The 54396-nt window shown below is 71.3% G+C and carries 63 protein-coding genes (1 of these 63 running past the window's edge); 27 read left to right on the top strand and 36 right to left on the bottom strand.

Going from position 1 to position 54396, the window contains the following annotated elements; translation table 11 throughout:
* The first annotated feature begins 279 nt into the window (after window positions 1-279).
* The gene (locus DEJ30_RS10115) at window positions 280-633 is read left to right on the top strand and encodes a hypothetical protein (protein ID WP_110861008.1); all 354 of its coding nucleotides are present in this window, start codon (window positions 280-282) and stop codon (window positions 631-633) included.
* Window positions 634-928: 295 nt separating this feature from the next.
* A complete protein-coding gene (locus DEJ30_RS10110) occupies window positions 929-2152 on the top strand; it encodes an endo-1,4-beta-xylanase (RefSeq protein ID WP_110861006.1) in 1224 nt (407 codons plus the stop codon).
* A gap of 52 nt (window positions 2153-2204) precedes the next feature.
* Here DEJ30_RS10110 and DEJ30_RS10105 read toward each other — a convergent pair whose 3' ends face one another.
* The 3 genes from DEJ30_RS10105 to DEJ30_RS10095 form a co-directional block, all read right to left on the bottom strand.
* Entirely contained in the window at window positions 2205-2543 is a 339-nt protein-coding gene (locus tag DEJ30_RS10105) for an SdpI family protein (RefSeq protein WP_110861004.1), read from the bottom strand.
* A 91-nt stretch (window positions 2544-2634) separates the two neighbouring features.
* Complete coding sequence (locus tag DEJ30_RS10100; protein WP_110861002.1) at window positions 2635-3291, bottom strand: response regulator; 657 nt, start codon at window positions 3289-3291, stop codon at window positions 2635-2637.
* Window positions 3288-5006 carry a sensor histidine kinase gene (locus DEJ30_RS10095; RefSeq protein WP_110861000.1) on the bottom strand — a complete coding sequence of 573 codons (1719 nt, stop codon included), beginning with the start codon at window positions 5004-5006 and terminating at the stop codon, window positions 3288-3290. Before DEJ30_RS10095 ends, DEJ30_RS10100 begins: the two co-directional genes overlap by 4 nt.
* A gap of 153 nt (window positions 5007-5159) precedes the next feature.
* Here DEJ30_RS10095 and DEJ30_RS10090 point away from each other — a divergent pair, with 153 nt between their 5' ends.
* Window positions 5160-6653 (top strand): CitMHS family transporter, encoded by a 1494-nt coding sequence (locus DEJ30_RS10090; RefSeq protein WP_110860998.1) that lies wholly within the window; start codon window positions 5160-5162, stop codon window positions 6651-6653.
* 54 nt (window positions 6654-6707) lie between these two features.
* Here the strand turns inward: DEJ30_RS10090 and DEJ30_RS10085 are convergent, their stop codons facing one another.
* The 8 genes from DEJ30_RS10085 to DEJ30_RS10055 all read right to left on the bottom strand — a co-directional run bounded on the left by DEJ30_RS10085 (window position 6708) and on the right by DEJ30_RS10055 (window position 12498).
* Complete coding sequence (locus DEJ30_RS10085) at window positions 6708-7781, bottom strand: low specificity L-threonine aldolase (RefSeq protein ID WP_110860996.1); 1074 nt, start codon at window positions 7779-7781, stop codon at window positions 6708-6710.
* 4 nt (window positions 7782-7785) lie between these two features.
* Complete coding sequence (locus DEJ30_RS10080) at window positions 7786-8469, bottom strand: SDR family NAD(P)-dependent oxidoreductase (RefSeq protein ID WP_110860993.1); 684 nt, start codon at window positions 8467-8469, stop codon at window positions 7786-7788.
* Window positions 8466-9932 carry a DUF6421 family protein gene (locus DEJ30_RS10075; RefSeq protein ID WP_110860991.1) on the bottom strand — a complete coding sequence of 489 codons (1467 nt, stop codon included), beginning with the start codon at window positions 9930-9932 and terminating at the stop codon, window positions 8466-8468. The genes DEJ30_RS10080 and DEJ30_RS10075 overlap by 4 nt, the downstream gene beginning before the upstream one ends.
* Window positions 9933-10158: 226 nt before the next feature.
* Complete coding sequence (locus tag DEJ30_RS10070) at window positions 10159-10458, bottom strand: hypothetical protein (RefSeq protein ID WP_146238550.1); 300 nt, start codon at window positions 10456-10458, stop codon at window positions 10159-10161.
* 16 nt (window positions 10459-10474) lie between these two features.
* A complete protein-coding gene (locus DEJ30_RS18165; protein WP_181420088.1) occupies window positions 10475-10624 on the bottom strand; it encodes a hypothetical protein in 150 nt (49 codons plus the stop codon).
* Between the two features lie 55 nt (window positions 10625-10679).
* Complete coding sequence (locus DEJ30_RS10065) at window positions 10680-11393, bottom strand: hypothetical protein (protein WP_146238549.1); 714 nt, start codon at window positions 11391-11393, stop codon at window positions 10680-10682.
* An 8-nt stretch (window positions 11394-11401) separates the two neighbouring features.
* A complete protein-coding gene (locus DEJ30_RS10060) occupies window positions 11402-12301 on the bottom strand; it encodes an ATP-binding cassette domain-containing protein (protein WP_258369892.1) in 900 nt (299 codons plus the stop codon).
* Window positions 12298-12498, bottom strand: a complete 201-nt coding sequence (locus tag DEJ30_RS10055; RefSeq protein WP_110860986.1) for a hypothetical protein — start codon at window positions 12496-12498, stop codon at window positions 12298-12300. The genes DEJ30_RS10060 and DEJ30_RS10055 overlap by 4 nt, the downstream gene beginning before the upstream one ends.
* A 119-nt stretch (window positions 12499-12617) precedes the next feature.
* Here DEJ30_RS10055 and DEJ30_RS10050 point away from each other — a divergent pair, with 119 nt between their 5' ends.
* Window positions 12618-13067 carry a hypothetical protein gene (locus tag DEJ30_RS10050; RefSeq protein WP_111192192.1) on the top strand — a complete coding sequence of 150 codons (450 nt, stop codon included), beginning with the start codon at window positions 12618-12620 and terminating at the stop codon, window positions 13065-13067.
* Between the two features lie 146 nt (window positions 13068-13213).
* On the top strand, window positions 13214-13792 hold the full coding sequence (locus DEJ30_RS10045) for a TetR family transcriptional regulator (RefSeq protein WP_110860982.1): 579 nt from the start codon (window positions 13214-13216) through the stop codon (window positions 13790-13792).
* A gap of 81 nt (window positions 13793-13873) precedes the next feature.
* On the opposite strand, the gene DEJ30_RS17840 is transcribed toward DEJ30_RS10045, so the two are convergent.
* Complete coding sequence (locus tag DEJ30_RS17840; protein ID WP_181420087.1) at window positions 13874-14518, bottom strand: GntR family transcriptional regulator; 645 nt, start codon at window positions 14516-14518, stop codon at window positions 13874-13876.
* A gap of 97 nt (window positions 14519-14615) precedes the next feature.
* Between DEJ30_RS17840 and DEJ30_RS10030 the strand changes: the two genes are divergently transcribed.
* The 4 genes from DEJ30_RS10030 to DEJ30_RS10015 all read left to right on the top strand — a co-directional run bounded on the left by DEJ30_RS10030 (window position 14616) and on the right by DEJ30_RS10015 (window position 17689).
* Complete coding sequence (locus DEJ30_RS10030) at window positions 14616-15323, top strand: DUF969 domain-containing protein (RefSeq protein ID WP_027465970.1); 708 nt, start codon at window positions 14616-14618, stop codon at window positions 15321-15323.
* Window positions 15320-16402, top strand: coding sequence for a DUF979 domain-containing protein (locus DEJ30_RS10025; RefSeq protein ID WP_110860978.1), 1083 nt, complete (start codon window positions 15320-15322; stop codon window positions 16400-16402). Before DEJ30_RS10030 ends, DEJ30_RS10025 begins: the two co-directional genes overlap by 4 nt.
* Window positions 16389-17444 (top strand): DUF2891 domain-containing protein, encoded by a 1056-nt coding sequence (locus tag DEJ30_RS10020; RefSeq protein ID WP_258369891.1) that lies wholly within the window; start codon window positions 16389-16391, stop codon window positions 17442-17444. Before DEJ30_RS10025 ends, DEJ30_RS10020 begins: the two co-directional genes overlap by 14 nt.
* Window positions 17445-17506: 62 nt before the next feature.
* Window positions 17507-17689: a hypothetical protein gene (locus tag DEJ30_RS10015; protein WP_110860976.1), complete on the top strand. Its 183-nt coding sequence runs from the start codon at window positions 17507-17509 to the stop codon at window positions 17687-17689.
* Between the two features lie 57 nt (window positions 17690-17746).
* On the opposite strand, the gene DEJ30_RS10010 is transcribed toward DEJ30_RS10015, so the two are convergent.
* The 4 genes from DEJ30_RS10010 to DEJ30_RS09995 all read right to left on the bottom strand — a co-directional run bounded on the left by DEJ30_RS10010 (window position 17747) and on the right by DEJ30_RS09995 (window position 20402).
* Complete coding sequence (locus DEJ30_RS10010; protein WP_110860974.1) at window positions 17747-18049, bottom strand: putative quinol monooxygenase; 303 nt, start codon at window positions 18047-18049, stop codon at window positions 17747-17749.
* A 63-nt stretch (window positions 18050-18112) separates the two neighbouring features.
* A complete protein-coding gene (locus DEJ30_RS10005) occupies window positions 18113-18997 on the bottom strand; it encodes a biotin-dependent carboxyltransferase family protein (protein ID WP_110860971.1) in 885 nt (294 codons plus the stop codon).
* Window positions 18994-19626, bottom strand: a complete 633-nt coding sequence (locus DEJ30_RS10000; protein ID WP_110860967.1) for an allophanate hydrolase subunit 1 — start codon at window positions 19624-19626, stop codon at window positions 18994-18996. Before DEJ30_RS10000 ends, DEJ30_RS10005 begins: the two co-directional genes overlap by 4 nt.
* Window positions 19623-20402 carry a LamB/YcsF family protein gene (locus DEJ30_RS09995; protein ID WP_110860965.1) on the bottom strand — a complete coding sequence of 260 codons (780 nt, stop codon included), beginning with the start codon at window positions 20400-20402 and terminating at the stop codon, window positions 19623-19625. Before DEJ30_RS09995 ends, DEJ30_RS10000 begins: the two co-directional genes overlap by 4 nt.
* 169 nt (window positions 20403-20571) lie before the next feature.
* Here DEJ30_RS09995 and DEJ30_RS18160 point away from each other — a divergent pair, with 169 nt between their 5' ends.
* Window positions 20572-20742, top strand: a complete 171-nt coding sequence (locus DEJ30_RS18160; RefSeq protein ID WP_164941189.1) for a hypothetical protein — start codon at window positions 20572-20574, stop codon at window positions 20740-20742.
* Window positions 20743-20959: 217 nt separating this feature from the next.
* A complete protein-coding gene (locus tag DEJ30_RS09990) occupies window positions 20960-22324 on the top strand; it encodes an MFS transporter (RefSeq protein WP_110860963.1) in 1365 nt (454 codons plus the stop codon).
* 119 nt (window positions 22325-22443) lie between these two features.
* On the opposite strand, the gene DEJ30_RS09985 is transcribed toward DEJ30_RS09990, so the two are convergent.
* Window positions 22444-22788 carry a hypothetical protein gene (locus DEJ30_RS09985; RefSeq protein WP_110860961.1) on the bottom strand — a complete coding sequence of 115 codons (345 nt, stop codon included), beginning with the start codon at window positions 22786-22788 and terminating at the stop codon, window positions 22444-22446.
* Window positions 22789-22934: 146 nt separating this feature from the next.
* Window positions 22935-23765, bottom strand: coding sequence for an alpha/beta hydrolase (locus tag DEJ30_RS09980; protein WP_110860959.1), 831 nt, complete (start codon window positions 23763-23765; stop codon window positions 22935-22937).
* A 360-nt stretch (window positions 23766-24125) separates the two neighbouring features.
* On the opposite strand from DEJ30_RS09980, the gene DEJ30_RS09975 reads away from it, so the two are divergent.
* The 3 genes from DEJ30_RS09975 (at window position 24126) to DEJ30_RS09965 (ending at window position 26075) form a co-directional block, all read left to right on the top strand.
* The gene (locus tag DEJ30_RS09975) at window positions 24126-25157 is read left to right on the top strand and encodes a YeiH family protein (protein ID WP_110860957.1); all 1032 of its coding nucleotides are present in this window, start codon (window positions 24126-24128) and stop codon (window positions 25155-25157) included.
* Between the two features lie 76 nt (window positions 25158-25233).
* Window positions 25234-25845: a hypothetical protein gene (locus DEJ30_RS09970; RefSeq protein ID WP_110860955.1), complete on the top strand. Its 612-nt coding sequence runs from the start codon at window positions 25234-25236 to the stop codon at window positions 25843-25845.
* Complete coding sequence (locus DEJ30_RS09965; RefSeq protein WP_017886849.1) at window positions 25845-26075, top strand: helix-turn-helix transcriptional regulator; 231 nt, start codon at window positions 25845-25847, stop codon at window positions 26073-26075. The genes DEJ30_RS09970 and DEJ30_RS09965 overlap by 1 nt, the downstream gene beginning before the upstream one ends.
* A gap of 88 nt (window positions 26076-26163) precedes the next feature.
* Here the strand turns inward: DEJ30_RS09965 and DEJ30_RS09960 are convergent, their stop codons facing one another.
* The 4 genes from DEJ30_RS09960 to DEJ30_RS09945 all read right to left on the bottom strand — a co-directional run bounded on the left by DEJ30_RS09960 (window position 26164) and on the right by DEJ30_RS09945 (window position 30414).
* Window positions 26164-27240, bottom strand: coding sequence for an ABC transporter permease (locus tag DEJ30_RS09960; protein WP_110860952.1), 1077 nt, complete (start codon window positions 27238-27240; stop codon window positions 26164-26166).
* On the bottom strand, window positions 27237-28118 hold the full coding sequence (locus DEJ30_RS09955) for an ABC transporter ATP-binding protein (RefSeq protein ID WP_110860950.1): 882 nt from the start codon (window positions 28116-28118) through the stop codon (window positions 27237-27239). Before DEJ30_RS09955 ends, DEJ30_RS09960 begins: the two co-directional genes overlap by 4 nt.
* 323 nt (window positions 28119-28441) lie before the next feature.
* Window positions 28442-29158, bottom strand: a complete 717-nt coding sequence (locus DEJ30_RS09950) for a response regulator transcription factor (protein ID WP_110860948.1) — start codon at window positions 29156-29158, stop codon at window positions 28442-28444.
* Window positions 29140-30414 (bottom strand): sensor histidine kinase, encoded by a 1275-nt coding sequence (locus tag DEJ30_RS09945; RefSeq protein WP_258369890.1) that lies wholly within the window; start codon window positions 30412-30414, stop codon window positions 29140-29142. The genes DEJ30_RS09950 and DEJ30_RS09945 overlap by 19 nt, the downstream gene beginning before the upstream one ends.
* A gap of 65 nt (window positions 30415-30479) precedes the next feature.
* On the opposite strand from DEJ30_RS09945, the gene DEJ30_RS09940 reads away from it, so the two are divergent.
* Window positions 30480-30863, top strand: coding sequence for a YciI family protein (locus DEJ30_RS09940; protein ID WP_110860946.1), 384 nt, complete (start codon window positions 30480-30482; stop codon window positions 30861-30863).
* Here DEJ30_RS09940 and DEJ30_RS09935 read toward each other — a convergent pair.
* The gene (locus DEJ30_RS09935; protein ID WP_220032949.1) at window positions 30769-31971 is read right to left on the bottom strand and encodes an MFS transporter; all 1203 of its coding nucleotides are present in this window, start codon (window positions 31969-31971) and stop codon (window positions 30769-30771) included. The two genes, DEJ30_RS09940 and DEJ30_RS09935, sit on opposite strands and share 95 nt — an antisense overlap.
* Before the next feature lie 62 nt (window positions 31972-32033).
* On the opposite strand from DEJ30_RS09935, the gene DEJ30_RS09930 reads away from it, so the two are divergent.
* Window positions 32034-32624 carry a TetR/AcrR family transcriptional regulator gene (locus tag DEJ30_RS09930; RefSeq protein WP_110860942.1) on the top strand — a complete coding sequence of 197 codons (591 nt, stop codon included), beginning with the start codon at window positions 32034-32036 and terminating at the stop codon, window positions 32622-32624.
* A gap of 132 nt (window positions 32625-32756) precedes the next feature.
* Here the strand turns inward: DEJ30_RS09930 and DEJ30_RS09925 are convergent, their stop codons facing one another.
* Entirely contained in the window at window positions 32757-33239 is a 483-nt protein-coding gene (locus tag DEJ30_RS09925; protein WP_110860939.1) for a RimK/LysX family protein, read from the bottom strand.
* A gap of 87 nt (window positions 33240-33326) precedes the next feature.
* On the opposite strand from DEJ30_RS09925, the gene DEJ30_RS09920 reads away from it, so the two are divergent.
* The 4 genes from DEJ30_RS09920 (at window position 33327) to DEJ30_RS09905 (ending at window position 39565) form a co-directional block, all read left to right on the top strand.
* Window positions 33327-34505, top strand: a complete 1179-nt coding sequence (locus DEJ30_RS09920; RefSeq protein WP_110861118.1) for a RimK family alpha-L-glutamate ligase — start codon at window positions 33327-33329, stop codon at window positions 34503-34505.
* 68 nt (window positions 34506-34573) lie between these two features.
* The gene (locus DEJ30_RS09915; RefSeq protein WP_110861116.1) at window positions 34574-35647 is read left to right on the top strand and encodes a 3-oxoacyl-ACP synthase III; all 1074 of its coding nucleotides are present in this window, start codon (window positions 34574-34576) and stop codon (window positions 35645-35647) included.
* An 8-nt stretch (window positions 35648-35655) separates the two neighbouring features.
* The gene (locus DEJ30_RS09910) at window positions 35656-38421 is read left to right on the top strand and encodes an alpha/beta fold hydrolase (RefSeq protein WP_110861114.1); all 2766 of its coding nucleotides are present in this window, start codon (window positions 35656-35658) and stop codon (window positions 38419-38421) included.
* A gap of 124 nt (window positions 38422-38545) precedes the next feature.
* Window positions 38546-39565: an NAD(P)-dependent oxidoreductase gene (locus tag DEJ30_RS09905; protein ID WP_110860937.1), complete on the top strand. Its 1020-nt coding sequence runs from the start codon at window positions 38546-38548 to the stop codon at window positions 39563-39565.
* Here the strand turns inward: DEJ30_RS09905 and DEJ30_RS18530 are convergent.
* From DEJ30_RS18530 to DEJ30_RS09845, 12 genes are all read right to left on the bottom strand, one after another.
* Complete coding sequence (locus DEJ30_RS18530) at window positions 39541-40194, bottom strand: gamma-glutamylcyclotransferase family protein (protein WP_258369889.1); 654 nt, start codon at window positions 40192-40194, stop codon at window positions 39541-39543. The genes DEJ30_RS09905 and DEJ30_RS18530 overlap by 25 nt on opposite strands.
* A gap of 79 nt (window positions 40195-40273) precedes the next feature.
* Window positions 40274-41095 carry a hypothetical protein gene (locus tag DEJ30_RS09895; protein ID WP_146238547.1) on the bottom strand — a complete coding sequence of 274 codons (822 nt, stop codon included), beginning with the start codon at window positions 41093-41095 and terminating at the stop codon, window positions 40274-40276.
* On the bottom strand, window positions 41085-41624 hold the full coding sequence (locus DEJ30_RS09890) for an RNA polymerase sigma factor (protein ID WP_110860933.1): 540 nt from the start codon (window positions 41622-41624) through the stop codon (window positions 41085-41087). Before DEJ30_RS09890 ends, DEJ30_RS09895 begins: the two co-directional genes overlap by 11 nt.
* Window positions 41625-41810: 186 nt before the next feature.
* On the bottom strand, window positions 41811-42227 hold the full coding sequence (locus DEJ30_RS09885; RefSeq protein WP_110860931.1) for an MFS transporter permease: 417 nt from the start codon (window positions 42225-42227) through the stop codon (window positions 41811-41813).
* Entirely contained in the window at window positions 42224-43078 is an 855-nt protein-coding gene (locus DEJ30_RS09880) for an Asp23/Gls24 family envelope stress response protein (protein WP_181420086.1), read from the bottom strand. The genes DEJ30_RS09885 and DEJ30_RS09880 overlap by 4 nt, the downstream gene beginning before the upstream one ends.
* Before the next feature lie 78 nt (window positions 43079-43156).
* Complete coding sequence (locus DEJ30_RS09875; RefSeq protein ID WP_071246087.1) at window positions 43157-43330, bottom strand: CsbD family protein; 174 nt, start codon at window positions 43328-43330, stop codon at window positions 43157-43159.
* Between the two features lie 85 nt (window positions 43331-43415).
* Window positions 43416-43979 (bottom strand): hypothetical protein, encoded by a 564-nt coding sequence (locus DEJ30_RS09870; RefSeq protein WP_110860927.1) that lies wholly within the window; start codon window positions 43977-43979, stop codon window positions 43416-43418.
* Window positions 43976-44551 (bottom strand): DUF6286 domain-containing protein, encoded by a 576-nt coding sequence (locus DEJ30_RS09865; protein ID WP_110860925.1) that lies wholly within the window; start codon window positions 44549-44551, stop codon window positions 43976-43978. The genes DEJ30_RS09870 and DEJ30_RS09865 overlap by 4 nt, the downstream gene beginning before the upstream one ends.
* 9 nt (window positions 44552-44560) lie before the next feature.
* The gene (locus tag DEJ30_RS09860) at window positions 44561-44875 is read right to left on the bottom strand and encodes a hypothetical protein (protein WP_110860923.1); all 315 of its coding nucleotides are present in this window, start codon (window positions 44873-44875) and stop codon (window positions 44561-44563) included.
* Complete coding sequence (locus DEJ30_RS09855) at window positions 44872-45063, bottom strand: DUF2273 domain-containing protein (RefSeq protein WP_017885412.1); 192 nt, start codon at window positions 45061-45063, stop codon at window positions 44872-44874. The genes DEJ30_RS09860 and DEJ30_RS09855 overlap by 4 nt, the downstream gene beginning before the upstream one ends.
* Window positions 45060-45518, bottom strand: a complete 459-nt coding sequence (locus tag DEJ30_RS09850; protein ID WP_110860921.1) for an Asp23/Gls24 family envelope stress response protein — start codon at window positions 45516-45518, stop codon at window positions 45060-45062. The genes DEJ30_RS09855 and DEJ30_RS09850 overlap by 4 nt, the downstream gene beginning before the upstream one ends.
* A gap of 160 nt (window positions 45519-45678) precedes the next feature.
* Complete coding sequence (locus DEJ30_RS09845) at window positions 45679-46890, bottom strand: helix-turn-helix domain-containing protein (RefSeq protein WP_110860919.1); 1212 nt, start codon at window positions 46888-46890, stop codon at window positions 45679-45681.
* 82 nt (window positions 46891-46972) lie between these two features.
* On the opposite strand from DEJ30_RS09845, the gene DEJ30_RS09840 reads away from it, so the two are divergent.
* The 7 genes from DEJ30_RS09840 to DEJ30_RS09810 all read left to right on the top strand — a co-directional run.
* A complete protein-coding gene (locus DEJ30_RS09840; RefSeq protein WP_110861109.1) occupies window positions 46973-47263 on the top strand; it encodes a metal-sensitive transcriptional regulator in 291 nt (96 codons plus the stop codon).
* Window positions 47264-47295: 32 nt separating this feature from the next.
* Entirely contained in the window at window positions 47296-47514 is a 219-nt protein-coding gene (locus DEJ30_RS09835; RefSeq protein ID WP_110860917.1) for a heavy-metal-associated domain-containing protein, read from the top strand.
* The gene (locus DEJ30_RS09830; RefSeq protein ID WP_110860915.1) at window positions 47511-49742 is read left to right on the top strand and encodes a cation-translocating P-type ATPase; all 2232 of its coding nucleotides are present in this window, start codon (window positions 47511-47513) and stop codon (window positions 49740-49742) included. The genes DEJ30_RS09835 and DEJ30_RS09830 overlap by 4 nt, the downstream gene beginning before the upstream one ends.
* 242 nt (window positions 49743-49984) lie before the next feature.
* Window positions 49985-51706 (top strand): glucose-6-phosphate isomerase, encoded by a 1722-nt coding sequence (gene pgi, locus DEJ30_RS09825; RefSeq protein ID WP_110861107.1) that lies wholly within the window; start codon window positions 49985-49987, stop codon window positions 51704-51706.
* 236 nt (window positions 51707-51942) lie between these two features.
* Window positions 51943-52479: a hypothetical protein gene (locus DEJ30_RS09820; RefSeq protein ID WP_110860913.1), complete on the top strand. Its 537-nt coding sequence runs from the start codon at window positions 51943-51945 to the stop codon at window positions 52477-52479.
* A 155-nt stretch (window positions 52480-52634) separates the two neighbouring features.
* Window positions 52635-54092 (top strand): sugar porter family MFS transporter, encoded by a 1458-nt coding sequence (locus DEJ30_RS09815; RefSeq protein WP_110860911.1) that lies wholly within the window; start codon window positions 52635-52637, stop codon window positions 54090-54092.
* Between the two features lie 109 nt (window positions 54093-54201).
* Window positions 54202-54396: the beginning of a ZIP family metal transporter gene (locus tag DEJ30_RS09810; protein ID WP_110860909.1), read on the top strand. The gene runs 546 nt beyond the window's last position; the window shows 195 of its 741 coding nt (coding positions 1-195); the start codon lies at window positions 54202-54204; the stop codon falls past the right edge of the window.

The following is a 54396-nucleotide window of genomic DNA, read 5'->3' as shown; positions in this document are numbered from 1 at the left end:
CCGTGTCCTGCGCGAAGGGCACGCTATCCGTGTGGTGAGTCGGAAGAAGCGGGCGGCAGGTCGATGGCAGGCTCCCTCGGCCGCAACCCGAGCTCGGCAGCAGCCGTGAGGTACGCGCAGTACACCTCGCCGTACCGAGCGGTCGCGCGAGCCGCACGAGCGACGTCCGTCGGGGCGCTCGACGTTCGTCTCGTACCCGATCGTCCGGCGCTCCGCTGCCTCGTCAGCGACCGCTACCGACCACCGCCAGATGTCAGAATTCGACGCAGCCGGCGACGCATGCTGCAGCACCTCGTCTGGTACTGGGACCACTCGACGGTCGGGGGCGGCGCTGCGGAAGAAGGTGAAGAGCATCGCGGGGACGGCGACGACGCCTCCACCGAGGACCACGCCGGTGAGTCGGGCAATGATTGGCTCGTCTCCGGGCAGCAGCGGCGGCGCGACCACGAAGCCGAACGCGCCGCCTGCCATCTACCCAATCGCGAAGGCCGCCAAGGCGGACGCTGTTGCGAGCCGGGCCTGACGGCGCACGCCAGCGGGGTCGTGGAGTCGGCGCCACCGAGACGCGGTGTCGGCAGCGGGGCCGTCGCGGTCGACGTACACGCGGCCGTCGGGGGCCCGGAAGAAGGGTGAGTCTGCACGCTCCGGATCGATCACGGGACTCCGTCAGCCCTGGTCATCGCCCCTGTGGTCAGCATCCGAAGTCCGGGCCCTGGTGAGTCTGACCCTTGGCCAAGGAGCATCCGGCCAGCGACCAGCGCAAGCGTGGCCCCGAACACGCAGACGAGCACCGGCGTCCACCTCGTGATGCGTCGAGCGCGATGCTTCTGCGAGTTCACACCCTCAAGCTACGGCGTGACGCCGCCAGCTTCCGCTGCTATGTTTGCGCGCACAACAAATCCCGGACGACGATGTCGGAGGACGCGCGATGACGCACGCAACAGAGCACCGCTTCGGTGAGACGACCCTGACGGTCGTCGATGCCACCGGCGTACCCATCCCCGATGCCGACATCACGGTCGAGCAGACCCGCCACGCCTTCGCCTTCGGCAACATCGGCTTCGACTTCATCGGACTCGCCAATGGCGAAGCAACCGGCGAAGCAGGCACCGAGCACCTCGCCGACCTCTACACCGACGTCTTCAACACCGCGACGCTCCCGTTCTACTGGGGCCGCTTCGAGCCCGAGCGCGGAGCCCCGGACACCGCCAGACTCCTGACGACGGCGCAGTGGTTCCGCGACCGGGGCGTCGCCCTCAAGGGTCACCCGCTCGTCTGGCACACCGTGCAACCCGATTGGCTGCTGGGGCTCCCGCTGGACGAGGTCGAGCAGCTCCAACGCGAGCGCATCCGCCGCGAGGTCTCCTCCTTCGCCGGCGCGATCGACACCTGGGATGCCATCAACGAGGTCGTCATCATGCCGGTGTTCGACAACGGCGACAACGCGATCACCCCGCTCGCCCGGGCGAAGGGCCGCATCCCGATGATCCGGATGGCCTTCGAGGAGGCCCGCGCCGCCAACCCGCACGCCACCCTGCTGCTCAACGACTTCGACCTGTCGAGCGCGTACGAGTGCCTGATCGAGGGCGTGCTCGAGGCCGGTGTGCAGATCGACGCCATCGGGTTGCAGACCCACATGCACCAGGGCTACTGGGGTGAGGACACGATGCTCGCGATGGTCGACCGGTTCGCCCGCTACGGCCTGCCGCTGCACCTGACCGAGACCTCGCTCGTCTCCGGTGACCTCATGCCCGCGCACATCGTCGACCTCAACGACCACCAGGTGGCCTCGTGGCCGTCGACGCCCGAGGGCGAGGCGCGCCAGGCCGACGATGTCGAACGGCACTACCGGAGTCTCGTGGGGCACCCTTCCGTCGAGGCGATCACCTACTGGGGCATCACCGACGCCGGCGCCTGGCTCGGCGCCCCGATCGGACTCGTCCGCGCCGACGGCACCCCGAAGCCGTCGTACGACGCGCTCCGCCACCTGGTCAAGGAGGAGTGGTGGCTCGGTCCGACGGTGCTGCGGACCGACGACCGCGGTCGGGTGCAGATCCGGGGTTTCCGCGGCGACTACCGCGTCGACGCGCGTGGCACGTCCACGGCGTTCGCCGTCACCGACGTGCCCACGCAGGTGCAGATCGTCGCGTGACCACCTGACGGCCTGGAGGCCCGGTGCGGCCCCGCCCCGCGCCTCCAGACCGTCACCTGGTCGCGCGTCCTGCCGCCATCACGCCCCAGAAGGCTCCACCGACGAGGATCGCGGCGCACGCGACGAACGCGGGAACGTCGTCGGCGCGTCCGAGTGCGATGGAGACCAGGCTCACGACCACCGTCGCGCCGCCGGCGATGCTCGTCGGGACGATCGCTGCTCCGTGGCCGAGGACCCAGCTCTCGTCGCTCCGCATGGTCGCCCGGGTGCGGATGCCCACGAGCCCGTTCCGGCCGATGATGCCCCGCGCCGGCAGTGCGACGAAGACGATGGTCAGGACGGCGGCGGCCATCTCGATCGCGATCACGTGGTCTCCTTCTGGGTTGGTCATCGCGCTCGCGTGTGCAGTGAGCCTGAGCTCGGAGCGCGTCAGTCCAAACCTGCCGGTATCCGGTGAAATACGCAAGCGGCAGCGGAGTCCACTACCGCCGCACGTACCGGTGCTCCGGCCGTCCCGCAGCCCCGTACCGCAACTGCATCGCCACGGTCCCGTCCGCCGTGAGCTGCGCCAGGTACCGTTGCGCCGTCGCTCGTGACACCCCGATCGCCGCAGCCACCTCGGCGGCGGATCGTTCCTCACCAGCGACGAGCTGCTCGAGCACCAGCGCCGCGGTGGCCGCCCGGGACGGCGACGCTCCACCGCTGTCGCCGGCGTGCAGGATCCGGAACGCCCGCTCGACGGCCTCCTGGTCGAGGGTCGACCGCTCGTCGAGCACGTTCCGCGACCGCGCGTACGCCTGCAGCCGCTCGGCCAGCACCCCGGCCACGAACGGTTTGATCAGGTAGGCGAGTGCCCCGCTCCGCATCGCCCGACGCACGGTGCCGGAGTCCGAGGCGGCGCTCAGCACGAAGGCGTCGGTGTCGATCGACCGCAGCAGGTCGAGGCCGCTGCCGTCGGGCAGGTACACGTCGACGAGCACCAGGTCCACGGTCCCGCTCGACAGCGCGGCGCGGGCGGCTGCGAGGGTCCCGACGGGTTCGAGTGCCCGGAACCCCGGTACCTCGTCGACCTGCCGCCGGTGCAGGTCGGCGACGTGGAAGTCGTCGTCGACCACCAGCACGGTGAAGACGGAACTCACGAGACCACTCCTTCCAGTCGGGCGCAGAAGACCGCGCCGTGGTCGTCACCGCCGGGGGAGGCGAGCCACACGTCACCGCCGTGCCGCTGGGCGATCTCCCGCGACAACGGCAGTCCGATCCCGAGCCCGTGCACCTGCGAGACGTCCTCCGACGCAGGAGCAGCCGCCGGCCCGCGGACGAACAACGAGTCCGCGGCGTCGGCCGGTACCCCCGGCCCGGAGTCCATCACCGACAGGTGCAGGGTCGTGCCGTCGTCGAGCACCTCGACCTCCACCCACGGGGATCCGCCGTCCCGCGACCGCTCGTCCCCGTCGAGGGCCGCCGACACCGCGTTGTCCACCAGGTTGCCGAGCACGGTCGTCACGTCGCCCGGTTCGGTGATCGTCCCCTGCACGAGCGTCTCCGCCCCGATCCGCAGCAGCACGCCCCGCTCCGCGGCCTCGACGCCCTTCGCCCCGAGGAACGCCTGCAGGTACGGCTCGGTCAACCGGTCGGCGTGCTGCACCGGGTAGCGCAGCGGCCCGCGCTCCTGCACGTCCGCCAGGTACGCCCGCGCTCGCGCGGTCTGGCCGATGTCGAGCAGGCCCGAGATCGCGTGCAGCCGGTTCGCGAACTCGTGGCGCTGCGCGCGGAGCGCCGTGCTCATCGCCCCGACGGCGTCGAGCCGCCGGGTCAGGGCCTCGACGTCGGTGCGGTCGCGCAGGACCGCGACCCGGCCCAGGTCGCGTCCGTCCCGGAACACGGTGCGGACGTCGACGAGCAGCACCCGGTGCCCGGCGACGATCGTGGCGCTCGCCGAAGCGGCCGGAGCCGCGGGGGACGCGGCGAGCATCGACCCGAGCGGTGCGGGCAGGTCGAGCGACGTCACGGGTCGACCGACCGGGTCGGTCAGTCCGAGCAGTCGCACGGCTTCGGGGTTGCAGACGGTGACGACCCCCGATGGGCCGATCGCGATGACGCCTTCACCGACGCCGCCGAGCACGGCCTGCTGGTTCTGCACGAGCGTCACGAGCTCCTCCGGTTGCAGCCCGAGCGTCAGCCGCACCAGCCGCCGCCGGATCAGCACCGAGGCGATCACCGCGAGCAGGACCGCCGCCAGCCCGGCACCGATCACCGGCATGCTGTCCTCGACCAGGGTGTCGTAGACGCGTGCCCGGTTGAACCCGACGCTCACCTCGCCGACGACGGGGGACTGCCGGGAGGCCCGGCTCGCCTCCGCCCCGCCGGCCGCGGGCGCGGAGACGGGCACCTTCGCCCGCGCCGACTCACCGAGCGTGCCGCGCGCCCAGGACACGGTCTCGCGACCGGCGAGTGCGGCGTCGGGGGAGGTGCTCACCATCTCGCCGATCCGGTCGACGTCGGGGTGGGCCAACCGGATGCCCCGGTCGTCGGTGACCACGACGAAGAGTGCCCCGGTCCGGCGCTGGGCCGCGACGGCCGCACGCTGGACGGGTCCGTCGGCGAGGACCGCGGGGTCGAGGTCGGTGCCGTCGACGCTCAGCCGGGCGACCGCGGCCCGGACGTCGGACTGCGCGGCGACGCTCTGTGCGATCGCGAGGGCGGTCCCCTCGGCAGCGCGCTCGAGCCGGGTGACCTCGATCCGGACGAACACGGCGCTGGTCAGGGCGACGACGGCGACGACCACGGCGAGCTGCAGCACGAGCACCTCGGTGGCGAAGCGGAGCCTGGGGCGCCGTGAACGGTCGTCGGTCACGACCCCAGCGTACGGAGGGCGAGCGGACGTGCCTGCGCACAATGCGCAGAAAGCGGTCAACGCGCGATGGTGCGCCAATGTGCAGAAGCGCGCCGCGCCTCCAGGCCGGGTCGTAGCGTGCCCGGACTGCCAGACACGGACGAAGGAGTCCTGATGCTCGTCATCCTCGGGTACGCGATGGTCCTGACCTTCATGGTCCTGATCATGACCAAGCGCATGTCGCCCATGCTCGCGCTGATCATCGTGCCGACCGTGTTCGGACTGTTCGCGGGGGCGGGTCTGGGACTCGGCGACATGGTGACCGAGGCGATCGGCACGCTGGCACCGACGGCCGCGCTCCTGATGTTCGCGATCATGTACTTCGGGCTGATGATCGACGTCGGCCTGTTCGACCCGCTCGTCAGGTTCATCCTGCGGGTGACCGGCAACGACCCGGCGAAGATCGTGCTCGGGACGGCCCTGCTGGCCGGCGCAGTGTCGCTCGACGGAGACGGCTCGACGACGTTCATCGTGGTCACGGCGGCGATGCTGCCGATCTACCTGAAGCTCGGCATGAGCCCGGTCGTGATGACGTGTGTGGCCGGGCTGACGAACGGCACGCTCAACATCGTGCCGTGGGGCGGTCCCACCGCCCGTGCCGCCGCCGCGCTGAAGATCGACCCGACGGACATCTTCGTGCCCCTCGTGCCGTCGCTCGTGGTGGGGCTGCTGCTGTGCTTCACGTTCGCGTGGACGATGGGCCTGCGGGAGCGCAAGCGCCTCGGGCTGATCGAGTTCACCGAGGCCACACGGGGCGCACGGGTGCCGGAGCGGGCGAACGCCCGAGCGGGGTCACGGGTGCTCGCGGCGGTCGGCGGGACCGGCGGCGGGATGTTCACCAGCCCCACGGTGGCCCTCGGACTGCGCGGCGGCAAGGCCGACGGTCGGCGTGCGGACGGCGATGGCGTGGACGCCGTCGGGTCGGGGGACGAGAGCACGGGCACCGGCACCATGGCCGAGACGATGCTCGACCCGAACCGTCCGACGCTCCGTCCGAAGCGCATCTGGTTCAACCTGGCGCTGACCGTCGCGGTGATGGTCGCGCTCGTGCTGGGGCTCCTGCCGCTGCACTTCGTGTTCATGATCGGCACGGCGATCGCCCTGCTCGTGAACTTCCCGCAGCTCAAGCAGCAGACCGCGCAGATCGTCGCGCACGCCCCGAGCATCGTCGGTGTCGTGTCGATGGTGTTCGCCGCCGGGGTGCTGATCGGGGTGCTCGACGGCACCGGGATGGTCGCGGCGATGGCCGACTGGCTCGTCGCGGTGATCCCGGACTCGATGGGCCCGTACCTGGCGGGCATCACCGGTGTGCTGAGCATGCCGCTGACGTTCTTCATGAGCAACGACGCGTTCTACTTCGGGATCCTGCCGGTGCTGTCCGAGAGCGCCGCGGCGTACGGGATCACGCCGGCCGAGATGGCGCGGGCCTCGGTGGTCGGGCAGCCGGTGCACATGCAGAGCCCGCTCGTCCCCGCGATCCTGCTGCTGGTGTCGCTGGCGAACGTGAACCTCGGCGACCACCACAAGAAGGTGCTGTGGCGGGCCGCCGTGGTGGCCATGGCGATGCTCGTGGTGGCGATCGTGGTGCGGGTCATCCCGTTCGGATGAGCCGGCGGACGGTGCCGGTCCGGCGCGCGCCGGGCCGGCACCGGGCCGGGCGGCTCAGGCGGCGTCGAGCTCCCGCGTCAGAGCAGCGACGAAGTCGTCGATGTCCTGCTCCGAGGTGTCGTACGCGCACATCCACCGCACTTCGTTGCGGCTGGCGTCCCAGTCGTAGAACCGGAAGTGCTTCCGCAGCCGCTCGGCCACCCCGGCGGGCAGGGTCGCGAACACGCCGTTCGCCTGGGTCTGCTGGCTGAAGCCGACACCCCGGATGCTGCCGTCGGCGATGCCGGCCTCGAGTGCACCGCGCAGTCGGGCGGCCATGGCGTTGGCGTGCCCGGCGGAGCGCAGGTACAGGTCGTCGCTGAGCAGGGCGATGAGCTGCGCGGAGACGAACCGCATCTTCGACGAGAGCTGCATGTTCATCTTGCGCAGGTAGTGCAACCCCTCCGACGCCGAGGGGTTCAGCACGACGATCGCCTCGCCGTAGAGCATGCCGTTCTTCGTGCCGCCGAAGCTCAGCACGTCGACACCGGCGTCGGTGGTGAAGTCGCGCAGGGGCACCCCGAGGGATGCTGCAGCGTTGGAGATTCGGGCGCCGTCCATGTGCAGCTTCATGCCGAGCGAGTGGACGTGGTCAGCGATCGTCCGCACCTCGTCCACCGTGTAGGCGGTGCCGAGTTCGGTGGTCTGCGTGATCGACACGACGAGCGGCTGGGCGCGGTGCTCGTCGCCCCAGCCCCAGGCCTCGCGGTCGATGAGTTCGGGGGTGAGCTTGCCGTCGGGTGCCTCGACCGGCAGCAGCTTGATGCCGGCGACGCGCTCGGGCGCTCCGGCTTCGTCGGTGTGGATGTGCGCGGTCGCGGTGCACACGACCGCTCCCCACCGCGGCAGCATCGACTGCAGGCCGACGACGTTCGCGCCGGTGCCGTTGAACACCGGGAACGCCTCGGCCTGCGACCCGAAGTGGTCCCGGATCACCTCGTTGAGACGTGCCGTGTAGACGTCCTCGCCGTAGGCGATCTGGTGGCCGTCGTTGGCCGCGGCGATGGCGGAGAGGATCTCGGGGTGGACGCCGGCGTAGTTGTCCGAGGCGAAGCCCCGCAGGTCCAGGTCGTGCAGTCGGAGGGTCACTCGTTCATCCTAGGTTCGAGGGATCGGGCGCCGTGAGCGGGATGCGGGCCCCGTTGACGTCGGCCGGTGGGGTGTCCCAGAGCCGGACGACCTCGGCGCCGAGCTGCGCTTCGAGGCCGGACAGCGCGCCGACGACGAACACGGCGGCCGCCGCGGTCTCCGGCGCCTCCTTCCGGAACCCCTGCGCGACGGCACGGACCCAGGCGTCGGACGCGGCCTTCGCCGCCGCGTAGTTCGCGGCGCCGGCGGTGGGGGAGTCGACCGCGGTGGACGACACGAACGCGAGCCGTCCGGCAGGGGACGCCACCAGGTCGTCGTGGAAGACCCGGGTCGTGTTCCGCAGGGTCCGGAAGGCACGGTCGAAGAAGTCCCAGTCCGCGTCGGACTGACCGACGATGCTGCCACCGCCGCGCCACCCGCCGACCAGGTGGACCAGTCCGTCGACGCGGCCGGCGTCCGCGTGGACGTCGTCGGCCAACGCGGTGACCGCACCGAGGTCCGACAGGTCGCACGTGCGGGTCGTGACGCCCGGGACGGACGCACGCAGGGCCTCCAGGGCGTCGGGTCTGGTGCCGACCGCGACGACGGCCGCACCGGCGGCGGTGAGTGCGCGCGCGACGGCCGCGCCGCTGGCACTGGTCGCACCGGCGATCAGTACCAGGCGACCGGCCACCGAGGCGTCGGTCACGCGGCGGCCTCGCCGACGAGCTCGGCGTCCGTGGTGCCGGTGATGCCGGCCGTGGACGCGATGACGGTCGCCATCTTCTTGTCGAGGGCCTCGTAGAACATCGACAGCGGGAACTCGTCGTCGAGCACCGCGTCGGTGTAACCGCGCGGCGGTCCGGCGAGCGTCTCGTCGGGCAGGCCACGCGCCCACTTCGACGCCGGGTGCGGCGTGAGCGTGCGGGTCAGCATCTCGTACGCGGCGAGCCAGTGCGCCGACTTCGGCCGGTCGATCGAGCGTCGGTAGAGCTCGTTGATCTCGTCACTCAGGGCGATGATCACGTCCGGTACCTCGGGCCAGTCGATCGTCAACTGCGTGTCCGTCCAGTGCAGGACGCCGTGCTGGTGCATCCAGGCGAACAGCAGCTGGCCGCCGAGTCCGTCGTAGTTGCGGACGCGGCTGCCGGTGATCGCGAAGCGGAAGATGCGGTCGAAGACGACCGCGTACTGCACCAGGCGCGCGTGGTCGCGGATGGCGCGCTGCGCATCCTGGAGGCCCGCGTCGGGTCCGGCGGACAGCTCGCGTTCCAGACGCACGGACTCGCGGAACGCGGTCAGGTCGCAGCGGAGCTCCTCGAGCGAGTAGAGGAAGAACGGCATCCGCTGCTTGATCATGAACGGGTCGAAGGGCAGGTCCCCGCGCATGTGCGAACGGTCGTGGATGATGTCCCACATCACGAAGACCCGCTCCGTCAGCTGCTGGTCGTCGAGCATCGCAGCGGCCTCGGCCGGCAGCTCGAGCTTGGTGACGTCGGCGGCGGCACGGACGACCCGGCGGTAGCGGGCGGCCTCGCGGTCCTGGAAGATCGCGCCCCACGTGAAGGCGGGGATCGTGCGCATCGCGACGGTCTCGGGGAACAGCACCGCCGAGTTCGTGTCGTACCCCGGGGTGAAGTCGACGAACCGCAGCGCGACGAACAACGCGTTGCCGTGGTCGCCGGCCTCGAGCTCGGCGATGAACTCCGGCCAGATGACCTCGACCAGGACCGCCTCGACGAACCGCGAGGTGCTGCCGTTCTGCGTGACCATCGGGAACACGACGAGGTGGCCGAGCCCGTCGACGCGGTGCTGCTGCGGCTGGAACGCGGTGAGGGAGTCGAGGAAGTCGGGGACCCCGAAGCCCTGCTCCTGCCAGCGAGCGAAGTCCTGCTGCAGCACCTGCAGGAACGCGGCGTCGTGCGGGAAGTGCGGCGCCAGCTCGGCGACGGCCGGCACGATCACCGCGACGTGACCGGCGGCAGCGGCATGGTCCGACGGTTCGGGGACGGAGCCGTCCCGCGTCTGCAGGGCCTGCAGGCCGACGACTGCACGCTTGAGCCGGAGCCAGGCGGGGTGGGCGGCGATCTCGCGCACCGACAGGTGGTCCTCGACGACCTCGGGCTCTCCGACGATGGCGTCCTGCGAGATCTTCTGGACGAACTGGGACATGTCGAACCTCCCGTCATTGGGGTCGGCCGCGGATCTGCGGACGAGTGGTGCGCGTTACCGGATCGTCTCGAGCCTAGGGAAGTTCGGGGGACGCAAAGTTGCCCATGTCCGGTGGAATCGTGCGTCGTCACGGCGCTCGCGCGTGGATCCGACTGCTGCGCACACGGAACCGTCGCCAGTCGTGCGTGGGCGGTCAGCGAGGTCGGAGTCAGCGGCGCTGGGCGGTTCACCCGGAGTCGATGTCCCCACGGGTCGCCGAGTCGATGTGCTCACGCTTGGTGACGGCATCGATCGCTTCGCTCACCGTCGAGTCCGGATGGGTCTCACGCCAGCTCCGCACCTGTGCCGGGTCTGGTGCTGACCCCGGGGGGATCGGCGTACTCCCGACGATGCTCGGAGCGAAGGCGGCGTAGGTGATCGTCGCGAGCGCTGCCAAACACGCGTAGAGCAGATCGAGCGAGAGCCAGGCGCCGACCGTCGACACGATCCCGAAGAGCACGATGCAGGCCGGCGCCCGGCGCCTCATCGGAAGCGCCCTCGCTTCACTGCCGCGATGCCGAGGAGCTCAGCCCCAGCGCAGCCGCAGCCCCGCCGAGGGCCCGGATCTTCTCCCAGCTGAAGGACGCGCCCCACATGATCCGGACTGCCTTCGTGACGCCGCCGAGCGAGTTGATCAAACGCTTGATCCTCACTTCTTTCAGTCTCTTTTCCTGGGTGTTGGCCCGGTGTGGGCCGCCGAGAGATGCATCACCGCGGTTCTGCGCGGAGCTGTCGGAACCACCCGAGCGCGAGTGGAATCGCGGTCCAAACGACGAACGACGTCATTGCGGGGCCGACGCCGACGCGGGTTTCCGAGGCGATCGTCCAGTCAAGACCAGGCGCCGCGAGCCACGACGCGAAGGCGTATGGATTCAGCCAGTTGAGGAGGGCTGGTGTGAACGCGAGGCCGATCGTGAGGAACAACGGACCGAACACAGCGATGACGAGTGCGGGCGCTGTTCGTAGCACCAGGCCCGCCACAGCCGTCGCGGTGAGCGTCGCGGCGATCGTCGTCGCGAGCATCTCCCAGAACTGCCGGAGTACCGCGATGTCGAAGACAGAAGCGGCTGAGGTGGGCCGTGTGACGGCAAAGACCACGGCAGCGAGGAGATGGATGACGACGAGCGTCGAGACGCCGAGGATCAAGACCGCGACGTAGCGGGCGCCGAGGATCCGCTGGCGTCGTGGCGTGATCGAGAACGTCGTCAACGCCGCACGCGTGGTCCATTCGGCCGTGAACGCCATGACAGCCAGGAGACCCATGAGCAGGGGAAGAGCCACGCTGAGTCCCGCCACGAAAGCGACGAACGTCTTCGTTTCCCACCCGATAAGGAAGGACAGCACCACTCCGCTGACAGCTGCGACTGCGAATGCCCATCGGGGACCGCGTGTGTCGAGAGCGCGTCGCATCTCGACGAGCACCAAACGGATCACACCATCCTCCCCTCGTACTCCGTGGCGGTGAGGGATGCCAGGTACGCGTCGAGCCGGATGTTCTCGCTCCTGAGCTCGAGGAGCGCGATTCGTGCATCCCGCGCAGCACGACCGACCTCCTCTGGTGCAAGGTCCACGAGCAAGCCTGCTCCCGTGGGGAAGGGATGGCTGCCGACGCGTCGGAGTGCCTCCTCAAAGCGCGGAAGATCTTCAGCGACGACGAAGGTGCGTCCGGCTTGTGTCCGAAGATCATCGAGTCGGGTTTCATCCACGATCCGTCCGCGGGAGATCACCACCAGGCGGTCGGCGGTCCGTTCCACTGCCGCGAGTTGATGAGTGGAGACGAGGACTGTTCCTCCCTGCTCCGCGAAGTGGAGCAGCAGGTTGTCGAGCCAACGCATTCCTTCGGGATCCAGGCCGTTGGACGGTTCGTCCAGCACGAGGGCACGTGGGTGCCCGAGTAGCGCGTGCGCCAAACCGAGTCGCTGACGCATGCCAAGGGAGAGTTTCCCGACTCGTCGGGCGGCAACCTCTGACAGGCCAACCATCTCGAGACACTGATCGACCCTTTGGAAGGGCTCGCCGATCGTGAAAGCTGTGAGCCGAAGAGTTTCGCGGACGGATCGACCTGGGTGGAAGGCTGACGCGTCCAGCAGGCAACCGAGGAAGCGGGCCGGATCGGAGAGCTGTTGGAGTTCCTGCCCGTTCACGAACGCGGCTCCGACATCGGCTCGGGTGATTCCGGTGAGGATCTTCAAGGCGGTGGACTTGCCGGCGCCGTTCGGCCCACAGAACGCTGTGATCGTCCCCTCGGGACAGGAGAAGGAGACGTCATCGAGCGCGATGCGTTTGCCGTAGGTCTTACCGACCCGACGGAGTTCGATCGGATCGGTCACGACATCAGCTGATCGAGCAGAAGTGCTGCCCCGATCGCTCCGACGCAGACCAAGAAGGCGGCGGGTGCCACCTTGCTCCTCGGTTCGACGATGCCAGCAAAGCCCGCTGCGCTGAGGCCGGCCGCTCCGGCCGCCACCGAGAGCGGCCACCCGGCGGCAACGAGGACGACACAGGTGGCCCCGAGCAGGACGGCCATCGCTGCGAGTCCAGCGCTGAGCAGTGGTCGTATACGAGATTTCCTTGCAGCCACAACCCCTCCTTACGTTGGGGCTTCGAAGGGGTGGTGCAGCCACCACCCCTTCGAAGCTGGGTCAGTTGAAGTACTTCCAGATGTCCCAGGCCGTGATGAGCGTGCTGACCGTCCCTACGGCAGCCTTGATTGCGGGCCACGCAGTGCGCTGGAAGGTTGCGAACGACTTCTTGACACCGTCCGAAAGCTTCTTCCACAGCGCGGGGACCTTCTTCAACGCATTGATCGCAGTGCGGATGAGCGATATCCAGCTCCGCTCGGTCTCGCCGACACGATCGGATGACCCCGCCGGTGCTGCGGTGTTGGAGAGGGGCCGCGCCCAAGCGGGGGCACCGGTCGCGGCCGCGCTGCGAGTGGTTGTCGGGCCGTGGGTCGGTGCGCTGCTCGACGCGGAGACCGGCGTCGATGCCGGGGCCACCGCAGCCGTCGCGGGCACGGATGTGCCGAGGACAGCTGCTGCCGTGACGCAGGCTACGACTCCTGTCGACGCTGCCCAGCTCCGCCGCTTGCGCTGATACATGATTGCTCCTTCGCGATCCGTACGTGCCGGTCCTGGTCGACCGGCAGGCTGTACGGGCAGCACGCTACCAACGTTTCACCCGCTGATGTGTAAAGTCTTGAAATATTACGAACGCGCTCATCGATCGGTACGGTGGTGGCCATGGCCCGATTCACGCCCCCAGCCGCCGACGCGATGCGCGCCCGGCTCCTGCTCGCCGCGCGGGACGAGTTCGCCGCGGTCGGACTGGCCGCCGGCAGGGTCGAACGGATCGGTGCCGCAGCGTCGAGCAACAAGGCACAGGTCTTCCACTACTTCGGCAGCAAGGAGGGGCTCTTCGACGCGCTCGTCGCCGACACCGTGACCGAGACGTTCGCCGAGGCACCGCTCGACACCGCCGACCTCGCCGCCTGGGCCGGCCGGGTGCACGACTCGTACGTCCGTCGCCCCTGGGCACAGCGGCTCGCGACGTGGCACCGGCTCGAGCGCGCCGACGTCCCGCTCGAATCCGTCGCGACGAGCTACGCCGACGCGGTGGCCGAGGTCGAGCACGCCCAGCGTGCCGGGGTCCTGCCGCGGGCGTTCCGGCCGGCGGTGCTGCTCGGACTCGTCCTGCACACCGCCGCGTTCTGGAGCGCGACCGCTCCGGAGTACGAGCCGCTGGTGCAGGCCGTGACGCCGCCACGGCGTCGCCAGGTCGTGGTCGACGCGGTCACGGCGCTGGTCCGCGGGAAGTCCTGACCGAGGGGCCCCGCGGACCAGCGTGAGCGTGCTCGGACCGAGCGTGCGGGACGGAGCCGCGCCGGGCCTCCTGGGCGTCCCTCAGTCGGCTGCGCCGGCGGCGACCCGCAGCGTCCGCTCCGCATCGTCGAGGTAGTCGGCGAGCAGCGCCGAGGCGGCGTCCTGGTCGCCACCGCGCAACGCGGACACGATCGCGTCGTTCCGGTCGACGAAGTCGGCGTGGAACGACGCCGGGTCGTCGGTGGTCAGGAAGGCGAGTCGCATCTCGGCGAGCAGCCCGTCCATCAGTGCGTGGATCCGCTCGCTCGGCACCGCGCGCACGAGCTCGGCGTGGAAACGGATGTCGGCGGTGCCGACCGCGCCCCACTCGCCCGCGGACGCTGCTGCCCGGGCGTCGGCGACCGCTGCTGCGGCCTCGGCGAGTGCCGGTGCGTCGGGGGTGCAGGCACGGACGGCCGCCTCCTCGAGCACCCGCCGAGCCGCGTAGAGATCGGCGACGTCGGCAGCGGAGAGTCGTCGGACGAACACCCCGCGGTTGAACACGTGCTCGACAAGGCGGTCGCGGGCGAGTAGTCGGAAGGCCTCGCGCAGGGTGTTCCGTGACACCCCGAGCTGGTCGCTCAACCGTTCCTCGGACAGCTGCGCCCCGGGGGAGAACCCACCCGACGCGATCATCGTGCGCAACCGCGTGGCCGTGGAGTCAGCGCCGCCGACGGTTCGGGTCATGGCACCGATCCTGGCACGGGTGGCGTTTGTGAAGGGCGTGTTACAGAGCGGAACCGGCTCTTGCGATTGTTGAACAATGCGGTCCAGACTGTCCCGCATGTTCGTCCTCATCGGCGTCGCCGTCGTCATCGTCGGCTTCGCGCTGCGCATCAACGCGCTCCTCGTCGTCACGGTCGCGGGCATCGTGACCGCGGCCATCGGCGGGATCGGTCCCGTCGGCATCCTCGACGCGTTCGGCAACGGGTTCGCCTCGAGTCGTTCCGTCACGACCTTCGCGCTCGTCCTGCCCGTCATCGGCCTGATCGAGCGCTACGGCCTGCAGGACCAGGCGAAGCGTCTGATCGCGAAGCTCGACAAGCTCACGACGGGTCGTCTGCTCGCGGGCTACCTGGTGATCCGCCAGGTCACCGCGGCGGTCGGCCTGACCAGCATCGGTGGCCCGGCGCAGACCGTGCGCCCGCTGGTGTACCCGATGGCCGAGGGTGCGGCGACCAAGAAGTACGGGCGGATCGACGACCGGATGCGCGAGAAGATCAAGGGCTACTCGGCCTCGTCCGACACCGTCGGCGTGTTCTTCGGCGAGGACGTCTTCGTCGCGGTCGGTTCGATCCTGCTCATCACGACGTTCGTCGACTCGACCTACGGGCTGTCGCTCGAACCGATCGACCTGGCCCTGTGGGCGATCCCGACGGGCATCGCGGCGCTCATCGTGCACGGCGGACGCCTGCTGCTGTTCGACCGCCGACTCGACAAGATGGCGGCGGACGCCCGTGCCGACGCCCCGACCCTGGGGGCAGCAGCGTGATCACCAGCGAATGGCTCTACTGGCTCATCGGCGCGTTCTTCATCGCCGTCGCCGTCCTGATCGTCACCGACACCGCGCACGCGAAGCGCCTGGGCAACGCGGCGTTCTGGGGCATCCTGGGCCTGTCGTTCTTCTACGGCACCTTCGTCGCCGCCGGCACCGTGCCGGCCTGGACGCTCGGGATCGCCGTCCTCGTCATGGTCGCGCTCGCCGGACTCGGCTTCACGGGCACGACGAGCCGCACCCGGGTCGCGAGCATCCCCGGCGCGGGCACGGGTGCCGAGACCGGCCCCGCCGAGCCCACCGGGGTGACGCAGAAGATCACGAACGCCGGAAGCGGCAGCGGCAGCGTGCTGGCCACCACCAGCCCGGACGAGCGCGCCGCGTTCGCGACGAAGTACGGCAACCGGCTCTTCATCCCGGCCCTCGTGGTGCCGGTGGTCGCCGTGCTGGTCGCGACGCTCGGCCCGCTCGTCTCGTTCGGTGGCGAACCGCTCCTCGCCGAGGGCAGCGCGACCCTGACCGGCCTGGGCATCGGTTCGGTGCTCGCCGTCGTCGTGGCCGTGTTCGTCCTGCGCCCGCCGAAGATCGCCACTCCGATCCGCGAGGGTGGTCGGCTCCTGCAGGCGATCGGCTGGGCGGCGCTGCTGCCGCAGATGCTCTCGACGCTCGGCATCGTCTTCACCCAGGCGGGGGTCGGTGACGCCGTCGGCACGATCATCAAGTCGGTGCTGCCCGACGGCTCGCTGCTCGCCGCCGTGGTCATCTACTGCCTGGGCATGGCCCTGTTCACGATCATCATGGGCAACGCCTTCGCCGCCTTCCCGATCATGACGGCCGCGATCGGCTGGCCCGTCCTGGTGCAGGGCTTCGACGGCAACCCCGCCGCGATCTTCGCGATCGGCATGCTCGCCGGCTTCTGCGGCACGCTCGTCACCCCGATGGCGGCGAACTTCAACCTGGTGCCGGCCGCCCTGCTCGAGATGCGGGACAAGTACGGCCCGATCAAGGCGCAGATCCCCACCGCCGCCATCCTGCTCGTCGTCAACATGGGAGTCATGTACCTTGTCGCATTCTGATGCCGCCCCGATCGACCTGACCCGGGCCGCCTGGGCCGACCGCTTCGCGGCCGTCGCCGCGGACAACACGACCCGCGAGTACCCCTACGCCGCGCACCACGCGACGTCCGGACCGGACGACCGAGCCCTGCCCGTCGAGCTCCACCCCGCCTTCGCCACGTCGTACGACTGGCACTCGTCGGTGCACATGCACTGGCTCGCGGCGCGCCTGGTCGCGCACGGCCTGCCGACCGACCTGGAGGCCCGTCTCACCTCGATCCTGCAGGCGCACCTCACGACGGATCACCTCGCGACCGAGGCGGCCTACCTGCGTGAGACGCCGCACTACGAGCGCCCCTACGGCTGGGCCTGGCTCGCACGGCTCGCCGCCGAGGTGTCAGCGTCCGAGGCACCCGCCGTCCGGGCGCTGGCACCGGGGTTCGCGCCCGTCGTCGACGTCCTCGAAGACCTGGTCGTCCGGTGGATCGACGGCGCCGCGCACCCGGTCCGGCACGGCGTGCACTCGAACTCGGCGTTCGGGTTGCTGCTCGTGCTCGAGGCCGCCCGGTCGCTCGACCGTCCGGCCCTGGCGGCTGCGGTCGAGGGGGCTGCGAAGGACTGGTTCGGCGCGGACGCCGGGTGGCCGTTCGCCTGGGAGCGGAGCGGGCACGACTTCCTGTCCGCGGGCCTCGCCGAAGCCGACCTGATGCGTGCGGTGCTGCCCGCCACGGAGTTCGCCACGTGGGCGCGCGGCTTCTTCGCCGCGGTGCAGCCGGGCGACGCGATCCTGCGGTCGACGGTGGTCCGTGACGAGAACGACCCGCAGCAGGTGCACCTGTTCGGGCTCGACCTGTCGCGGGCGGGCTCGGCCCGGCGCATCGCGGACGCACTCCGCGCCGGGGCCCCGGACGACACCGGGATCGCCGACCTGCTCGACGACGCGGCCGATCGGCTGCTGGCCTCCGGGCTCGCGGCGAGCGTGGGCGAGGAGTACTACTCCACCCACTGGCTGGCGAGCTTCGCGTGGGACGCCATGGAGGCCCGGGAGCACGCCGCCCGCTGATCGTTCGTCGGAAGGTCGGTCCTCTCCGGACACAACGAGGATCCGGAGGTACCTTCGGGGCCATGAGCGATCCGAAGGACGACGAGACCCTCGACGACTTCCGCGAGGCGCAGGAGACCGACTACGAACCGGAGCCGACCGTGCTCGACCCCGACGACCTGCCGGTGGTCGACGACGCGGACGACGAACTGCTCCCCGACGACGACCGACCGGTGCCGCTCGACACCGACGACGACGCGATCTGAGCCATCGCGCCGCCGTCGTGCAGCGGCGTCGGCGTCGGCGTCGGCGTCGGCGTCGCCTCAGTCGAGCGGGAGGGTCCGCGCGAAGGTGCGGGTGACCGGTGTCGCGGCGAGGAACGGTGCCATCGCCGGAGCGCCCTCCGGCGTCGCGCGCCAGGCCACGTAGGTGTCGTGGTCCTCGGCGGTCGTCCACGACTCGACGACGACCATGCGCGCCGGGTCCTCGTCGTCGACCAGGACCTCGAGCGACTCCAGGCCGTGGAACGACGCCGTCTGTTCGAGCGTCTCGCGGATCGCACCCTGCAGTGCGTCGGAGGGGGCATCGCTCTGGAACTGGACCTCGAGCAGGACGGTCATCGACATGGGGAGCCTTTCGTCAGCGGTGTCCAAGCCAACCCCTGACCCCCTGCGCTTGTTCCGGGTCGGTCAGTCGACGATCCGGAACCGGAGCGGATCGCCCGGACGGAGCTGTGCAGCGAGGTCGATCGACGCCGGCGTCAGGACCGCGACGACCGGGTACCCGCCGGTCACCGGGTGGTCGGCGAGGAACAGCACGGGGAAGCCCTCGGGCGGCACCTGCAGTGAACCGGTCTCGACGCCCTCGCTCGGCAGCTCGCGTGCCACGGAGCGGACGAGCGGCTTCTCGGCCGTGGTGCGGACCCCCACGCGGTCGCTGTCCGCACTGACGGAGAAGTCCTGACCGGTCAGGGTCGTACGCCACTCCGGGGTGAACCAGTCGTCGCGCGGTCCGGGCACCACGTCGAGCACGACCGGCTCGTCGGGCCACCGCGGCTCGGGCTGCGGCACCGCGTCGACGATCGGCCACGACACCCGGGCGTCACCGACGGGCAGGACGTCACCGGCCGACAGCGGCGGCGGACCGAGGCGCGCGAGGGAGTCCCACGAGCGACTGCCGAGCACCGGGTCGACCGCGAAGCCCCCGAGGACCGCGACGTAGGCGCGCAGGCCCACGGTCGCGGTGCCGATCCGGAGCGTGTCGCCCGGGGCCAGGAGCAGCACCTCGTGTGACGCCGCCCCGCGGACCGACCCGTCCGCCCGCTCGACCTCGACGGGGCAGGCCGCGCCGGTGGTGGCCGCGACCACGTACGCGTCTGCGTGGAGCGTGACGGAGCCGAGCAGGGCCTCCAGGACGGCCGCGTCGGGACGGTTGCCGACCAGTCGGTTGGCGAGCGCCGCGGAGCCGCGGTCGGCGGCCCCGGCCGCGCCGAGGCCCATGTCGCTGAAGCCCGGGCGCCCGAGGTCCTGCGTGGTCGCGCCGTAGCCGACCTGCACGACGGTCAGCGCGCTCATCCCGCACTCGCCACGACGAAGCGGACGAGCGTGCCGGCGGGCGCGAGCGCCGGGGATGTGCGTTCGAGCGACCACATCGGCACGTCGGTGCGACCGATGAGCTGCCAGCCGCCGGGCGAGGTCCTCGGGTAGACGGCGCTGAACTCGCCGGCTACCGCGACGGCCCCGCTCGGGACCGCCGTGCGGGCGGTGCTGCGGCGGGGCAGGTCGAGCGGTCGATCACTGCCGGTGAGGTAGCTGAAGCCGGGTGCGAAGCCGCAGAACGCGCTCGTCCAGAGCTGCCCGGTGTGCCATGCCACGAGCTCGTCCCGCCGCATGCCGGTCAGCTCGGTGACGGTGTCGAGGTCCTCGCCGTCGTAGGTGACGGGGATGACGAGCGGCTCGGTGTCGTGTGCTTCGAGCGCTGCGCTGACCGGGCTGACCTGCGTGAGCTCGGCGCGGAGCCGCCCGGCGTCCGTCGTGGTCGGGTCGAACCGGAGCAGCAGTGTCCGGGCGCCGGAGACGATCTCGGTCAGCCCCGGCAGGGCGGCCTGCGCGAGCCCGGCGCGGAAGGCGACGACGTCGGCGAGGGACTCGAACGTGGCCAGGAGTGCGCTGCCGCCCGCGGAGCGGACCTCGGGGCCCGTCACGGTGCGAGCGGCGGGGACGGTGCGAAGGGAGCGATCGTCACGCCGTGCTCGGTCAGCAGCGCTCGGATGGCTCGGGCCATCGCGACCGCGTCGGGGGAGTCGCCGTGCACGCAGACCGAGTCGGCGCGCACGGCGATCTCGGACCCGTCGACGGCGGTCGCGACGCCGTCGGTGACCATGCGGAGCACCCGGGCTGCGACCTCGTCCGGGTCGTGCAGCACCGACCCCGGCTGCTTCCGTGACACCAGTGAACCGTCGGGTTCGTAGGCGCGGTCGGCGAAGGACTCGCTCACCGCGCGGAGCCCGTGGCGCTCGGCCGCCAGCAGCAGCTCCGACCCGGGCAGCGCGAGCACGGCGAGGGACGGGTCGACGTCGGCCACGGCTCGGACGACGGCCTCGGCCTGCACCGGGTCGGCGCAGGCGGTGTTGTACAGGGCGCCGTGCGGCTTGACGTAGGTGACGGCCGTGCCGGCGACGTGCGCCGTGGCGGCCATCGCGCCGAGCTGGTGCACGACGTCGGCGTACAGCTCGTCGGGCGTGACGTGCACTGGTCGGCGGCCGAACCCGATCAGGTCGCGGTAGGCCACGTGTGCGCCGACCGCCACCCCGCGCTCGGCGGCGGCGCGGGCGGTGGCGAGCATGATCGTCGGGTCGCCGGCGTGGAACCCGCACGCGACGTTGGCGCTCGAGACGACGTCGAGCATCGCGGCGTCGTCGCCCATGGCCCAGGCGCCGAAGCCCTCGCCCAGGTCGCTGTTCAGGTCGATCGTGGTCACGGGTGCTCCCTGTCCTCGCGGGTTGTTGAACAATCTACCGATCGCCCCGGTCCCTGTCACCCGCTGCCTCCGACCGGACGGCGGTTTCCGAGGTGCGCCACGTACTGTCCGAGTCCTCAGTACCACCGGCGGCAGTGCTGCCGGATCGATCTCTGCACTGGAGCAGCTCATGACCGACAGTGACAACACGCACGACGCCCCGAAGAACGACTCCGAGGGCACCGAGAAGCCGGGCGGCCTCGGCGACGACAACACCATCCCGAACAACCCCGACGGCCTGGCCGCGGGCCACACGGGTGACGACTCGCACTTCAACCCGGAAGAGGACGGCGAGCACTAGCGGCTCCTTCCGGCCTGCGGGTCGATGCAGAACGACACCGTCGTTGTCCTCCGACAGCGGCGGTGTCGTTCTGCGTCAGCACCACGTCCGTCAGCACCCGACGAAACATGCGCGACAAAACCTTCCGGCACGAGGTTTCCGGTGCTACAGTCCCGATCACCTAGCAGCACTAGGGATTCAGCGGGCGCCGAAGCCCCCTGTGACTCGAGGAGGAGTCATGTCGACACCGACGTCGAAGGAAGAACCCACGCGGGGCATCGCCGGGACCGCGTCCCCAGCGGTCACCGCAGCCGCCGGAGCCACCGCCACGGACGCCGCGGCGTCCCGGGCGTTCTCGGTCGAGGGCATCACGCAGTCCGTCAGCACCGTCCGGGTGGGTCGGGGGTACCTCTGGGGCCTCAGCTTCGCCCAGTTCGGTCTGTTCGTCGCCCTGCTCACCCCCGTCTTCGTGAGCATGTCGATCAAGGCGACGGAGCTGAACCCGACGAGCCCCGAGACCGTCGTCGGCTCGGTCCTGCCGTTCGGAGCGCTCGGCGCCCTGTTCGCCAACCCCCTGTTCGGCGCGCTCTCCGACCGCACCCGGACGCGGTGGGGTCGTCGTCGCCCCTGGATGGTCGGCGGTGTCGTCGTCTTCGTCGGTTCCCTCGCCTGGCTCGCGTTCTCGCCCGACGTGCTCCAGCTCACCCTGGCCTGGGTGCTGGCGCAGGTCTCCGCCAACGCCGTCCTGTCCACGCTCACGGCGAGCTTCGCCGACAACGTGCCGGAGTTCCAGCGCGGCAAGGCGTCGAGCGTCATCGCCCTGGCGCAGAACATCGCGATCCTGGCCGGGCTCTACCTGGCCGTGTACCTGGTCGGCAACCTGCCGCTGCTCTTCATCGCACCGGGCGTCCTGGCGATCGTCGCGGTCCTCGTCTACTCGTTCGTCGCCCGTGACGACCTGCCGACGACGCCGGTCAAGCCCTTCAGCTGGATCAACCTGATCAGCTCGTTCTGGACGAACCCGATCAAGCACCGCGACTTCGGGCTCGCCTGGTGGGGCCGCTTCCTCATCACCTTCGGCACGTTCATGTTCACGACGTACCGACTCCTCTACATGCAGGACCGCATCGGACTCCCGCAGGCCGAAGCGGTCGGGGTCGTGGCGTTCGGCGTGCTCCTCTACACGATCGCCCTGCTCGTCAGTGCCGCCGTCTCCGGCTGGGTGTCCGACCGGATCCAGCGTCGCAAGGTCTTCGTCTGGGGTTCGACGGCCATGACCGCCGTCGGCCTGGTGATCCTGGCCCACGTCGACAGCGTCGGAGGGTTCTACTTCGCCGAGATCGTCCTCGGCTTCGCCTTCGGCATCTACGCCGCCATCGACACCGCGCTGATCGTCGACGTGCTGCCCGACCCGGAGCGCCCCGGCAAGGACCTCGGTGTCATCAACATCGCGAACGCCCTGCCGCAGTCGCTCGCTCCCGCCGTCGGCCTGTTCCTGCTCGGCATCGGTGGTGGCCAGAACTACACGCTCATGCTCTGGGGTGCCGGCGTCGCCGTCATCCTCGGTGCCCTCGTGATCCTGCCCGTCAAGTCGGTCCGCTGACCGACGCGACCGCCTGGAGGCGCGACCCGCGCCCGCGACGCATCCCGCGCCTCCGGACGGTCACCTCCACCGCACGTGCCCGGCTCCGCGGGCGCGGTGACGGGCAGGGGTGGCGTGGTTCAGAGCTGCGGTGTGCGCTTGCCGAACAATGCGTCGAGGAACCGCGAGAACCGCGACTCCGGTTCGTGAGTGGTCTCGATCGAGCGGGTCGGCGAGCGGAACGCCAGGTCGTGCAGCATGTTCCGCTTCGACCCGTCCCAGTTCGCGAACAGGTAGGTCCCGCCGATGAAGGACATGCTCCGGACCGGCGTGCGCTTCCACGAGTCGGCAGCCACGTAGTACCCCGCGTGGCCGGCGCGGATGTGCTGGATCACAGTGTCCACGTCGATGACACCGGTCGGTGTCACGACGGCGGTGATGCCCGTGCGGTCGCGGGCGACGTACTCGATGAGGTGTTCGGTCACGATGGAACTCTTCGTCACGGTGGTGAGGCGCCACGGCAGGGAGCGTGGCGAAGGGGATTCGGAACCGCCGTTGCTTCCGTTTCCAGAGTACGTCCGCGGCGGGCGTGCCGTTCCCGGATGTCCACCGTTCGCAGACGGACGAGCGTTCAGCGGATGGGGGTCCGGACGGCCCACTCCGCGATGCGTTCGATCGTGTCGCCGAAGTCCCTCGTGCCGGGTCTGTTGAGGAACGCGTGACGGCTGTCCGGCAGGACGTGTCGTTCGACTTCGATGCCCGCGGTCTCGAGCTCGTCCGCGAAGCGCTCGCCCGAGGCGCGCATGACGTCTCGCTCGGCGTCGATCACCAGGGTGCGGGGAAACCCGCCGAGGTCGTCGGACGCCGGGTAGACCGCAGCGGGGCGGCCGCCCGCGTACGCCCGGTTGCTCAGGTCGAGCAGCAGCGGCACGTGCGTGAGCCGCCGGTGCCCTCGGACGAGTCGCCGCACCGCCGGGTCACGGGGGAGTCGGGCGTGGAAGAACCCGTAGGTCAGCACGAGGCCGGCCAGCGGCGGGGCGCTCGCGACCGCGGACGCCGCCAGGCACGCACCGGCGCTCGCGCCGCCGAGCAGCAGGCCGGACGGTGCCTCGTCGTGCAGGTGGCGGAGCACGGCGACGGTCTCGTCCCGCGCGTGCGGTGCCCGTCGTCGCCCTCGCGGTCCGCCCCGGCCGAGCCAGGGCAGTCCGGGCAGCGGTCCGAGGCGGTAGTCGACGGTCACGACCGGCAGGCCGTGCTCGGTGAGTGCCCGTGCGACGGCGTCGGACTCGGGCAGCTCGAGGTCGCCCCGGAAGAACCCGCCACCGTGCATCCAGACCAGGGTCGGGGACCCCGTGCCGCCGCTCTGCTCCGCCGGTCGGTACCGCCGGATGGGGACCGGTCCGTGAGGTCCGTCGATCCTGTCGTCCGCGACCTCGATCGCGTCCTGGTGCATCCCCCGCATGGGAGCAGTGTCGCAGCACGCGGGCGGGAATCAGGCTCACGGCGCTTGAATAGGCATACTTTTGTAGCGGCCAAAGGGGCACAGCCCGGAAACCATGCGTCAAGGCGGACGAGGCCAATGCGGACGCCTCGGACGGCACCACCGCGACCTTCACCTGGAACGGCGAGACCGGCCGCGTCGAGATGACGGGGGACACCCCGCCCGAGGGCAGATCGCGGCTGCACGACCACGTCGTCACTGTCGGTCGTGGGTGATCCATACGCCGAAGTCGACGCGCTGGCCGCGGGAGTCGCAGTGCTCCACCGTGCCGTCCTGCCCGTCGCGGCCACCGATCGTCCGCGGGCGCGTCATGCTGTTCCCATGCAGTCCGTCCGTGCCGCCGCCCCCGGTGTCGCCCTCGCCGTGGCGATCGGCATCGTCGCCACTCTCGTCGGCCGTGTCGTCCCCGTGGTCGGTGGTCCCGTCCCCGCCGTCATGATCGGTGCCGTCGTGGGGTGGCTCGTCCGGCGTCGCACCGGTGGCTCACTCGCCGCACTTGCTCCCGGGGTGAAGTTCTCGTCCAGCCGGGTGCTGCAGTTCGCGGTGGTCCTGCTCGGCGCGCAGCTGTCCATCGGTGAGGTCCTTCGCATCGGCGGTGAGACCCTGCCGGTGATGCTCGCGACGCTCGTCGTCTGCCTGGTGGCTGCGTGGGGGATCGGCCGACTGCTCCGGGTCTCGGGCGCGCTCCGCACCCTGATCGGCGTCGGGACCGGCATCTGCGGTGCCTCGGCGATCGCCGCCGTGACACCGGTCATCGGCGCGGTCAGTGCGGACGTCGCCTACGCGATGTCCACGATCTTCCTCTGCAACATCGCGGCCGTCTTCGCCTTCCCGCTGCTCGGGCACGCCCTGGGCCTCAGTCAGCACGCCTTCGGCGTCTTCGCGGGCACCGCCGTGAACGACACGTCGTCCGTCGTCGCCACGGCGACGGTCTACGGCCGCCAGGCGACCGACACCGCGGTCGTCGTGAAGCTGGTGCGCACCCTGATGATCGTCCCGATCGTCATCGGGCTGGCCGGACTGGAGGCCCGCCGCGCCTCCCGCGAGCAGCTCGCCCCCGCCTCGGGGCCGGGCCGCGGGTTCCGTGTGTTCCGGTTGGTGCCGTGGTTCCTGATCGGGTTCCTCGTGGTGGTGCTGCTCCGGACGGTCGGGGCCCTGCCCGCGTCCGTGGCACCGGGGTTCGCGACGGCCGCCTCGTTCCTCATCACGGTGGCGCTCGCCGCGATCGGCTGCTCGACGGACTTCGCCGCGCTCCGCCGTGCCGGGTTCCGGCCGATGCTGCTCGGCATCGCGCTCTGGGTCCTGGTGGCGGGGACGAGCCTGGGCATGCAGGCGGCCTTCGGTCTGCTGTAGGGCTTGCCGAGGTCCTCCATATCGTTTATCGTTGCATCGAAATTCGATGGTATCGATGATCGACAGGGAGACAGTCATGACCACACCCGTCTACGAACCGCCCCGCGGGCGGAACTCCTACCTGGCCTACGTCGTCTCGTGCGCGATCGGCATCGCGATCGTCCTGTGGCGGTACGTCGACCTGCTCGTCCACTCGATCACCTCGGGCACGGTGGCGGTGCCGATCCGGATCCGTGAGACCAGTGCCGTCCCGCAGCCTCCGGGTGGTGCGACGGTGACGTCCGACCAGCTCGTGCTCCGGGCGCCGATCGCCGACGTGCCAGGTGGTGCGATCGGGTACATCCGCGTCGGCGACGCCCTGGAGGCCCTGCTCGTCAGCGCCCTCATCGCCCTGGTCGCGGCGGTGGCCTGGAAGATCTCGCGCGGCGGGCTCTTCGACCGCTCGACCACCCGGATCCTCGACTGGCTCGCCGGCGCGGTGCTGGCAGCCGGGTTCCTGCCGTCGTTCGTCCGCCGCATGGGGTGGAACTGGGTCGTGTCCGGCCTCGGCTGGGACGGGTACCTGCCCACACCGGTGGTGGACCACCAGTTCCTGCCCGTGTACCTCGGCCTGCTCGTCGTCGTCTGCTTCCGGTTCGCGCTCACCGCCTCGCAGCGGATGGTGCGGGACCAGGCCGGGCTGGTCTGATGCCCCCGGAACAGGAGGACGGCCACGCGGTCGTCTGTCACCTCGACGACCTGCTGGCCGCGCGGGGGATGACACTGACCGAGCTCGCCGACCGCGTCGGTGTGACCGTTGTCAACCTCTCGGTGCTCAAGAACAACCGGGCTCGCGCGATCCGGTTCTCCACCCTCACCCGACTGTGCGAGGTGCTCGGCTGCCAACCGGGCGACGTCTTCTCGGTGCGCACGGACTGACGACGGGAGGCCCGTCCTGCGTGAGCGGATCTGCTCACGTGGGACGGGCCTCCTGGCCGGGTCTGCCGTGCCTGCCGCGCCGGCGGCGTCAGCCGCGCAGTGCCTCGGACAGCTTCACGCGACTTCCGGTGCGGAGCAGGGCGTTCTCGTAGACGCGGGCGCCGATGACGACGACCGCGACGACCGAAGCGGCGACGATGAGGAGCGAGAGGATCGGCTCCCACCACTCGGCCGTCCCCAGGAAGATCCGCATGGGCATGCCGATCGGGGCGCTGAACGGCACGTACGACATGATGCCGAGGATCGTCGGGTTGTCGTACGCGACGATGATCAGGAAGTACGGGATCATCACCAGCATCATCACCGGGGTGGTGACGCTGCCGACGTCCTCTTGCCGGGAGACGAGCACGGCCGCCGCGGCGAACAGCGACGCCAGGAGCACGAACCCGATCGCGAAGAAGCCGATGAACCACAGGATGCTCGGGCCGAGCATCGCGAACATGTTGTCCTGCCCGGTCACCGCCAACGTGACGATGGCGGCGACGGCCACCGCGACGATCTGGGCGAAGGCCATGATGCTGTTGCCGAGCACCTTTCCGGCGAGCAGCGCCCGGGCCGGGATCGCGGACATCAGGATCTCGACCACCCGCGTCGACTTCTCCTCGACGACGCTCTGCGCGATGGACTGGCCGAACGTCACCGCCGACGCGAAGTACACGACGCCGAACGCGATGGCGATGAGGTAGACCAGCCCACCCGGGAGTGCGTCCGGGTCGAGCAGCTCGATGCGCGGGGTGACGCTCAACGCCGAGACGACCTCGGACGGGGCCTCGTCGAGTCCGACGACCTTGTAGCCGAGCGGGTCGTCCGACGGCACGATCGCGGCGTCGACGTCGCCCTTCGTCACGAGCCGTTCGGCGTCGTCGACCGATGCCGACTTCGTGACGTCGAGCCCACTCGTGGTCGGCAGCGAGACGCCGTCGACGACGGCGACCGGGGTGGTGTCGTCGGCGGTGGCCTTGCTCACGATCCCGCCGACGACGATCGACGCGACGACCATGCCGATCAGGATGAGCGCCGAGACCACGAAGGCCTTGCTGCGGATGCGTGCCTGGATCTCACGTGCGGAGACGAGCCGCACGGCCTGCACGAAGGAGTTGTTCATCGGACGACCTCCCGGAAGACCTCGCTGAGCCGCGGCACCCGCGGTGAGAACGACCCGACGGTGCCGTGCTGGACGGCCCGCTGCAGGACACGCTGGGCGGTGGCGGCGTCGGCCTCGAAGACCGCGTACCCGCCGTCGAACTCGCGCACGGCCACACCCGGCTCGTCGCGGAGCCAGGCGACGTCCCCGTCGACCAGCAGCTCCCAGGCGGCCGGACCGGCCTGCCTGCGGAGTTCCTCCTGCGGGCCGGCGGCGCGGATCGTGCCACCGGCGATGACGACGACGTCGTCGCAGAGCCGCTCGACCACGTCGAGCTGGTGGCTCGAGAACAGCACCGGGACGCCCCGGGCAGCGGTCTCGCGCAGCACGCCGAGCACGGTGTCGACGGCCATCGGGTCGAGGCCCGAGAAGGGCTCGTCGAGCACGAGCACCTCGGGGTCGTGGGCGAGCGCCGCCGCGATCTGGACGCGCTGCTGGTTGCCGAGCGACAGCTTCTCGACGGGGTCGCCGGCGTGTGCGGTGAGTTCGAGGCGTTCGAGCAGCTCGCCGGTGCGGCTCGTCGCGGCGCGCTTGTCGACGCCGTGCAGCCGGGCCAGGTAGGTGATCTGCTCGGCCACCGGCATCTTCGGGTACAGGCCGCGTTCCTCGGGCATGTAGCCGAAGCGGCGGCGGTCGGCGGGCCGGACCGTGGTGCCGTCGATCGAGACCGTGCCGGCGTCGGCCTGCAGGACACCGAGCATGATGCGCATGGTGGTGGTCTTGCCGGCGCCGTTGCCGCCGACGAACCCGGTGAGGCGTCCGCTGCCGACCGTGAACCCCACGTCGTCGAGCACCCGGCGGTCACCGAAGTGCTTGGTCACCCCTTCGATGGTGAGCATGTCGTTCCCCTTCGTCGCGACGCTGGTCGTCGCTGCGTCCGACGCTATTGGCCGGGAGGCACGCCCCGCCTCCGCCGTCAGGCGGGACTCGGGTGGGTGCCCGGCTCCACCGCGTGGGGGAGGAGGGCGGGCGGGTCGCGCCGTGCCGTGCCTCCAGGACGGATGCGTGTGCATGTTCCGACGTTCCACGCGTCGATCGACTCACGTTCTGTCGGAACTTGCACCCACATGCGATGCGTGTGCATCTTCCGACGTTGCACGCGTCGATCGAGTCGTGGAAAGTCGGACTTCGCGGCGGCAGCCGGTCGACGAGTTGCGCTCGGTCAGCCGGCGACGCCGTGCTCGAACGCCCAGACGACGGCCTGGATCCGGTCGCGCAGTGCGAGTTTCTGGAGCACGTTCGACACGTGGGTCTTCACGGTGGCGTCCCCGACGTAGAGCTCGGCGGCGATCTCCGCGTTGCTCAGACCTCGGGCGAGCAGCCGCAGCACCTCGGTCTCCCGCTCGGTGAGCCCGGCGGCGGCGAGTGCGTCCTCGCCCGTCGTGGCGGGTGTCGTGGTCGTGGTGGTCGCCGGGGGCTGCGCCGCAGCCGACGCCGTCGCCCGGCTGATCACCCGGCGCGTGACGTCCGGCGCGAGCAGGGCGTCCCCGGCGGCGACGGTCCGGACCGCGTCGATCAGCCGCTCGGGGGAGGCGTTCTTCAACAGGAACCCGCTCGCCCCCGCCTCGAGCGCCTGGAACAGCGCGTCGTCGCTGTCGAACGTGGTGAGGATGAGCACCGCCGGCGGATCCGGCAGCGCCGCGATCCGCCGTGCCGCCTCGAGCCCGTCGACGCCGGGCATCTGCACGTCGAGGCAGACCACGTCCGGGCGGAGCTCCTGCACGGCCTCGACCGCACGCGCGCCGTCCGAGGCTTCGCCGACCACGCGGAACCCCGGCTCGGACTCCAGGATCACGCGGAACCCGGCGCGGACGAGCTCCTGATCGTCGGCCAGCACGATCGTCAGGTCGGTCGTTCCGTTCACGTCGTCGGCAGCCATGCGCGCACCAGGTAGCCTCCTCGGGCTCGTGGCCCGATCTCGATCCGTCCGTCCACGGCGGCGACGCGTTCCCGCATCCCGACGTGTCCGAGGCCGCTGCCGGAGGTGCTCCGGGCGGCACGGGCACCGAGCCCGTCGTCCGTGACCTCCACCTCGACGCCGTCGTCCAGGTACCGCAGCCGGACGTCGGCGCGGGCGGTCGGGCCGGCGTGCTTGAGGATGTTCGTCACCGCTTCCTGCACGATCCGGTACGCCACCGCGGCCACCGTCGGCGGCACCGGGCGCTCGTCGCCCACGACGACGTACTCGGCGGGGTGGCCGGCCACCCGGGCGGACTCGGCCAGTTCGGCGATCCGCGTGATGCCCTCGGTGCTCGGGCCGTCGCCACCGGCCGCCCCCAGGCCGCCCGCGTCGTCGTCGGAGCGCAGGGTCCCGAGCATCCGCCGGAGTTCCTCCACCGCGGTGCGGGCGCTCTCCTCGACCACCCCGAGCGACGCCGTCGCCTGCGCCGGGTCGCGGTCGATCACGCGCCGTGCCGCACCCGCCTGCACGCCCATCAGCGAGACGTGGTGGGCGACCACGTCGTGCAGCTCGCGGGCGATCCGTACCCGCTCGATCGTGACGGCCTGGGCCGCTGAGCGCTCCCGCTCGGCGGCGAGTTCGGCGGTGCGTTCGGCGAGCTCGTGTCGTGCGACCGCGGAGGCCCAGGCCCGGTTGCCGGCGTACCAGGCGGCGCCGAAGTAGATCACGTTGATGACGATGTTCAGCAGCGAGATGGCGACGTAGGGCGCCACCGGCGAGTCCGTGTCGTTCGGGAGCGCGTTCGGTGACGCCCACCCGAACGAGATCGCGACGAACAGCCACGCGAACATGCCGCCGATGACGACCCAGCGCACCGCTTCGGCCCGCACCCGATCCGAGCACCACGCGCCCACCGTGTAGAGCGCGATGAAGAGCGTGAAGTTGACGAGGAAGACCTCGGGCACCTGGAGCAACTGCGTCGCGGCGAACGCCACCGCCGACACCAGGGCCACCGACATCGGGAACCGCCGGCGGAACGCGATCGGGGCCGCGTTCGCGACGATCATCAGCGCGGAGACCCACCAGGAGGCCTGGTCGTCGCCGTAGGTGCCAGCCGACCCGTACAGGAACGTCGTGACGGCGAGCCCACCGGCCAGCACCACCGCGAGCACCGTGTCCTGCCGGTACTCGTGCTGCCCCACCGGCAGTCGCGACCACTCCGCCGTCGTCCCCATGCAGGAAACGCTACTGGGTGCCCCCGGTCAGGAGTAGCCTCCCGCCAACGAGCAGGGGAGACGCGATGCAGTTCCTCGTCAACGTCATCGACGACGGCCAGGCCGCCGCCGTCGGCGACACGTACTCCGCTACCGACGCCGAAGCCGCCGCGGTCGACGCCTTCAACGAGCGGATGGCCGACGCGATCGTGTTCGCCGCCGGGGTCTCCGCACCGGCCGACGCCACCGTGGTCGACGCCCGCGGGGGCGCGGCCGACACGAGGACCGGGCCAGCGACGACCGGGCCAGCGACGACCGGGTCCGCCACGGCGGGGTTCGCCAGCAACTCCGACGAGTACGTCGCCGGGTTCTGGGTCATGGACCTCCCGGACGCCGAGACGGCTGCCCGGGTGGCGCACCAGGCGTCGCAGGCGTGCAGCCGGAAGATCGAGCTCCGCCCGCTGCTCTGACGGCACGGACCCCACCCGGCCGACGGACCACCGCGGGGACGGCGCTCGCCGCGGTCACGACCGCCCCGACCACGAACGTCGCGACGAACCCGATCGCACCGACGAGCGCTCCGGCAGCCGCCGCACCGACGGCCTGCCCGAGCACGAGTGCGACGAACAGCATCGAGGTGCCCGCCGACGACCGCTCGTTGTCGATCTCGGTCGTCCACGCGATCAGGGCGCCGGTCGCCGCCGTGTAGCCCCAGCCGAACACGGCACACGCCAGCAGTGTCGCGACCGTCGACTGCGGCGCTGCCCCCAGGACCACGACGGCGACGGCGACCGAACCCGCCGTGAGCGCCCAGAGCGTCCGGGCGCGCAGCGCGTTCGTCCAACGCGCGGTGACCACGACGGCGGCTCCACCGATCCCGAGCGCGATCCAGGCCGACACCGAGACGACGACCGACGCGCCGGCCTCCACCAGCGCCGAACGTCCGTAGGTCCAGACGACGGCGGACCCGGCCCCGAACAGCAGCGCCAGCACGAGGACCCCTCGGTGCGCGACGAACCACGGAGCGCCGGGCAGCGGTGACCGGGACGCAGCAGCCCCGCCGCGTGACACCACGAGCAACAGGGCTCCGACGGCCAGGGCGAACACCCCGGACACCGCCCAGGCCGTCCGCCAGTCGGGCAGCAGCACGAGTGCGAGCACGCCGGCGCCCACGAGTCCGGGGCCGGTGCCGGCGTTCACGATCGCCTGCGCGCGGCCCTGCAGCCCCTGGGGCACCTGCGCCGCGACGATCCGCACGAGGGCAGGGGACGCGAGTCCGGCACCCGCCGACGCGAGCACGGCGCTGATGCCGAACGCCAGCGACCCACCGGCCGTCGCCATGGCGATCGCACCGGCCCCCGCCACCAGGGTCGCGACCGCGACGAGCACCCGGGGCATCCGTGCGGCGAGCAGGAACCCGGCCACCGCACCGACGCAGTACAGCGCCGAGGCGCCCGACGAGACCCACCCGGCGGCGTCGGACCGGAGCCCCAGGTCGCGCTGCACGTCGGGCAGGAACAGCCCGTACGCCAGGCGCACCAGGCCGTAGGTGGCGGCGATCAGGCCGAGTCCGCTCACGAGGAGCAGTCGATGTCGTAACGAAAACGAGCGTTTCACTTTTCAGAGCCTAGGGTGCTCTCATGGTGATGCGCCCAGGGACCGAGCAACGGCTGCTCGACGCCGCCGAGGAGCTCTTCTTCTCGCAGGGCATCGCCGCCACCCCGATCGACGCCGTCCTCGAACGGGCCGGGGTCTCGACGGCCACGCTGTATCGCGGCTACGCGAGCAAGGAAGCGCTCGTGGCGGCTGCCCTCACCCGTCGCCACGAGGACTGGATCGCCACCTGGGACCGCGCGGTCGCCGCCGAGCGTGACGACCTGGGCCGACTGCTGGCGGTGTTCGACGCCCTCGACGACTACCGCTCGACGCCCACGGGCTCCCGCTGGTGCGCCTTCCTCGGCACCGCCGCCGAGTACGCCGACGCCCCCGCCGAGGTCCGACAGGTCCTGGACCTCGAGACCAACACCCTGCGCCGGCGGCTCGTGGCGCAGGCGGTGCCGGTGGTCGGTCCCCGTGCCGACGCGCTCGCCGATCAGCTGCTCCTCATCGTCTCCGGTTACCTTGCGATGCGGTTGCGCGACCCCGCGCTCGACACGACGACGGCACGGTCCGTCGCCGCGTCCCTCATCCGGGAACACACCACCCCGGACGGAACGATGCCCCGGGCCTGACGCGACCCGCGCCCGGGACGCCACCCGCGCCCGGGACGCGCGTCGAGGCGGACAGGAGGCCCGTGGCGGCCCCGCGCCGCGCCTCCAGGCCGTTGACCGTCACCCCACGGCCCGTGCCGCTCGGCCGAGCGCTCAGGCGCGACCGCGGTTGCGGCGCCGGATCTCCTTCGGAGCCCGCCCGGCCATGAAGGACCGTGCAGGATCGACGAGGAAGCCCTGCCGGAGCGCCTCGCGACCGACGAGCATCCGGAACCCCATCTGGTCCCGGTTGCTCAAGGTGACCTCGGACTCGACGACCTGCCCGGCCAACGCGACCCGCGTGCGGACGACGATGCGCTCCTGGGTGTGCCCGGTCGAGCTGCGGACGATGCGGCGGTCGTGCACGTCGCACTCGATGGTGGAGGCGTCCGCATCGGTGTCCTGCCAGGGGTGCAGCGAGAACCGGACCCGCTCGCCGGGCAGTTCCTCGAGGTCGAAGGCGTGCAACGCGGAGCTCCGGGCGCCGGTGTCGAGCTTCACCTTGATCCACGGCACGCCGAGGTCCGGCAGCCCCGCCCACTCCCGCCACCCGGCGACGACGAGCCCGCTGTCGGAGGACTTCGGAGCTCGGGCCATGTGCCCATCCTGTCGCATGCTCCGCGGCCACGTCCGCATGCTTTGATGGAGCGTCGCCGTCGATCCGACCCAGCGGAGAACCCCTCGATGAAACTCGCCATCCTGTCGCGCGCGCCCCAGGCGTACTCGACCCAGCGCCTCCGCGCAGCGGCACTCGACCGCGGTCACGAGGTCAAGGTGCTCAACACCCTGCGCTTCGCGATCGACCTGTCCGGCGACGACCCGGACCTGCTCTACCGCGGCAAGCTGCTGAGCGACTACGACGCCGTGCTGCCGCGCATCGGCAACTCGATCACCTACTACGGCACCGCGGTGGTGCGGCAGTTCGAGCAGATGGACGTCTACACGCCGAACACGGCGAACGGCATCACGAACTCGCGCGACAAGCTGCGGGCGAACCAGATCCTGTCGCGGCACGACATCGGCATGCCGGCGACGACCTTCGTGGCCGGCCGCAACGACGTGCGCGGGGCGATCGAACGGGTCGGCGGCGCGCCCGTCGTCATCAAGCTCCTCGAGGGCACGCAGGGCATCGGCGTGATCCTGGCACCCGAGGCGAAGGTCGCCGAGTCGATCGTCGAGACCCTGCACTCCACCAAGCAGAACGTCCTGATCCAGCGGTTCATCGCCGAGAGCCGCGGTCGGGACATCCGGGCCCTCGTCGTCGGCGACCGGGTCGTGGCCGCCATGCGCCGCACCGCCTCGGGCGACGAGTTCCGATCGAACGTGCACCGCGGCGGCACCGTCGAGAAGGTCACGCTCTCGCCCGAGTACGAGGCCGTGGCGGTGCGCTCGGCGCAGATCATGGGCCTCAAGGTCGCCGGCGTCGACATGCTCGAGGGCAACGACGGGCCGCTCGTGATGGAGGTCAACTCGTCGCCAGGGCTCGAGGGCGTCGAGCGCGCCACCGGCCTCGACATCGCCGGTGCGATCGTCGACTTCATCGCGAACCAGGTCGCGTTCCCCGAGATCGACGTCCGCCAGCGGCTGTCCGTCTCGACCGGCTACGGCGTCGCCGAGCTCCTCGTGCACACCAACGCCGACCTGGTCGGCAAGACGATCAAGGAGTCCGGGCTCTGGGACCGTGACATCACGGTCCTCACGCTGCACCGCGGCTCGAACGTCATCCCGAACCCTCGCAGTGGCGTCGCCCTCGAGCCTGGGGACCGCCTGCTCTGCTTCGGCAAGCTCGAGGAGATGCGGTCGATGATCCCGGAGCGCCGCAAGCGGCGCGCGAAGGTGCGGAAGCTGCCGAAGGACGTCTGAAACGGGCCGTCCAGCGCATCCGGATCGCGCACACAGGCCAGATGCGGAAGTATGTGTCGGTGACGATCATGACGGAACGGCCGGTCGACCAGGCATCGAGCAGTGAACCGGAGCAGCCCGGCAACGCCACGGCGAAGCACCGGAACGTCTCGCTGCTCTCAGTGGCGACCACCACTGCGGAGCGTGTGACGACCTCGGCCGACATCGAGGCCAAGCTCCGAGGGGTCCTCCGTCGGCTCCGTCTGCCGATGGGACTGCTCGAGCGCGTCGCCGGGGTCATCGAGCGTCGCAACTGGGGCGAGGGGCAGACCTTCCAGGACGCCGCGATCGACGCCGGCCGTCGTGCCATGGCCGAAGCCGGTGTCCGTCCGGACGAGATCGGGCTGCTCATCAACACCTCGGTGACGCGCCCGCACCTCGAGCCGTCGGTGGCCGTCCGCCTGCACCACGGCCTCGGGCTGCCGTCGTCCGCCATCAACTTCGACATCGCGAACGCCTGCCTGGGCTTCGTGAACGCCATGAGCGTCGCCGCGGGCATGATCGACTCCGGGCAGATCAAGTACGCCCTCGTCGTCGACGGCGAGGACGCCGACCAGGTGCAGCTCAACACCATCGACCGCCTGAACCAGGGCGGCCGGAACCGCAAGGACTTCATGAGCGAGTTCGCCAGCCTGACCCTCGGGTCCGGTGCCGCGGCGGCCGTGCTCGGCCCGGCGGACCTGCACCCCGAAGGCCACCGGATCGTCGGCGGCGTCACCCGCGCGGCGACCCAGTGGTATGACCTGTGCGTCGGCAGCGTCGACGGCATGTTCACGGACGCGAAGATGCTGCTCAAGGGCGGCATGGAGCTCGTCGTCGCCGCCTGGACCGAGGCCCGAGCCCACTTCGACTGGGCAGACATGGACCGCTACGTGCTGCACCAGGTCTCCGACGTGCACACCAACGCCTTCGTCGAGGCGATCGGCATCCCGCGCGCCAAGGTCCCCACCACGTACCAGCGGTTCGGCAACGTCGGCCCCGCGTCGATCCCGATCACCCTCGCCGACGAGGTCGCCTCCGGTGGGATCCGTCGCGGTGACCGCGTGTTCCTGGGCGGCGTCGGCTCCGGCATCAACACGGCGATGATGGAACTCCACTGGTGAGGTCCCGGCTGCCCCGCGTCGCCGCGAGCACGGCTCCGGCGACGCAGCCGCCCTCCCTGCCCGGCCTCGACCCGGCCTGGTCGCGTCTGGTCACGGTTCCCGCGTGGTCCGCAGAGCGGACTGGGCCCACGCCGCCGGTTCCGGAGCGACGCGCCAGCGGCGGGCCGGCCGTGCCGGTGGGGAGAGGCACAGATCGCGCCGTGCGCACCTGGCACCTCCTGGACACGGCCGGTTCCCTGGCCGCGCTCGGCGTGGAACCGGTCGGCACGATCCTCTGCGTGCACGGCAACCCGACCTGGTCGTACCTGTGGCGGTCGGTGCTCCGCACCTCGCTCGAGGTCGCCCGGGCCGGCGGACCGGCCTGGCGCGTGGTCGCCGTCGACCAGCTCGACATGGGCTTCTCGGAGCGCACCGGCGTCGAGCGGGGACTGGCGCAGCGCGTCGCGGACCTCGGAGCCCTGACCGACGAACTCGGGCTGACCGGACCGGTCGTCACCCTCGGCCACGACTGGGGTGGTGTGGTGTCGCTCGGTTGGGCGGTCGACCACCCGGACGTCCTGGCCGCCGCGATGACGTGCAACACCGCCGTGCACCAGCCCGACGACGCCCCGATCCCGGCACCGCTGCGGCTCGCCCTCGGCCCGGGGATGCTCGGCCGCGCGACGGTCGTGACCCCGGCGTTCCTGGAGACCACCCTGGCCATCGCGCACCCGAAGCTCGAGCGGGCCACAGCCGACGGCTACCGGGCGCCCTACCGCGGTGCCGCCCGACGCGGTGGCATCGGCGGCTTCGTCGCGGACATCCCCGTCGACGCCCGGCACCGGAGTGCCGCCGAACTCGACCGCATCGCCGCCGGGGTCGCCGCGCTCGACGTGCCGGTGCTCCTGCTCTGGGGTCCGCGCGACCCGGTGTTCCTCGAGCGCTACCTGGACGACCTGACCGAACGCGTGCCGCACGCCGACGTCCACCGGTTCGAGGGCGCCGGGCACCTGCTGCCTGATGACGCCGACGTCGCGGGTGCGGTGTTCGACTGGCTCGGTGACCGCCTGCCGGACGGTGGCCGTCCTGCTCAGGCCCCCACGGGCCTCCAGTCCGAGGTCGTGGACCCGGGCCAGCCCGCACAGGCGACCCCGCCGCTCTGGGCGCGGCTCGACGAGCTGCGTGACAGCGACGAACCCGCGCTGGTGGAGATGGCCGCCGCCGGTGGCCCCCGCACGATCACGTGGCGGCTGCTCGCCCGACGGGTCGACGAGATCGCCGCCGGACTCGACGACCTGGGCGTCCGGAGCGGCGACCGTGTCTCGCTCCTCGTGACCCCCGGCGCCGACCTGACCGCCGTCCTGTACGCCTGCGTGCGGATCGGGGCGGTCGTCGTCGTCGCGGACGCCGGACTCGGACTCGGCGGCCTGACCCGGGCCGTCCGCGGAGCCCGACCGGACTGGATCATCGGCGCGCTGCCCGGGCTCGGTGCCGCGCGCGCCCTCGGCTGGCCGGGGCGACGCATCGCGACGGTCTCGTTGCCCGCGCCGGCACGGAAGGCGCTGCGTGTGGAGCACACGCTCGTCGACGTCGCCCGCCGCGGTGCCCGCCGTCTCGCCCACGGCACCGCGCTGCCGGCGGCACCGTCGTCGGACGCACCCGCGGCCGTGCTCTTCACCTCGGGATCGACCGGGCCGGCGAAGGGCGTCGTGTACACGCACGGGCAGCTCAGCGCCGTCCGGGACGCCCTGGCCACCCAGTACGACGTCGGTGTCGGCACCGGCCTCGTCGCCGGGTTCGCACCGTTCGCGCTGCTCGGCCCGGCCCTCGGGGCACGGTCGGTCGCGCCCGACATGGACGTCACTGCCCCGCGCACCCTGACGGCGAAGGCGGTCGCGGCCTCGGTCGCCGCGGCTGACGCCACCGTGGTGTTCCTGTCGCCGGCGGCACTGGCGAACGTCGTCGCGACCGCGTCGGAGCTCACCGACGCCGACCGCCAGGCACTGAAGGGCGTGCGGCTGTTCCTGTCGGCCGGGGCTCCGGTCTCGGCTGCGCTGCTCACCGCGGCGACCGAGCTGATGCCGAACGCCAGCGCGCACACCCCCTACGGCATGACCGAGGGGCTGCTCATGACGGACGTCGACCTGGACGGGGTCCGTGCCGCCGGCCGGTCCGATGACGAGGGGATCTGCGTTGGGGTGCCGGCAGCGAACGTCCGCGTCCGCATCGCGCCGCTCGACGGTTCCGGGCGCTCGACCGGAGCCCTGACGGACGAGCCCGGGGTCACCGGCGAGATCGTCGTCGCGGCGCCCCACGTGCGCGACCACTACGACCGGCTCTGGCGCACCGACCGGGTCTCGCGCCTCGGCGTCGACGACCCGCGCGGGCACCGCACCGGGGACGTCGGGCACCTGGACGCCGCGGGACGGATCTGGGTCGAGGGCCGGCTGCAGCACGTGCTCACCACCCCGAGCGGGGTCGTCACGCCGGTGGGGCCGGAGCAGCGGATCGAGGGCGTCGACGGTGTCGGACGTGCCGGGGTCGCGGGCATCGGGCCGATCGGCACCCAGCAGGTGGTGGCCGTCGTCGAGACCGACCCGGCCGTGCGCCGGCCCGGGTTGGCGTCGCCGTCGCTCGCGGCAGCGGTCCGTGCCGCCGCCGGAGTGCCGCTCGCCGCGGTGCTCGTCGTGCCCGTGCTGCCGACCGACATCCGGCACAACTCCAAGGTCGACCGCACCCGGCTCTCACGCTGGGCCGGCTCGGTGCTGTCCGGTGGACGGATGGTGCGCCCGTGAAGGGCGCGTCCGGCATGACCTCACGCGCTCACCGACACTTCGCGGGCCGTCAGACGCGTGACCTGTCGCTCAGCACGAATCTCCGACCCGCCGCGGTTCGAGACGGCGGACGGATGGTGCGCCCGTGAAGGTCCTGGTCACCGGGGCCAGCGGGTTCCTCGGGCAGGCCACCGCCGCTGCGGTGCGGGACGCCGGGCACGAGGTCCGGACCTTCCAACGCCGTCCCTCCGGAGTGTCGGGCGTGCAGGACGTCGCCGGGACGATGACGGACGACGCTGCGATCGCCCGCGCGGTCGACGGGGTCGAGGCGGTCGTGCACCTGGCCGCGAAGGTGTCGCTCGCCGGGGACCCGGCCGACTTCGCCCGGGTCAACGTCGAGGGAACCCGGTCACTGCTGGGGGCCGCCCGTGCCGCCGGCGTCGGGCGCTTCGTCTTCGTGTCGTCGCCGTCGGTCGCGCACACCGGTTCGTCGCTCGTCGGGGCCGATGCCGGTCCGGCCGAGCCGTCCCGTGCGCGTGGTGACTACGCCCGCACCAAGGCCGCGGCGGAGCTGTTGGCACTCGATGCCGACGCCCCGGACTTCGCCGTCGTGGCGGTCCGGCCGCACCTGGTGTGGGGTCCGGGCGACACACAGCTCGTCGGACGGATCGTCGAGCGTGCCCGAGCCGGACGGCTCCCGCTGCTCGACTCCGGCGCTGCGCTCATCGACACGCTCTACGTCGACAACGCCGCGACGGCCATGGTCGCGGCACTCGAACACGTCACGGACGACGGCGTGCACGGCAACGCCTACGTGGTCACGAACGGTGAGCCCCGACCCGTCGCCGACCTGCTCGCCGGCATCTGCACGGCGTCGGGCGTCCGGCCCCCGCAGTGGCACGTGCCGGCCGTTGTCGCCCGGGCAGCGGGGTCCGTGGTCGAGGCCGTCTGGCGCGTCCGACCAGGCGAGGACGAACCGCCGATGACCCGGTTCCTGGCCGAACAGCTCTCGACGGCGCACTGGTTCGACCAGCGGCGGACCCGGCGGGATCTGCGGTGGACCGCGTCGGTGTCGATCGACGAGGGGCTCGAGCGACTGGCGGCGGCGGCGACAGCGGCAGGGGCAGCGGCGGCGGCGGCTCAGGCGTCGTCGGCGGCGACGTAGACCCAGGCCGTCCAACCCGAGGCGAGTGTGACCCGCACGCGCTGGTAGTCGGCGACCTCGTACGCGTCGACCGCGCGGAGCTGCCACTCGTACCCGAGGGACAGGGCCACTCCCTCGACGACGTCGTCAGCAGTACCGCGGCGCAGGATCGGGTGCTGGTCCGAGCCGCTCGTCCGGATGACGTCCGGGTCGGTGATCGTCACCCGGTCGACCCGCCAGCCGGGCAGGGAGTCCGGGGTGGTCGGGACGTGCTCGCCGAACAGTGACTCCTGCACGAGGGGCTGCTGGAGCGTGCCGTAGGAGAACACCCGCTGGGTCTGGCCGGGCAGGTGCTCGGGTCGCCGGACCGGCTTCGGACCGATCGTCGGCGTCGAGGTCCAGACGAGTGCCCCCGCGAGCCCGGTGAGTCCGAGGTGGAGCAGTCCGACGACGGCGAGGACGCTGCCCCACAGGATGCTGCTGGTGTCACCGGGGCACGCGTACTGCAACCCGTCGTCCTCGACGTCGACGCAGGTGGCGGCGCCGTTGCCGATCCCGACGGCGATGGCGATGATGCCGACGACGAGGCAGACGAGCGCGAACGCGCCGAGACCGATGACCCAGCGCTGGCCGGGGGAGAGACGCTTCACGTCGCGAGGGTAGCGGACCGGAGGCGCGGATCACGCGAGCCGATCGGCTCACGTGATCCGCGCCTCCGGTCCGGCGACGTCACCCGCAGAACTCGTACGGGACTTCCGCCTGCGAGCTCACCCAGACGCCGCCGACGGTCGAAGCCTGCCCACCGAGCTCGAACGTGATGTGACGACCGTCGCGCTCGATCGTCCACAACCCCGACCCTTCTTCCTCCGAGTAGTAGACGGAATCGACCGACGTCAAGTCCGGGTACGCCGCGCGGAGCTCGTCCAACGTGCTGCCGACACCGAGTCCCTCCGCGGTCGTCGGTGCGTCGACGTCCTCCCCCGAGAAGCCCGAGATGTAGACGCCCCACACGAGCCCGTCCACCGCGACGACGGTCAACGCAGCAGACCCGTCCCGGCGGAAGTTCGACACGTTCGGGTTCGGGCAAACGCCTTCCACTGTGCCCGGGTAGGCGTCCGCCACCTCGTCGAGTTCACCCGAGACCGGACTGCCGAAGGCGATGGGCCCCACCTCGCTGCCGGAGATCGTCCAGGTGTCCGGATCCGACAGCGAGTACGGCGGCCGGGTCGACGTCGGCGTCGGCGTCGGCGTCGGGTTCGTCGTGGGCGTCGGGCCGCCCACGACCGGGGCCCCGGACGAGGTCTCGGTCGGCGACGGCTCGGGTGTCGTCGTCGCGGTGGGGGCGGGCGCGGTGGTGATCGACGTCGGGATGAGGCCGAGCGCGACCCCGCCGCCGGCAGCACCGAGCAGCAGCACCCCGACGACACCGATCGCGATGCCTGCCCGGCGGCCTCGTCGCTTCGGGCGAGGGGTGGCCCGCTCGAGGACGTTCTGCTTCATCGAGACGAGCATGCGCTGCAGGTCGTCTCCCTGGGGAGGTTCAGTGTTCATCGTGCGTCACCGCCTTCCTGAGTCGTCGGCGGGACCGGGAGACCCGCTGGGTGACCGCCCCGACGCTGAGTCCGAGCAGTTGTGCGGCTTCGGCGTAGGAGTACCCCTGCAGCAGGCAGAGTTCGCAGATCCGGCGATCAGTCTCCGGCAGTGCGGCGATCTCGGCGCGGACCCAGCGGAGCTGCTCGGATGCCTCGGTGGTGTCAGCGGGGGCGGCGAGGTCGAAGGGGAGCTCGTCGCCGGCGTGCTTCTGGTTGCGCCGTCCCAGGTTCTTGGCGTGGTTGCGGCACACCACCAGCAGCCACGGCAGGAGTGTGCCGGTCGGGAGCTGCAGACCGTCGGCTCGCTGCCAGAGCGTCAGGAATGTGTCCTGGACCAGCTCTTCGACGTCCTGCTTGCTCCCCGCGATCGCCCATGCGTACCGGGTCAGCGTCGGCGCGAACCGGTCGAACGCCGTCGCGAGTGCTGCTCTGTCCCCCGAGGCGAGGCGCCGTGCGAGGCCGGCGTCGTCTTCTGCGGTGTTGTCCACGGTGCTCCCTTCACTACGACAATGTCGTGAAGAGGCCGAACCTGACACGGATCACGACACGAGTCGTCCGTGTCGTGATCCGATGGTGATGTGGGAGCGCCATCCGCGCGCTCGGCGGACTCGGCGATCTCCTCGCGGAGCTCCGTGCGGGCCCTGCGGGCGGGCGGCGGTGCAGGTGCCGGCGTGTCAAGCGGTGAAGCGTTGCCAGAGGTCGGCGACGATCGGCCAGACGTCACCGGCGCGGTCTGCTGACCCGATGGCGACGAGGACGATCGGGACGATCGTGACGGCGACGGCCACGAGGACGGCGAGCACGACGGCCGAGGCTGCGGTCGCGGTGTGTCGTCGCGTGAAGGCGAGGACGAGCAGCGCGAGGACGACCAACGACCCCGCGACCGTGGCGAGTGCCACCCGCACGAACGGGAACGGCACGAGTCCCGAGGTGGTCGCGGTGACGCCGCCGAGGAAGCCGACGAGGGGCAGGAACGCCCCGAGTGCGGTGCCGAGGACCAGCACCACGCCGATGCCCGAGGCGATCCAGACGCCGCGCGGGCGGGGGCGACGGAGCTTCGCCCGGCGGTTCCCGGACCAGGCGGTGGTCACGGCTGCTCTCGGCGGTGCCGTGCTGCGTCGGTCTCGGCCGCGTCGGCGGAGTCGGCAGCAGCGGATGCGGCGTCCTCAGCAGCGGCGGCCGCATCGGCTGCGGCGTCCGCGGCCTGCTCCGACGCCCGGGCGAGCGACTCGGCGGCGGCGTCACGCACGTCCTCGGTGGTGTCGGCGGCGGTCTCGACGACGCCCTTCGTGGTCTCGGCGGTGGCGTCGGCTGCGCGCTTCGACGCGTCAGCCGTGGCATCCGCTGCGCGCTCCGCCGCGTCGGCGGTCGCGTCCGCGGTGCGCTTGGTCACGTCGGCGGTCGCTGCGGCAGCGCGCTTCGTCGCGTCCGCCGTGGTCTCGGCGGCCTGCTTGACGGCGTCGCCGGTGGTCTCGCCGGCCTGCTTGACGGCGTCGGTCGCGGCCTCGGTCGCGCGGCCCAGGCGTGACTGCTCGTCGTCGAAGGGGCCGTGCACGTCGAGGACTCGGACGTCCACGCTCGTCGGGAGCTCGGACAGCTGCCGCGTCGCGGCGGTCACCTGCTTCCGCACCTCGTCGGCGACGTGCAGCACCGGCGCCGGGTAGCTGACGACGATGGAGACCTGCACGCCGAGCGCGCCGTCGTCCTCGTCGACCTGCACACCGGCGGTGCCGGCGCTCCGGCCGAGCTGCTTGCGGAGCTGGTCGGCTGCACGGGCGGCGATCCCGCCGAGGCGGTGCACACCGGGCACGCCGAGTGCGGTCTCCGCTGCGATCCGGGCGACGATCGTGACAGTGCTCGCGTCGTCGGGCAACGGCTCCGTCAGTTCTGCGGGCAGGGCTACCTCGGTGACCTGCGTGTGCGCGTTCGGGTCGTGCTGCATGGTTCCTCCTCGTTCGGGATCTGCGCGGGGACGCATCGGGGCACCCGTTCGACGGGGGCCCCGATGCGGTCGGGCGACCTACTTCTTGAAGACGTCCTTGACGTCCTCGCCGGTCTGCTTCGCGCTCGCAGCTGCCTGGTCCTTCTTGCCCTCGGCGACCTTGGAGTCGTCGTTGGTCAGGTTGCCGACGGCTTCCTTCGCCTTGCCGGCGAGGTCCTGAGCGGCGTTCTTGATCTTGTCGTCGAGTCCCATGACGGGTCCTTTCGTGGGTGGGCGGTGCGCCCGGTGTGGTGTGGTGGTGGGCCGGGAGGCCCGGGGTGCGTCCGGCTGACGGGTGTCAGTGGACGCGGGTCGACTTCGCGAGCGCGGAGCGGGTACCGCCGGTCAGGTGCACGAGCACCGGGACCGGACGGCCGAGGGTGCGGTCGAGGACCGCGACGGCTCGGTCGACGGCGTCGAGCACGGTGACGGCGTCCCCGCCGCGGCGGACCGCGACACGGATCCGTGCGGCGCGCTGCCGGCGGACGAGGTAGGTGTCGACACGGGAGCCGACCACGTCGCGGACACCCGCGAGTTCGTGTTCGACGACGTCCCGCACGAGTGCAACGTTGATCGTGACGGCGTCGTCGCCCGAGTGCTCCCGGACGGCGACGGACGTGCCACCACCACCGCGGGTGAACACCCACACGAGCGACAGCACGATCACGAGGGCCGCGGCCCCGGCGACGACCCACAGCGCCGACGCGGGAACGTCGAGGCTGCGGGGGAGGTCGACGTACGGCTTGACGGCGTCCTGGACGGCGGGCAGCACGCCCGCCCCCATCGCGATCCCGACGACGACGGCGACGAGGCCGAGGACGAACAGGATGATCCGGTTGAGGGTCCGGTTGCTCTTGGTCATGCGAGGGTTCCCTTCTCCTCGACCCGGACGCGGACGCGTCGGCCGAAGCGCTCGTCGAGACCGCTCAGGCGCTCCACGACTGCGGCGCGGACGTTCGCCTCGTCGACCGGTACGCCGGTGACGGGGACGATGCGGACCTCGGTGGAACGGCCACGGGCGGTGGCGGATGCGTTCCCCTCGGGGACACCGGCCGCCATGCCGGCGGCGTTCGCCGCGGTGGAGGCGACGATGCGGGAGTCGATGACGACCGCACCGCGGTCGTGCTCGACGACCGATCGGTGCTGGCGACCGGGCTTGAGTGCCAGGACGACCAACACGACGCCGAGGACGACGAGTGCACCCGCGATGACCTCGACGATGGTGACGAACGCGGCGTCCGGGCGGAGCGCCGTGTCGACGACCGTCTGCGGGTCAGCGAGGAGCGGTGGGCGTCCGATGGCGCTGAGCACTGACTCGGTGCCGATCCAGGCGGCCACCAGGGCGAACACCACGAGGGCCACCGCCACTGCTGTGGAGCGGGAGCGGTGGACGCTCCGACGACGGATGCGTCGTTCGACGGAACCGTTGCTCATGATGGCCTCCTAGCGGGCACGGGACTCGTGCGCGCGCACGATCCCGGTGAGTTCGATGTGGGCACTGCCGACACGGCGCCCGGTCAGGTCGCTCACGCGGCCCTTGACCTGGTCCGCGATCCGGATCGACCCGGAGACGATGTCGTCGCTCGCGGCGATCGGCCCGGTGATGTCGAGGGACAGTGCTCCCGAAGCGTCGCCGAGTCCGACGCGCACCCGCTTGGCGGGGGCGCCGAGCCCTTCGGCTGCGACGGCCCGCGCCAGCGAGGTGAGCGCGCGTGCGGTGATCTCGACGCGGCCCGGGACGTCCGGGCCGGCGTTCACCGGGAGCTCCGGCGTCCGGTCAGCACGTCGGTCAGGGCACCGCGGTCGATGCGCCCGGTGGCGAGGGCGGCCACGAGGGCCCCGATCGCACCGAACACGATCACGAGCACGAAGCCCCAGAACCCGAACTGCAGTGCCACGACGGCGAGGACTGCGCCGATGAGGGCGCCGATCAGCGTGTTGCTCATGCGACTCGGGCTTCCTTCTTCTCGTCCTCGTTGTCGTCGTCGTCACCCGGGATGTAGACGTCCTGGATGGTCACGTTGACCTCGGCGACCTCCATGCCGACGATCTGCTCGAGGGCTCGGGCGACACCGGAACGGACGCCGTCGGCGACCTGCTGGAGCGACACCGGGTACTCGGCGACGATCACGATGTCCGCGGCGACCTGCTTCTCGCCGACCTCGACCTTGACGCCCTGACCGAAGTCACGCTGGCCGATGGCGTCGCGGAGGGCACCGATGGCACGGGCTGCGCCGTTGCCGAGGGAGTGCACACCGTTGACCTCGCGGGCGGCGATGCCGGCGACTTTCGACACGACGGTGTCGTCGATGACGGTCTTGCCGGTGACGCCGCTGGTGCCGGCGTGCGAGGTGGCACGGGTCGCCGTGGCGGCCGGGGTGGGGGTGATGGTGTCAGCCATGTTCGTTCCTTCCGTTGACCCGCCGGGCGTTCCCAGCGGTTGCTGTTCACGGATGAGACGGGCTGTGGAAGAGGTTCGTCACACACGACTTCTCGCATTCGGCGGAGATCCAGGGAACCCCGGAAACACGGGGATCCACGTGTACCCCCGGGGTGTTGCGTCAGGCGGTTCCGCTGTTTCCGGCCGCGTCGTTGCGTTCTGCAGCGGCCCGCATGGCGCGCACGCAGGCCATCGGGGACTCGCCGCGCTCCTCGCGGAAGAGCTGCTGCAGGCGTCGGGGGAGCACCCCGGCCGCGGCAGCGATGTCGTCCAGCGTGAGGGCGTCGTCGAGGTGCTGCTCGATGAACGCGACCGCTCGCCGGACCCGCCACGAGGCCCTGCCGGCCTCCGGTCGCGCGGCCAGCGACGCACGCTTCGTCGTGGCCGGGTCCTCGCTGAAGCGGTCGCGGTAGGTCTCGGCGAAGCGCCCGGGGTTGGTGAATCCCCAACGTCGGGCGATCGCGGCGATGCCCGTCGATCCGTTCGTGCCCCCGGCGCGGTCCGCGCGCAGCAGTTCCTCGCGCACGCGGTCGAGCCGGTGGTCGCGGAGGAACCGGTGCGGGGTGGTGTCGAGGGTGCGGGCGAAGACGTCCTGCAGCCCGCGCTGGCTCAGCCCGCACGCGGCGGCGATCGTGGGGACCGACGGGCGTTCGGCGGCCTGCAGCTCGATGAACCGGATCGCGTCGCGGAGCCGGTTCGCCACGGGCACGTCGTCACCGCGGTTGCGGATGGGGAACGTGTCGAGGATGACGACGGCCAGCCGGCGGTTCAGGGCGGTCCGCATCGGTCCGAGCACGCGGTCGTCGACCAGGGCCGGCCCGAGCTCACGGACCAGGTGCCGCAGCGGCTCCCGCCGGGCGATGACCGCGTCCTGCTGGTCGAACAGCAGGGGACCGTCGGGCAGGCGGTAGCCGAGGTCGCGTCCGACGGACCGCAGGAATCGATCCGCGACGTGGATGCCGTTGTAGACGGTCCCGCTCGACTCGAACCGGTAGGCCTCGGATGCCGACGCGATGTACGGGCTGCCCGGTTCGACGACGCGGGTGCGGTCGGCGAAGTGCATCTCGAGCCGACCCTTGGTCAGCCAGAACACCACGTGGTCGTCCCGCACGCCGATGACCCCGCCGCGTCGACCGCCCTCGGCGCGCATGGTGCGGAGCGTCAGGTCGTCGTCGCCCACGACCGTGTACTCGTACCTGGCGTCGTCGGTGGCGAAGGTCTCGGAGGCGAAGTCCGAGCCGCCGTACTCGGCCTCGAAGATGTCCGAGTAGTCGGAGCCCGCGCCGTCGGAGAACCGCAGCCGGCGGAATCCGTTCGTCGTCGAGGGGTCCATCCGCCGATCATGCCACCGGTTGCGCGCGGACGAGATCGGAATACCCTAGGGGGGTACCGTATTGAGAACGGTGGAGGCGGACATGCACGAACACGTCGGGTACATCGGCGACAAGGACGACCTGCTCAAGCGACTCCGTCGCGCCGAGGGGCAGGTGCGCGGCATCGCGCGGATGGTCGAGGACGAGACGTACTGCATCGACGTCCTGACCCAGATCTCGGCGGCGAACCGGGCGCTCGAACGCGTCGCGCTGTCGCTGCTCGAGGACCACCTGGCGCACTGCGTCGCCGAGGCCGTCGCCGAGGGCGGGGACGGCGCCGACGAGAAGGTGCGCGAGGCCAGCCAGGCGATCGCCCGGCTCGTCCGCTCCTGACCCTGACGACCCACCACCGAGAAGGAGACACCATGACCACCGAAACGCTGCTCGTCGAGGGCATGACCTGCGAACACTGCGTGATGAGCGTCACCGAGGAGCTCACCGAGGTCGACGGGGTGTCGGGCGTCGACGTCCGACTCGTCCCCGGCGGGTCGTCCGAGGTCACCGTCAGCTCCGCGGCACCCGTCGACGCGGACGCCCTCCGCGCCGCCGTCGCCGAGGCGGGGTACGAGGTCGTGCGCTCGTGACCGACCGCACCGTCGAACTCGACATCACCGGGATGACCTGCGCCTCGTGCGCGAACCGCATCGAGCGGAAGCTCGGCAAGCTGCCCGGGGTTACCGCCACGGTCAACTACGCCACCGAGAAGGCGCAGGTGCAGGTCGCCGCGGACGGCACCGCCGACCCCGAGGCGCTCATCGCCGCGGTGGAGTCGGCCGGGTACGGCGCCACGGTGCCGGCGCCGCCCGCCGCTGCTGACGCCGACCCCGCGCTGGACGAGGACCCGACCGGCCCGCTGCGCCGACGCCTGGTCGTGTCCGCCGTGCTCGCGGTGCCCGTCGTGGTGCTCTCGATGGTGCCGGTCCTGCAGTTCCCGAACTGGCAGTGGCTCGCCCTGACGCTCGCCGCGCCCGTCGCGGTCTGGGGCGCGCTCCCGTTCCACCGGGCCGCGTGGGTCAATGCCCGCCATGGTGCCGCCACCATGGACACCCTGGTGAGCGTCGGGGTCCTCGCTGCCTTCGGGTGGTCGCTGTACGCCCTGTTCTTCGGTGACGCCGGCACGACCGGCATGCACATGACGTTCTCGTGGTTGGCCACGGACCCCGAGGCCACCGACCTGTACCTCGAGGTCGCGACGGCCGTGACGGTGTTCATCCTCGCCGGCCGGTACATGGAGGCCCGTGCGAAGACGCAGTCCGGCGCCGCACTCCGGGCACTGCTCGAACTCGGCGCGAAGGACGCCACCGTCCTGCGCGACGGTGCCGAACACCGCGTGCCCGCGTCGTCCCTCGTCGTCGGCGACGTCGTCGTGGTGCGACCCGGCGAGCGGATCCCGAGCGACGGCCTGGTGCAGGACGGCTCCTCGGCCGTCGACCTCAGCATGCTCACCGGTGAGTCCGTGCCGGTCGAGGTCGGCCCGGGCGACCTGGTCACCGGCGCGACGATCAACGTCGGCGGCCGGCTCGTCGTCGCGATCACCCGCGTCGGCGCCGACACCGAGCTCGCCCGGATGGGTCGCCTGGTCGAGGACGCCCAGACCGGCAAGGCCGAGGTGCAGCGCCTGGCCGACCGCGTGTCCGGGGTCTTCGTGCCGATCGTCATCGCGCTCGCCGTGCTGGCGTTCGTCGGCTGGCTCGTGTTCGGCGGCTCGGTCACCGCGGCCTTCACCGCGGCCGTCGCCACCCTGATCATCGCCTGCCCGTGCGCCCTCGGACTCGCCACGCCCACCGCCCTGCTGGTCGGGACCGGCCGAGGCTCGCAGCTCGGCATCCTGATCGGCGGTCCGCAGGTGCTCGAGCGCACCCGCGGGGTCGACACCGTCGTGCTGGACAAGACCGGCACCGTCACCACGGGGTCGATGACCCTGCGGTCGGTGACCGCCGTCGACGAGACCGAGGACTTCGTCCTGCGCCTCGCCGCCGCGGTCGAGGACGGCTCGGAACACCCCGTGGCCCGTGCCGTCACCACCGCGGCGCGTGCCCGAGGCGCCGACCTGGCCGAGGCCGAGCAGTTCACCGCGACCGCGGGTGCCGGGGTGCAGGCCGTCGTGGACGGCGACGTCGTGCTCGTCGGCACGGCCCGCTGGCTCGCAGACTCGTGGTCGATCGCCCTGCCGACGGTGCTGTCCGACGCCGTCGAGCGCGCCGAGGCCGCCGGGGCGACCGCGGTCGTCGTCGCCCGGAACGGCAGCGCCCTGGGCGTGGTCGTCGTCGGGGACACCGTCAAGCCCGAGGCCGCCGACGCGATCGCCCGGTTCCGGGCGCTCGGCCTGCACCCGGTCTTGCTCACCGGCGACAACGAGGGTGCCGCACATGCGGTCGCCGCCCGTGTCGGCATCGACGAGGTGCATGCTCGCGCGACCCCGGCGTCGAAGCTCGAGACCGTCCGCCGGCTGCAGTCCGAGGGCCGGAGCGTCGCGATGGTCGGCGACGGGGTGAACGACGCCGCCGCGCTCGCCGCGGCCGACCTCGGCATCGCCATGGGGGCCGGCACTGATGCGGCCATCGCGGCGAGCGACATCACGGTGGTGCGCGGTCGGCTCACCGTGGTGGCCGACGCCATCCGGCTGTCGCGCGCCACGCTCGGCGTCATCAAGGGCAACCTGTTCTGGGCGTTCGCGTACAACGTCGCGGCGATCCCGCTCGCGATGGCGGGGCTGCTCAACCCGGTGCTCGCGGGTGCGGCGATGGCGTTCTCGTCGGTCTTCGTCGTGACGAACAGCATGCGCCTGCGTCGCTTCGCACCGCAGCCGTGAACCCGGCGAGCCGACCGCGGCCCTGAACACGGCGAGCCGACCGCGGCCCTGAACACGGCGAGCCGACCGCGGCCCTGCACGCGACCGGCCCGGGGGCGTGACGCGCGCAGCGAACGCGAGCCGCGCCTCCCGGCCGACTGTGCGCACCACCTGCCGGAGCGCACTACGCTCGAAGACGGTCCGCGACGCAGCGCTGCGTGACCCGCGGGCTGTACGTCCAGAAGGTGATCCAGGAGGACCCCGTGACCGAATCCGCTCCCGTCGACCCCACATCGACCGAAGGCTGGAAGAAGCTCGACAGCATCGCTGCCGACTTCACCCCGGACCTGCGAGGGTGGTTCGACAGCGACCCCGGTCGTGCCGAGCAGTACACCTTCCAGGCGGCCGACCTGACCGTCGACCTGTCCAAGGGCCTGGTGACCGACGAGATCCTCGCCGCGCTGCTGCAGGTCGCGAAGGACACCGGCGTCGCCGAGCGCTTCCAGGCGATGCTCGCCGGCGAGCACATCAACGTCACCGAGGACCGCGCCGTGCTGCACACCGCGCTCCGCCGCCCGAAGGCGACCGAAGGCCTCGTGCCGGCGGCGCCCCTGACCGTCGACGGCCAGGACGTCGACGCCGACGTGCACGCCACGCTCGACAAGGTCTACGGCTTCGCCGAGCAGGTCCGCAGCGGCGCCTGGACCGGTGTCACCGGCAAGCGCATCGAGACCGTCGTCAACATCGGCATCGGTGGCTCCGACCTCGGCCCGGTCATGGTCTACGAGGCACTCAAGCCCTACGTCCAGCCCGGACTCGAGGCCCGCTTCGTCTCGAACATCGACCCGGCGGACATCTACGAGAAGACCGCCGACCTCGACCCCGAGACCACGCTCTTCATCGTCGCGTCGAAGACCTTCGGCACGCTCGAGACCCTGACGAACGCACGCCTCGCCCGCCAGTGGCTGTGGGAGGAGCTCGGCCTGACCGACGCCGCCGACGACGAGAAGAAGAACGCCGTCGCCAAGCACTTCGTCGCCGTCTCCACCGCGCTCGACAAGGTCGAGGCGTTCGGCATCGACCCCGAGAACGCCTTCGGCTTCTGGGACTGGGTGGGCGGCCGCTACTCGGTCGACTCGGCCATCGGCACGAGCGTCGTCATCGCCATCGGCAAGGAGAACTGGGAGCAGTTCCTCGCCGGCTTCCACGCCATCGACGAGCACGTCCGCACCACGCCGCTCGAGCAGAACGTCCCCGTCCTGATGGGCCTGCTCAACGTCTGGTACACGAACTTCCTCGGTGCGCAGAGCCACGCGGTCCTGCCGTACACGCAGTACCTGCACCGCTTCGCCGCGTACCTGCAGCAGCTCACGATGGAGTCGAACGGCAAGCGCGTCCGCTGGGATGGCTCGCCCGTCACCACCGAGACCGGCGAGGTCTTCTGGGGTGAGCCCGGCACGAACGGCCAGCACGCGTTCTACCAGCTCATCCACCAGGGCACCCGCCTCATCCCGGCCGACTTCATCACGGTCGCCAACCCGGCCCGTCCGCTCAAGGACGAGACCGGCGACGGCAAGGGCGTCGCGCCCGGCACCGACGTGCACACGCTGTTCCTGGCGAACTTCTTCGCGCAGACCAAGGCGCTCGCGTTCGGCAAGAGCGCCGACGAGGTCCGCGCCGAGGGCACCACCGACGAAGGCATCGTCGCGGCGCGCACGTTCCCCGGCAACAAGCCGACTACGTCGATCATCGCGCCGGAGCTCACCCCGAGCGTCCTCGGCCAGCTCATCGCTCTGTACGAGCACATCGTGTTCACCGAGGGCACGATCTGGGGCATCGACTCGTTCGACCAGTGGGGTGTGGAACTCGGCAAGCAGCTGGCGCTGCAGGTCACGCCGGCCGTCGAGGGCGACCAGGCTGCGCTCGACGCGCAGGACCCGTCGACCAAGGCGCTCATCGCGAAGTACCTGGAGCTGCGGAAGTAGCGGACGCCCCCACACGACGGACGGGAGGCCCGTGGCGGATCCGCCACGGGCCTCCCGTCCGTCGTGTGCGTGCGCTGGCCGCGGGGGTGGACGCCGGGCCGGTTTCGCGGTCAGCGACACCTCACGCGCCCCGCGGCCCGTGAGGTGTCGCCCAGCGCGAAACGCGCCTGCCGCCGCGCCCCGTCACCGCGCCGGACGGTCCGCCGGTGTCGGTCGGAGCGGCTACGGTCGAGGGCATGGAGCGTTCGGAGATCCTCGCCGCGGCTGCCGCCGCGCACGCCGCCCGCATCGCAGCGGCCGGTGGTGACGACGTCGCAGCGCGTGAACGGGCCGACAGCGTCCGGCGCCGGGCCGACGGGCTCACCGACCGGTACGACACGGTCGAGGGCGCGGACGGCGAGTCCGACGCCCGCGACGCCGCACGCCGACGCGCGGGCGAGGCAGACCGAGCGGCCTCGCGCACCGAGGGCGTGCTGTCGGACTGGCACCGGATGGGCACCCGTCGCGGCGTCACCCCGGACGCGCAGGTCCGCGAGGCCTGGACCGTGACCGGGGTCCCCGAGCGCGGCGACGCCCGGGCACTGGCCAACGTGCTGCTCTCCACCGCGGGGCACGCCGGACGCGTCGCCGACGCCGCCCGACGCAACCCCGCCCTGTCCGGTGCCGCGAGTGCCGCCGCCCGACGGACCGTGCGCCGCTACACCGACCACGGTGCCGACATGGCCTCGTTGGGGGACGTGCTGGGCGACGGCCCCGTCGACGACGAGCGCTGAGCCCGATCCGCGGGTTGGACCGCTCCCGTCCTCATCAGGCCTTCTGTGGACCGATCCAACCGACCCCACGACAGAATGTCCAATTGACAGGACATGGAATCGGGTTACGATCGGTCCACGCGATGAAGCGCGATCACCGACGAAGGAGTCACCGAATGGTCGACATCAAACCGACAGCCCCGACTGTCGCACTGCCCCCGTTGGGGACCGGGCCGCACCGCCGACGACTCGGCGTGCTGGCCCTCGTCGCCACGTTCGGCGGGTTGCTCTTCGGGTACGACACCGGTGTCATCAACGGTGCCCTGAACCCGATGAAGGCGGAGCTCGGCCTCACGAACTTCACCGAGGGCGTGGTCACCAGCTCGCTGCTGTTCGGTGCCGCGATCGGCGCCATGCTCGGCGGCCGCATCGCCGACGGCTGGGGTCGTCGCAAGACCATCATCCTGCTCGCCGTCACGTTCTTCGTCGGCACGCTGATCTGCGTGTTCGCGCCGACGTTCGAGGTCATCGTCGTCGGTCGTGTGCTCCTCGGCCTCGCGGTGGGTGGCGCGTCCACGGTGGTGCCGGTGTTCCTCGCCGAACTCGCCCCGTACGAGATCCGCGGGTCGCTGTCCGGCCGCAACGAGCTCATGATCGTGATCGGTCAGCTCGCCGCGTTCGTGGTCAACGCGATCATCGGCAACCTGTGGGGTGAGGGCAACGGCGTGTGGCGCGTCATGCTGGCCGTCTGCGCGCTCCCCGCGATCGCGCTGTTCGTCGGGATGCTGCGGGTGCCGGAGTCGCCGCGCTGGCTCGCGTCGAAGGACCGCTACGACGAGGCGCTCTCGGTCCTCGAGCAGGTCCGGACCACCGATCGGGCCCGTGCCGAGCTCGACGACATCAAGCGGAGCAACGACCTCGAAGCGAAGGTCGAGCGCGTCAGCGGCTGGCACACGCTGCGCGGGAACAAGTGGCTCATCCGCATCGTGCTCATCGGTGCCGGGCTCGGCGTCGCGCAGCAGCTCACCGGCATCAACTCGATCATGTACTACGGCCAGACCGTGCTCATCGAGTCCGGGTTCCAGGCGTCGGCCGCTCTCATCGCGAACATCGCCCCCGGCGTGATCGCCGTGGTCGGTGGCGTCATCGCGCTGTACAACATGGAGAAGATCAACCGCCGCACGACGCTGATCCTCGGGTTCACGCTGACGACGATCTGCCACTTCCTCATCGGCATCGCGTCGGTGGCGCTGCCCGAGGGCAACCCGGCTCGCCCGTGGGTCATCCTGTTCCTGGTCGTCGCGTTCGTCGGCTCGATGCAGACCTTCCTCAACATCGCCGTCTGGGTCGTGCTGTCCGAGATCTTCCCGACCCAGATCCGTGCGCTCGGCATGGGGATCTCGGTGTTCTGCCTCTGGATCGCGAACGCCTTCCTCGGGCTGTACTTCCCGACGATCGTCGCCGCGACCGGCATCACCGGGACCTTCTTCGGCTTCGGGGTCGTCGGGCTGCTGGCGTTGCTCTTCATCTGGAAGTTCGTGCCGGAGAGCCGCGGCCGCACCCTCGAAGAGGTCGAGGAGGGTGTCACCACCGGCAACATCTTCACCGTCCCGGAGAAGGCGTCGCGCCGCTAGTCCGCACCACGCAGGAGACGTCGGGGCGCCCCAGGGCCCCCGACGTCTCCTGTTCTGCGTGACGGGCGACCTTGGTGCCCACGGATCGGCGGGTTCCTACACTCGACCCGTGCATCCCCTCCTCCTGGCGACCGGCGCCGGTCTGGCCTCCGGTCTCGCCCTCGTCGTCGGTGCCGCGATCGCCTGGTTCGTCCGGGTGCCGCGGACGGTCGTGGCGACGATCACCGCCTTCGGCGCCGGCGTCCTCATCTCGGCGCTCTCCTTCGACCTGGTCGCCGAGGCCACCCGGTCCGGCACGTTCTGG

This window comes from Curtobacterium sp. MCPF17_003, from assembly GCF_003224385.1.
Lineage (GTDB): Bacteria > Actinomycetota > Actinomycetes > Actinomycetales > Microbacteriaceae > Curtobacterium > Curtobacterium flaccumfaciens.
This window is presented reverse-complemented; position numbering and strand designations above follow the sequence as displayed.

Bases quoted from the DNA above. Each gene is read 5' to 3' on its own strand.
- DEJ30_RS09975 (WP_110860957.1), top strand. From the start codon at position 24,126: ATGCAGTCCGTCCGTGCCGCCGCCCCCGGTGTCGCCCTCGCCGTGGCG.
- DEJ30_RS09915 (WP_110861116.1), top strand. From the start codon at position 34,574: ATGACGGAACGGCCGGTCGACCAGGCATCGAGCAGTGAACCGGAGCAG.
- DEJ30_RS09875 (WP_071246087.1), bottom strand. From the start codon at position 43,330: ATGGGACTCGACGACAAGATCAAGAACGCCGCTCAGGACCTCGCCGGC.
- DEJ30_RS10115 (WP_110861008.1), top strand. From the start codon at position 280: ATGCTGCAGCACCTCGTCTGGTACTGGGACCACTCGACGGTCGGGGGC.
- DEJ30_RS09870 (WP_110860927.1), bottom strand. From the start codon at position 43,979: ATGACCAAGAGCAACCGGACCCTCAACCGGATCATCCTGTTCGTCCTC.
- DEJ30_RS18160 (WP_164941189.1), top strand. From the start codon at position 20,572: ATGACCGACAGTGACAACACGCACGACGCCCCGAAGAACGACTCCGAG.
- DEJ30_RS10015 (WP_110860976.1), top strand. From the start codon at position 17,507: ATGAGCGATCCGAAGGACGACGAGACCCTCGACGACTTCCGCGAGGCG.
- DEJ30_RS09965 (WP_017886849.1), top strand. From the start codon at position 25,845: ATGCCCCCGGAACAGGAGGACGGCCACGCGGTCGTCTGTCACCTCGAC.
- DEJ30_RS09880 (WP_181420086.1), bottom strand. From the start codon at position 43,078: ATGCAGCACGACCCGAACGCGCACACGCAGGTCACCGAGGTAGCCCTG.
- DEJ30_RS09820 (WP_110860913.1), top strand. From the start codon at position 51,943: ATGGAGCGTTCGGAGATCCTCGCCGCGGCTGCCGCCGCGCACGCCGCC.
- DEJ30_RS09980 (WP_110860959.1), bottom strand. From the start codon at position 23,765: ATGCGGGGGATGCACCAGGACGCGATCGAGGTCGCGGACGACAGGATC.
- DEJ30_RS09840 (WP_110861109.1), top strand. From the start codon at position 46,973: ATGCACGAACACGTCGGGTACATCGGCGACAAGGACGACCTGCTCAAG.
- DEJ30_RS10030 (WP_027465970.1), top strand. From the start codon at position 14,616: ATGTTCGTCCTCATCGGCGTCGCCGTCGTCATCGTCGGCTTCGCGCTG.
- DEJ30_RS17840 (WP_181420087.1), bottom strand. From the start codon at position 14,518: ATGACCCGAACCGTCGGCGGCGCTGACTCCACGGCCACGCGGTTGCGC.
- DEJ30_RS09855 (WP_017885412.1), bottom strand. From the start codon at position 45,063: ATGAGCAACACGCTGATCGGCGCCCTCATCGGCGCAGTCCTCGCCGTC.
- DEJ30_RS10045 (WP_110860982.1), top strand. From the start codon at position 13,214: ATGGCCCGATTCACGCCCCCAGCCGCCGACGCGATGCGCGCCCGGCTC.
- DEJ30_RS10005 (WP_110860971.1), bottom strand. From the start codon at position 18,997: ATGAGCGCGCTGACCGTCGTGCAGGTCGGCTACGGCGCGACCACGCAG.
- DEJ30_RS09960 (WP_110860952.1), bottom strand. From the start codon at position 27,240: ATGAACAACTCCTTCGTGCAGGCCGTGCGGCTCGTCTCCGCACGTGAG.
- DEJ30_RS09815 (WP_110860911.1), top strand. From the start codon at position 52,635: ATGGTCGACATCAAACCGACAGCCCCGACTGTCGCACTGCCCCCGTTG.
- DEJ30_RS09925 (WP_110860939.1), bottom strand. From the start codon at position 33,239: ATGGCCCGAGCTCCGAAGTCCTCCGACAGCGGGCTCGTCGTCGCCGGG.
- DEJ30_RS09920 (WP_110861118.1), top strand. From the start codon at position 33,327: ATGAAACTCGCCATCCTGTCGCGCGCGCCCCAGGCGTACTCGACCCAG.
- DEJ30_RS09895 (WP_146238547.1), bottom strand. From the start codon at position 41,095: ATGAACACTGAACCTCCCCAGGGAGACGACCTGCAGCGCATGCTCGTC.
- DEJ30_RS10090 (WP_110860998.1), top strand. From the start codon at position 5,160: ATGCTCGTCATCCTCGGGTACGCGATGGTCCTGACCTTCATGGTCCTG.
- DEJ30_RS09945 (WP_258369890.1), bottom strand. From the start codon at position 30,414: ATGGGGACGACGGCGGAGTGGTCGCGACTGCCGGTGGGGCAGCACGAG.
- DEJ30_RS09940 (WP_110860946.1), top strand. From the start codon at position 30,480: ATGCAGTTCCTCGTCAACGTCATCGACGACGGCCAGGCCGCCGCCGTC.
- DEJ30_RS09955 (WP_110860950.1), bottom strand. From the start codon at position 28,118: ATGCTCACCATCGAAGGGGTGACCAAGCACTTCGGTGACCGCCGGGTG.
- DEJ30_RS09835 (WP_110860917.1), top strand. From the start codon at position 47,296: ATGACCACCGAAACGCTGCTCGTCGAGGGCATGACCTGCGAACACTGC.
- DEJ30_RS09930 (WP_110860942.1), top strand. From the start codon at position 32,034: ATGGTGATGCGCCCAGGGACCGAGCAACGGCTGCTCGACGCCGCCGAG.
- DEJ30_RS10105 (WP_110861004.1), bottom strand. From the start codon at position 2,543: ATGACCAACCCAGAAGGAGACCACGTGATCGCGATCGAGATGGCCGCC.
- DEJ30_RS09850 (WP_110860921.1), bottom strand. From the start codon at position 45,518: ATGGCTGACACCATCACCCCCACCCCGGCCGCCACGGCGACCCGTGCC.
- DEJ30_RS10110 (WP_110861006.1), top strand. From the start codon at position 929: ATGACGCACGCAACAGAGCACCGCTTCGGTGAGACGACCCTGACGGTC.
- DEJ30_RS09865 (WP_110860925.1), bottom strand. From the start codon at position 44,551: ATGAGCAACGGTTCCGTCGAACGACGCATCCGTCGTCGGAGCGTCCAC.
- DEJ30_RS09845 (WP_110860919.1), bottom strand. From the start codon at position 46,890: ATGGACCCCTCGACGACGAACGGATTCCGCCGGCTGCGGTTCTCCGAC.
- DEJ30_RS09990 (WP_110860963.1), top strand. From the start codon at position 20,960: ATGTCGACACCGACGTCGAAGGAAGAACCCACGCGGGGCATCGCCGGG.
- DEJ30_RS10055 (WP_110860986.1), bottom strand. From the start codon at position 12,498: ATGGCCGTCCTGCTCGGGGCCACCTGTGTCGTCCTCGTTGCCGCCGGG.
- DEJ30_RS10070 (WP_146238550.1), bottom strand. From the start codon at position 10,458: ATGAGGCGCCGGGCGCCGGCCTGCATCGTGCTCTTCGGGATCGTGTCG.
- DEJ30_RS10010 (WP_110860974.1), bottom strand. From the start codon at position 18,049: ATGTCGATGACCGTCCTGCTCGAGGTCCAGTTCCAGAGCGATGCCCCC.
- DEJ30_RS10075 (WP_110860991.1), bottom strand. From the start codon at position 9,932: ATGTCCCAGTTCGTCCAGAAGATCTCGCAGGACGCCATCGTCGGAGAG.
- DEJ30_RS09970 (WP_110860955.1), top strand. From the start codon at position 25,234: ATGACCACACCCGTCTACGAACCGCCCCGCGGGCGGAACTCCTACCTG.
- DEJ30_RS09950 (WP_110860948.1), bottom strand. From the start codon at position 29,158: ATGGCTGCCGACGACGTGAACGGAACGACCGACCTGACGATCGTGCTG.